The organism is Crossiella sp. NPDC003009, assembly GCF_053591555.1.
In genome coordinates this window covers 1-54,867 of sequence record NZ_JBSFUA010000023.1, presented here as the reverse complement: position 1 = coordinate 54,867, position 54,867 = coordinate 1, and the positions used below count along the sequence as shown (strand labels likewise).

At 70.1% G+C, this 54,867-nt stretch carries 56 protein-coding genes and 4 pseudogenes (1 of these 60 only partly in view); 21 read left to right on the top strand and 39 right to left on the bottom strand.

The features are described 5' to 3' along the window. From ACWDY5_RS23430 to ACWDY5_RS23420, 3 genes are all read left to right on the top strand, one after another. Positions 1 to 467, top strand: partial view of an MFS transporter gene (locus ACWDY5_RS23430; RefSeq protein WP_449724303.1) — the end only. It extends 946 nt beyond the left edge of the window; 467 of the gene's 1,413 nt are visible here — the last part of the coding sequence; the start codon falls outside the window, past its left edge; the stop codon is at positions 465 to 467. Between the two features lie 32 nt (positions 468 to 499). Next, a complete protein-coding gene (locus ACWDY5_RS23425) occupies positions 500 to 1,273 on the top strand; it encodes a thymidine kinase (RefSeq protein WP_449724302.1) in 774 nt (257 codons plus the stop codon). Between the two features lie 249 nt (positions 1,274 to 1,522). Further along, the gene (locus ACWDY5_RS23420) at positions 1,523 to 1,870 is read left to right on the top strand and encodes an RNA polymerase-binding protein RbpA (RefSeq protein ID WP_185004641.1); all 348 of its coding nucleotides are present in this window, start codon (positions 1,523 to 1,525) and stop codon (positions 1,868 to 1,870) included. Between the two features lie 90 nt (positions 1,871 to 1,960). Here the strand turns inward: ACWDY5_RS23420 and ACWDY5_RS23415 are convergent, their stop codons facing one another. Continuing rightward, positions 1,961 to 2,755, bottom strand: coding sequence for a polyprenol monophosphomannose synthase (locus ACWDY5_RS23415; RefSeq protein ID WP_449724301.1), 795 nt, complete (start codon positions 2,753 to 2,755; stop codon positions 1,961 to 1,963). A 249-nt stretch (positions 2,756 to 3,004) separates the two neighbouring features. On the opposite strand from ACWDY5_RS23415, the gene ACWDY5_RS23410 reads away from it, so the two are divergent. Further along, the gene (locus tag ACWDY5_RS23410; RefSeq protein WP_449724300.1) at positions 3,005 to 3,787 is read left to right on the top strand and encodes an arylamine N-acetyltransferase family protein; all 783 of its coding nucleotides are present in this window, start codon (positions 3,005 to 3,007) and stop codon (positions 3,785 to 3,787) included. Between the two features lie 13 nt (positions 3,788 to 3,800). On the opposite strand, the gene ACWDY5_RS23405 is transcribed toward ACWDY5_RS23410, so the two are convergent. The 6 genes from ACWDY5_RS23405 to kdd form a co-directional block, all read right to left on the bottom strand. Then, entirely contained in the window at positions 3,801 to 4,142 is a 342-nt protein-coding gene (locus ACWDY5_RS23405) for a hypothetical protein (protein WP_449724299.1), read from the bottom strand. Positions 4,143 to 4,339: 197 nt separating this feature from the next. Further along, positions 4,340 to 4,738 carry a 3-aminobutyryl-CoA ammonia lyase gene (kal, locus tag ACWDY5_RS23400; RefSeq protein WP_449724298.1) on the bottom strand — a complete coding sequence of 133 codons (399 nt, stop codon included), beginning with the start codon at positions 4,736 to 4,738 and terminating at the stop codon, positions 4,340 to 4,342. Beyond that, positions 4,735 to 5,484 carry a lysine 5,6-aminomutase subunit beta gene (gene kamE, locus ACWDY5_RS23395; RefSeq protein WP_283659186.1) on the bottom strand — a complete coding sequence of 250 codons (750 nt, stop codon included), beginning with the start codon at positions 5,482 to 5,484 and terminating at the stop codon, positions 4,735 to 4,737. Before kamE ends, kal begins: the two co-directional genes overlap by 4 nt. Next, the gene (gene kamD, locus ACWDY5_RS23390; protein WP_449724297.1) at positions 5,481 to 7,064 is read right to left on the bottom strand and encodes a lysine 5,6-aminomutase subunit alpha; all 1,584 of its coding nucleotides are present in this window, start codon (positions 7,062 to 7,064) and stop codon (positions 5,481 to 5,483) included. Before kamD ends, kamE begins: the two co-directional genes overlap by 4 nt. Continuing rightward, a complete protein-coding gene (locus ACWDY5_RS23385) occupies positions 7,061 to 8,689 on the bottom strand; it encodes an amidohydrolase (RefSeq protein ID WP_449724367.1) in 1,629 nt (542 codons plus the stop codon). The genes kamD and ACWDY5_RS23385 overlap by 4 nt, the downstream gene beginning before the upstream one ends. 5 nt (positions 8,690 to 8,694) lie before the next feature. Next, the gene (gene kdd, locus ACWDY5_RS23380; protein ID WP_449724296.1) at positions 8,695 to 9,750 is read right to left on the bottom strand and encodes an L-erythro-3,5-diaminohexanoate dehydrogenase; all 1,056 of its coding nucleotides are present in this window, start codon (positions 9,748 to 9,750) and stop codon (positions 8,695 to 8,697) included. A gap of 79 nt (positions 9,751 to 9,829) precedes the next feature. On the opposite strand from kdd, the gene ACWDY5_RS23375 reads away from it, so the two are divergent. Continuing rightward, on the top strand, positions 9,830 to 11,233 hold the full coding sequence (locus ACWDY5_RS23375; protein ID WP_449724295.1) for a KamA family radical SAM protein: 1,404 nt from the start codon (positions 9,830 to 9,832) through the stop codon (positions 11,231 to 11,233). A gap of 387 nt (positions 11,234 to 11,620) precedes the next feature. Continuing rightward, positions 11,621 to 11,767 (top strand): annotated as a pseudogene (locus ACWDY5_RS23370) (GNAT family N-acetyltransferase); the annotation flags it as partial. Positions 11,768 to 12,022: 255 nt separating this feature from the next. On the opposite strand, the gene ACWDY5_RS23365 reads toward ACWDY5_RS23370, so the two are convergent. Further along, entirely contained in the window at positions 12,023 to 12,415 is a 393-nt protein-coding gene (locus tag ACWDY5_RS23365) for a hypothetical protein (protein WP_449724294.1), read from the bottom strand. Between the two features lie 307 nt (positions 12,416 to 12,722). Between ACWDY5_RS23365 and ACWDY5_RS23360 the strand changes: the two are divergent. Both ACWDY5_RS23360 and ACWDY5_RS23355 read left to right on the top strand, forming a co-directional pair. Next, positions 12,723 to 12,950: pseudogene (locus tag ACWDY5_RS23360) on the top strand (hypothetical protein); the annotation flags it as partial. Then, positions 12,902 to 13,462 (top strand): hypothetical protein, encoded by a 561-nt coding sequence (locus ACWDY5_RS23355; protein WP_449724293.1) that lies wholly within the window; start codon positions 12,902 to 12,904, stop codon positions 13,460 to 13,462. The pseudogene ACWDY5_RS23360 and the gene ACWDY5_RS23355, both read left to right, overlap by 49 nt. Here the strand turns inward: ACWDY5_RS23355 and ACWDY5_RS23350 are convergent. After that, entirely contained in the window at positions 13,348 to 13,605 is a 258-nt protein-coding gene (locus tag ACWDY5_RS23350) for a cyclic nucleotide-binding domain-containing protein (protein WP_449724292.1), read from the bottom strand. The two genes, ACWDY5_RS23355 and ACWDY5_RS23350, sit on opposite strands and share 115 nt — an antisense overlap. On the opposite strand from ACWDY5_RS23350, the pseudogene ACWDY5_RS23345 reads away from it, so the two are divergent. The 3 genes and pseudogenes from ACWDY5_RS23345 to ACWDY5_RS23335 form a co-directional block, all read left to right on the top strand. Then, positions 13,526 to 13,981 (top strand): annotated as a pseudogene (locus ACWDY5_RS23345) (helix-turn-helix domain-containing protein); the annotation flags it as partial. The gene ACWDY5_RS23350 and the pseudogene ACWDY5_RS23345 sit on opposite strands and share 80 nt — an antisense overlap. Before the next feature lie 25 nt (positions 13,982 to 14,006). Next, positions 14,007 to 14,144, top strand: coding sequence for a hypothetical protein (locus ACWDY5_RS23340; RefSeq protein ID WP_449724369.1), 138 nt, complete (start codon positions 14,007 to 14,009; stop codon positions 14,142 to 14,144). Positions 14,145 to 14,288: 144 nt separating this feature from the next. Next, positions 14,289 to 14,453, top strand: coding sequence for a hypothetical protein (locus ACWDY5_RS23335; RefSeq protein WP_449724291.1), 165 nt, complete (start codon positions 14,289 to 14,291; stop codon positions 14,451 to 14,453). Positions 14,454 to 14,717: 264 nt separating this feature from the next. Here the strand turns inward: ACWDY5_RS23335 and ACWDY5_RS23330 are convergent, their stop codons facing one another. Next, positions 14,718 to 15,551: a class I SAM-dependent methyltransferase gene (locus ACWDY5_RS23330; protein WP_449724290.1), complete on the bottom strand. Its 834-nt coding sequence runs from the start codon at positions 15,549 to 15,551 to the stop codon at positions 14,718 to 14,720. A gap of 69 nt (positions 15,552 to 15,620) precedes the next feature. On the opposite strand from ACWDY5_RS23330, the gene ACWDY5_RS23325 reads away from it, so the two are divergent. Together ACWDY5_RS23325 and ACWDY5_RS23320 are read left to right on the top strand one after the other, a co-directional pair. Continuing rightward, positions 15,621 to 16,265, top strand: a complete 645-nt coding sequence (locus tag ACWDY5_RS23325) for a TetR/AcrR family transcriptional regulator (RefSeq protein ID WP_449724289.1) — start codon at positions 15,621 to 15,623, stop codon at positions 16,263 to 16,265. Between the two features lie 244 nt (positions 16,266 to 16,509). Further along, the gene (locus ACWDY5_RS23320) at positions 16,510 to 16,863 is read left to right on the top strand and encodes an NPCBM/NEW2 domain-containing protein (protein ID WP_449724288.1); all 354 of its coding nucleotides are present in this window, start codon (positions 16,510 to 16,512) and stop codon (positions 16,861 to 16,863) included. A gap of 138 nt (positions 16,864 to 17,001) precedes the next feature. Here ACWDY5_RS23320 and ACWDY5_RS23315 read toward each other — a convergent pair whose 3' ends face one another. From ACWDY5_RS23315 to ACWDY5_RS23285, 7 genes are all read right to left on the bottom strand, one after another. Beyond that, complete coding sequence (locus ACWDY5_RS23315; RefSeq protein ID WP_449724287.1) at positions 17,002 to 17,811, bottom strand: dienelactone hydrolase family protein; 810 nt, start codon at positions 17,809 to 17,811, stop codon at positions 17,002 to 17,004. Between the two features lie 149 nt (positions 17,812 to 17,960). After that, on the bottom strand, positions 17,961 to 20,900 hold the full coding sequence (locus ACWDY5_RS23310; protein ID WP_449724286.1) for a glycosyl hydrolase 115 family protein: 2,940 nt from the start codon (positions 20,898 to 20,900) through the stop codon (positions 17,961 to 17,963). A 77-nt stretch (positions 20,901 to 20,977) separates the two neighbouring features. Next, positions 20,978 to 21,643: a polysaccharide deacetylase family protein gene (locus ACWDY5_RS23305; protein WP_449724285.1), complete on the bottom strand. Its 666-nt coding sequence runs from the start codon at positions 21,641 to 21,643 to the stop codon at positions 20,978 to 20,980. Positions 21,644 to 21,754: 111 nt separating this feature from the next. Continuing rightward, entirely contained in the window at positions 21,755 to 22,522 is a 768-nt protein-coding gene (locus tag ACWDY5_RS23300) for a GDSL-type esterase/lipase family protein (protein ID WP_449724284.1), read from the bottom strand. Between the two features lie 123 nt (positions 22,523 to 22,645). After that, positions 22,646 to 23,989, bottom strand: coding sequence for an SGNH/GDSL hydrolase family protein (locus ACWDY5_RS23295; protein WP_449724283.1), 1,344 nt, complete (start codon positions 23,987 to 23,989; stop codon positions 22,646 to 22,648). A gap of 71 nt (positions 23,990 to 24,060) precedes the next feature. Next, entirely contained in the window at positions 24,061 to 25,101 is a 1,041-nt protein-coding gene (locus ACWDY5_RS23290) for a rhamnogalacturonan acetylesterase (protein WP_449724282.1), read from the bottom strand. 725 nt (positions 25,102 to 25,826) lie between these two features. Continuing rightward, entirely contained in the window at positions 25,827 to 26,162 is a 336-nt protein-coding gene (locus tag ACWDY5_RS23285) for an RICIN domain-containing protein (RefSeq protein ID WP_449724281.1), read from the bottom strand. A gap of 51 nt (positions 26,163 to 26,213) precedes the next feature. Here ACWDY5_RS23285 and ACWDY5_RS23280 point away from each other — a divergent pair, with 51 nt between their 5' ends. The 3 genes from ACWDY5_RS23280 to ACWDY5_RS23270 all read left to right on the top strand — a co-directional run bounded on the left by ACWDY5_RS23280 (position 26,214) and on the right by ACWDY5_RS23270 (position 28,288). Next, entirely contained in the window at positions 26,214 to 26,678 is a 465-nt protein-coding gene (locus ACWDY5_RS23280; protein ID WP_449724280.1) for a hypothetical protein, read from the top strand. A 279-nt stretch (positions 26,679 to 26,957) separates the two neighbouring features. After that, complete coding sequence (locus tag ACWDY5_RS23275) at positions 26,958 to 27,644, top strand: glycoside hydrolase family 11 protein (RefSeq protein ID WP_449724279.1); 687 nt, start codon at positions 26,958 to 26,960, stop codon at positions 27,642 to 27,644. Positions 27,645 to 27,703: 59 nt separating this feature from the next. Further along, the gene (locus ACWDY5_RS23270) at positions 27,704 to 28,288 is read left to right on the top strand and encodes an AMP-binding protein (RefSeq protein WP_449724278.1); all 585 of its coding nucleotides are present in this window, start codon (positions 27,704 to 27,706) and stop codon (positions 28,286 to 28,288) included. 131 nt (positions 28,289 to 28,419) lie between these two features. Here ACWDY5_RS23270 and ACWDY5_RS23265 read toward each other — a convergent pair whose 3' ends face one another. Beyond that, the gene (locus tag ACWDY5_RS23265; protein WP_449724277.1) at positions 28,420 to 28,890 is read right to left on the bottom strand and encodes a PhzA/PhzB family protein; all 471 of its coding nucleotides are present in this window, start codon (positions 28,888 to 28,890) and stop codon (positions 28,420 to 28,422) included. A gap of 115 nt (positions 28,891 to 29,005) precedes the next feature. Between ACWDY5_RS23265 and ACWDY5_RS23260 the strand changes: the two genes are divergently transcribed. Beyond that, the gene (locus ACWDY5_RS23260; RefSeq protein WP_449724276.1) at positions 29,006 to 29,842 is read left to right on the top strand and encodes a PhzF family phenazine biosynthesis protein; all 837 of its coding nucleotides are present in this window, start codon (positions 29,006 to 29,008) and stop codon (positions 29,840 to 29,842) included. Between the two features lies 1 nt (position 29,843). Here the strand turns inward: ACWDY5_RS23260 and ACWDY5_RS23255 are convergent, their stop codons facing one another. The 5 genes from ACWDY5_RS23255 to ACWDY5_RS23235 are packed head-to-tail and all read right to left on the bottom strand — an operon-like array spanning position 29,844 to position 33,865. Beyond that, positions 29,844 to 30,455 carry a pyridoxal 5'-phosphate synthase gene (locus ACWDY5_RS23255; protein WP_449724275.1) on the bottom strand — a complete coding sequence of 204 codons (612 nt, stop codon included), beginning with the start codon at positions 30,453 to 30,455 and terminating at the stop codon, positions 29,844 to 29,846. Next, positions 30,446 to 30,751: a hypothetical protein gene (locus ACWDY5_RS23250; protein ID WP_449724274.1), complete on the bottom strand. Its 306-nt coding sequence runs from the start codon at positions 30,749 to 30,751 to the stop codon at positions 30,446 to 30,448. The genes ACWDY5_RS23255 and ACWDY5_RS23250 overlap by 10 nt, the downstream gene beginning before the upstream one ends. Continuing rightward, entirely contained in the window at positions 30,748 to 32,616 is a 1,869-nt protein-coding gene (locus ACWDY5_RS23245) for an anthranilate synthase family protein (RefSeq protein WP_449724273.1), read from the bottom strand. Before ACWDY5_RS23245 ends, ACWDY5_RS23250 begins: the two co-directional genes overlap by 4 nt. Further along, positions 32,613 to 33,122, bottom strand: coding sequence for an isochorismatase family protein (locus ACWDY5_RS23240; RefSeq protein ID WP_449724272.1), 510 nt, complete (start codon positions 33,120 to 33,122; stop codon positions 32,613 to 32,615). The genes ACWDY5_RS23245 and ACWDY5_RS23240 overlap by 4 nt, the downstream gene beginning before the upstream one ends. An 8-nt stretch (positions 33,123 to 33,130) precedes the next feature. Beyond that, positions 33,131 to 33,865, bottom strand: a complete 735-nt coding sequence (locus ACWDY5_RS23235) for a streptomycin biosynthesis protein (protein WP_449724271.1) — start codon at positions 33,863 to 33,865, stop codon at positions 33,131 to 33,133. Positions 33,866 to 34,121: 256 nt separating this feature from the next. On the opposite strand from ACWDY5_RS23235, the gene ACWDY5_RS23230 reads away from it, so the two are divergent. Continuing rightward, entirely contained in the window at positions 34,122 to 35,132 is a 1,011-nt protein-coding gene (locus tag ACWDY5_RS23230) for a methyltransferase (protein ID WP_449724270.1), read from the top strand. Here the strand turns inward: ACWDY5_RS23230 and ACWDY5_RS23225 are convergent. The 8 genes from ACWDY5_RS23225 to ACWDY5_RS23190 all read right to left on the bottom strand — a co-directional run bounded on the left by ACWDY5_RS23225 (position 35,129) and on the right by ACWDY5_RS23190 (position 45,192). Continuing rightward, on the bottom strand, positions 35,129 to 35,677 hold the full coding sequence (locus ACWDY5_RS23225) for a hypothetical protein (protein ID WP_449724269.1): 549 nt from the start codon (positions 35,675 to 35,677) through the stop codon (positions 35,129 to 35,131). The genes ACWDY5_RS23230 and ACWDY5_RS23225 overlap by 4 nt on opposite strands. Positions 35,678 to 36,284: 607 nt before the next feature. After that, positions 36,285 to 36,944, bottom strand: coding sequence for a lytic polysaccharide monooxygenase auxiliary activity family 9 protein (locus ACWDY5_RS23220; RefSeq protein ID WP_449724268.1), 660 nt, complete (start codon positions 36,942 to 36,944; stop codon positions 36,285 to 36,287). An 813-nt stretch (positions 36,945 to 37,757) separates the two neighbouring features. After that, entirely contained in the window at positions 37,758 to 40,400 is a 2,643-nt protein-coding gene (gene lanL, locus ACWDY5_RS23215; protein ID WP_449724267.1) for a class IV lanthionine synthetase LanL, read from the bottom strand. Between the two features lie 7 nt (positions 40,401 to 40,407). Beyond that, positions 40,408 to 42,132 (bottom strand): ATP-binding cassette domain-containing protein, encoded by a 1,725-nt coding sequence (locus ACWDY5_RS23210; protein ID WP_449724266.1) that lies wholly within the window; start codon positions 42,130 to 42,132, stop codon positions 40,408 to 40,410. Further along, positions 42,129 to 43,802 (bottom strand): ABC transporter ATP-binding protein, encoded by a 1,674-nt coding sequence (locus ACWDY5_RS23205; protein ID WP_449724265.1) that lies wholly within the window; start codon positions 43,800 to 43,802, stop codon positions 42,129 to 42,131. Before ACWDY5_RS23205 ends, ACWDY5_RS23210 begins: the two co-directional genes overlap by 4 nt. 80 nt (positions 43,803 to 43,882) lie before the next feature. Continuing rightward, positions 43,883 to 43,966 (bottom strand): ALQxL family class IV lanthipeptide, encoded by an 84-nt coding sequence (locus ACWDY5_RS23200; protein WP_449724366.1) that lies wholly within the window; start codon positions 43,964 to 43,966, stop codon positions 43,883 to 43,885. Between the two features lie 39 nt (positions 43,967 to 44,005). Further along, entirely contained in the window at positions 44,006 to 44,098 is a 93-nt protein-coding gene (locus ACWDY5_RS23195) for an ALQxL family class IV lanthipeptide (RefSeq protein ID WP_449724264.1), read from the bottom strand. 35 nt (positions 44,099 to 44,133) lie between these two features. Next, positions 44,134 to 45,192, bottom strand: coding sequence for a radical SAM protein (locus ACWDY5_RS23190; protein WP_449724263.1), 1,059 nt, complete (start codon positions 45,190 to 45,192; stop codon positions 44,134 to 44,136). 234 nt (positions 45,193 to 45,426) lie between these two features. On the opposite strand from ACWDY5_RS23190, the gene ACWDY5_RS23185 reads away from it, so the two are divergent. After that, the gene (locus tag ACWDY5_RS23185; protein ID WP_449724262.1) at positions 45,427 to 46,269 is read left to right on the top strand and encodes an AfsR/SARP family transcriptional regulator; all 843 of its coding nucleotides are present in this window, start codon (positions 45,427 to 45,429) and stop codon (positions 46,267 to 46,269) included. An 8-nt stretch (positions 46,270 to 46,277) separates the two neighbouring features. On the opposite strand, the gene ACWDY5_RS23180 is transcribed toward ACWDY5_RS23185, so the two are convergent. Further along, entirely contained in the window at positions 46,278 to 46,664 is a 387-nt protein-coding gene (locus ACWDY5_RS23180) for a nuclear transport factor 2 family protein (protein ID WP_449724261.1), read from the bottom strand. A gap of 95 nt (positions 46,665 to 46,759) precedes the next feature. Between ACWDY5_RS23180 and ACWDY5_RS23175 the strand changes: the two genes are divergently transcribed. After that, the gene (locus ACWDY5_RS23175; RefSeq protein WP_449724260.1) at positions 46,760 to 47,647 is read left to right on the top strand and encodes an SDR family oxidoreductase; all 888 of its coding nucleotides are present in this window, start codon (positions 46,760 to 46,762) and stop codon (positions 47,645 to 47,647) included. 29 nt (positions 47,648 to 47,676) lie between these two features. Here ACWDY5_RS23175 and ACWDY5_RS23170 read toward each other — a convergent pair whose 3' ends face one another. Genes ACWDY5_RS23170 through ACWDY5_RS23155 form a run of 4 tightly spaced genes read right to left on the bottom strand, consistent with a single transcriptional unit; the run spans position 47,677 to position 50,551 of the window. Continuing rightward, a complete protein-coding gene (locus ACWDY5_RS23170; RefSeq protein WP_449724259.1) occupies positions 47,677 to 48,162 on the bottom strand; it encodes an MSMEG_6728 family protein in 486 nt (161 codons plus the stop codon). Between the two features lie 54 nt (positions 48,163 to 48,216). Beyond that, positions 48,217 to 48,471 (bottom strand): hypothetical protein, encoded by a 255-nt coding sequence (locus ACWDY5_RS23165; RefSeq protein WP_449724258.1) that lies wholly within the window; start codon positions 48,469 to 48,471, stop codon positions 48,217 to 48,219. A gap of 22 nt (positions 48,472 to 48,493) precedes the next feature. Continuing rightward, on the bottom strand, positions 48,494 to 49,702 hold the full coding sequence (locus tag ACWDY5_RS23160) for a cytochrome P450 family protein (protein ID WP_449724257.1): 1,209 nt from the start codon (positions 49,700 to 49,702) through the stop codon (positions 48,494 to 48,496). Between the two features lie 12 nt (positions 49,703 to 49,714). Then, positions 49,715 to 50,551 carry a TauD/TfdA dioxygenase family protein gene (locus ACWDY5_RS23155; RefSeq protein WP_449724256.1) on the bottom strand — a complete coding sequence of 279 codons (837 nt, stop codon included), beginning with the start codon at positions 50,549 to 50,551 and terminating at the stop codon, positions 49,715 to 49,717. 155 nt (positions 50,552 to 50,706) lie between these two features. Between ACWDY5_RS23155 and ACWDY5_RS23150 the strand changes: the two genes are divergently transcribed. Beyond that, the gene (locus ACWDY5_RS23150) at positions 50,707 to 51,723 is read left to right on the top strand and encodes a methyltransferase (RefSeq protein ID WP_449724255.1); all 1,017 of its coding nucleotides are present in this window, start codon (positions 50,707 to 50,709) and stop codon (positions 51,721 to 51,723) included. A 2-nt stretch (positions 51,724 to 51,725) separates the two neighbouring features. Here the strand turns inward: ACWDY5_RS23150 and ACWDY5_RS23145 are convergent, their stop codons facing one another. From ACWDY5_RS23145 to ACWDY5_RS23135, 3 genes and pseudogenes are all read right to left on the bottom strand, one after another. Continuing rightward, complete coding sequence (locus ACWDY5_RS23145) at positions 51,726 to 52,994, bottom strand: FAD-dependent oxidoreductase (RefSeq protein WP_449724254.1); 1,269 nt, start codon at positions 52,992 to 52,994, stop codon at positions 51,726 to 51,728. Continuing rightward, a complete protein-coding gene (locus ACWDY5_RS23140; RefSeq protein ID WP_449724253.1) occupies positions 52,991 to 54,652 on the bottom strand; it encodes a prenyltransferase/squalene oxidase repeat-containing protein in 1,662 nt (553 codons plus the stop codon). The genes ACWDY5_RS23145 and ACWDY5_RS23140 overlap by 4 nt, the downstream gene beginning before the upstream one ends. Further along, positions 54,649 to 54,867 (bottom strand): annotated as a pseudogene (locus tag ACWDY5_RS23135) (UbiA family prenyltransferase); the annotation flags it as partial. The gene ACWDY5_RS23140 and the pseudogene ACWDY5_RS23135, both read right to left, overlap by 4 nt.

The following is a 54,867-nucleotide window of genomic DNA, read 5'->3' as shown; positions in this document are numbered from 1 at the left end:
CGATCCTGATGACCCAGTTCGTGGCCTTCATCGGCGGCGTGCTGCACGGGCAGGTGGCCAGGCGCATCGGGGCGAAGAAGACCATCCTGGGCAGCCTGGTGGTGTGGCTGGTGATGCTCGTGCTGGCCTACTTCGTGCAGGCCGGGGAGCAGCTGCAGTTCTTCGGCATCGCCGCGGGCATCGGCCTGGTGCTCGGCGGCACCAACGCGCTGGCCCGCTCGCTGTTCAGCCAGATGGTCCCGGCCGGCAAGGAGGGCCAGTACTTCGCCGTCTACGAGATCGGCGAGCGCTCCACCTCCTGGCTCGGCCCGCTGGTCTACGCGGGGATCGGCCAGGCCACCGGCTCGTTCCGGCTGGCCATCCTGAGCATGATGATCTTTTTCATCGTCGGTTTCATCCTGGTCTGGCTGGTTCCCGTGCGGCGCGCGATCCGCGCTGTGGGCAACTCGGAACCGGCGGTGCTGTGATCAACAACGGCTTCCCGTTAGGGTCACGGCCCGTGGACGTACTAGCGGTAGCCAACCAACCGGACCCCACCGACGCCCTGTCCGCGGTTCCCGCGGCCGGAGCGCGGCGGGCCCTGCCCGTCTCGGGCCGGCTGCGGTTCTTCTACGGACCCATGGACTGCGGCAAGTCCACCCTTGCCTTGCAGATCGACCACAACCTGGCCCGGCAGGGCCGGGGCGGCCTGCTGCTCGTCCGGCACGACCGGTCGGGGCAGCCGCAGATCTCCAGCCGGATCGGGGTGTCCCGGCACGCGGTGGAGGTGCACGAGGACACCGACCTGGTGCTGCTGGTCCGGCAGTGCTGGGCCGAGGGCCGCCGGGTCGACTACGTGATCGTCGACGAGGCGCAGTTCCTCAGCGCCGCGCAGGTCGAACAGCTCGCCGAGCTGGCCGACGAGGTGCAGGTCGACGTGTACTGCTTCGGTATCGCCACCGACTTCCGCAGCGAGCTGTTCCCGGGCTCGCGGCGGCTGTTCGAGCTCGCCGACGAGCTGCAGGCGGTGCAGGTGGAGGTGCTGTGCTGGTGCGGGCTGCAGGGGCGGTTCAACGCCCGGATTCTGGGTAACCAGATAGTCCGTGCGGGTGACACGGTCTTCGTGGCGGACACGGTGGCCGCTACGGACCCGTCAGCGCCGGATACGGACCGTGCACAGCGCGAGTGCGACTCAAGCGCTACGGTCCGTTATCAGGTGCTCTGTCGGCGGCACTTTCGTCTAGGTGAGCTTGGTCCCACCTCGACGCCGGTAGGCCAGCTCAGCCTGGCTTGATCTGCTCCAAGACCCAAAACCTACCCCCAACTGGGTGAACTAGCCGTAGCATGCGCTGATAACGCGTCATGACGCTGCGGCGATGGCATCCCTATGGAGGACGTCCTCGTTGATAGGTGAAATAGGTCACCGAGGGCGACCAACTAGGCCAAACCGGGAACGACAACGACGCCCTCGTTGTTGCACTCTGTAAGCAGTACGCCGTGAGCTCAAGGCGGGCGGTCTTGAGCCGAGCGAAAGGACACCGTCATGGCCGACCGCGTTTTGCGTGGCAGCCGGCTCGGAGCTGTCAGCTACGAGACCGACCGTAACCACGACCTCGCACCGCGCCGGTCGGTGCGGTACGCCTGCCCGAAGGGGCACGAGTTCGACGTCCCGTTCGCCGACGACGCGGAACTCCCCTCGACCTGGGAGTGTCGTCTGCACGGGACCGAGTCGGAGATGATCGACGGCAGCCAGCCGGAGGCGAAGAAGGTCAAGCCGCCGCGCACCCACTGGGACATGCTGCTCGAGCGTCGCTCCATTCCCGAACTGGAGGAGCTGCTCACCGAGCGGCTCGAGGAGCTTCGGGGTCGCCGGAGCGCCACCTCCGCCTGACCCGCACCACCGCACCTCCCGCGCACAGGAAAAAATACGAAGGCCGCCTGGTTCTCCCGCCCAGGCGGCCTTCGTGCGTCTACGGCAGGCTCAGCGCTTGCGGAAGACCTTCTTGACCTGGTTGACCCGGTGCTTGGCACCCCACTGGGTCACTCGCCACAGCGCCTCGGTGACGATGTTGCCGCTCATCTTGGACACGCCGATGGCGCGCTCGGTGAAGGTGATCGGCACCTCGACCACGCGGTAGCCGCCGAGGATGGTGCGCCAGGCCAGGTCGACCTGGAAGCAGTAGCCCTGGGACTGCACGCCGTCCTGGATGATCTTGTCCAGCACCTCGCGGCGGAAGGCCCGGTAGCCGCCGGTGATGTCGTTGAGCCGCACCCCGAGGGCGAGCTTGGAGTAGATGTTGCCGCCCCGGGAGAGGAACTGGCGGTGCCAGGGCCAGTTGACCACCTTGCCGCCGGTGACGTAACGGGAGCCCAGCACCAGATCGGAGTCGATCAGCGCGTTGAGCAGGCGGGGCAGGTCCTCCGGCGCGTGCGAGCCGTCGGCGTCCATCTCCACCACGGCCGCGTACTCCCGCTCCAGGGCCCACTTGAACCCGGCGATGTAGGCGGCGCCGAGGCCGGCCTTCTCGGTGCGGTGCATGACGTGGATGCGGCCGCGCTCGTCGTCGGCTGCCATCTGGTCGGCGACCTCGCCAGTGCCGTCCGGGCTGCCGTCGTCGACGACCAGGACGTGGGCCTCGGGCAACGTCGCGTGCAGCCTGCCCACGATGAGCTGGACGTTCTCCCGCTCGTTGTAGGTCGGGATCACCACCAGCACCGGGCTGGGCGGCCCGCTAGGGCTCGGGTTCTCCGCGTGGCTGTCGCGCTGGTCCGCCATCCGTGTCCTCCTCGCCGGCGGTGGGCGGCGCAAGTGCCACCACCGGTCGGTGTTCGTCCTACGTCGTCAGGGCGCCGGTGTGGTCGCGGCCATGATCCATTCGGGCCATCGACCGGGATACGCTAACCAGCGTAGTCGCAGACCGTAGCGGAGCCGGGACCAGCGGGCCCCGCGACCGGCACAACTGAGTCTTCCGGGTGACGAAGAACGCCTGGACCTCCACCGCGCCCGAGGTTGCAGACTGCCCTGGTGGACACCACGACCCAGCACGCCTACCTCGCCCGCATCGGCGCCGAACACCCCGCCGCACCCACCGCCGCCGCCCTCGCTGACCTGCAACGACGCCACCTGCGCACGGTCCCCTTCGAGAACCTGGGGGTCCACCTGCCCGGCACCCTGACCCTGGACCCGGCCGCACTGGCCGAGAAGATCATCACCCGGCGGCGCGGCGGCTTCTGCTTCGAGCTCAACGGCCTGTTCGCCGAGCTGCTGCGCGGCGTGGGCTTCCAGGTGACGCTGACCGGCGCGCGGGTCTTCCACAACGCGGGCGTCGGCCCGCCGCAGGACCACCTGGCGCTGCTGGTGACCGACGAGGAAGGGGTGGTGTGGCTCTCCGACGTCGGCTTCGGCCGCTTCGCGCTCTCCCCGCTGCGCTGGACCGCCCGCGAGCCGCAACAGGACGCGACCGGCACCTTCCGCCTGGTGGACACCCCGGACGGCGAGGTCGAGGTCTGGCACGGCGAGACGGGCGCCTACCGGGTCGACCCGAGGCCGCTGGCGCTGAGCGACTTCGAGCCGATGTGCTGGTGGCACCAGAGCTCCCCCAAGTCCCACTTCACCCGCAACGTGACGTGCTCGCTGCCGACCGGCGACGGCGCGGACCGGATCACGCTGTCCGGGCACACGCTGATCCGGTCCGAGGGCGGACAGCGGACCGAGCAACGGCTGGAGCCGTCGGAGCTGCTCGCCGCCTACCGCGAGTGGTTCGGCATCGAGCTGGACCAGCTGCCCGCCCAGCCCCAGCCGGCCTGACCGCCGCCCGCCCTCAGCTGAACCGCGCGGAGCGGAACTTCAGGCTCTCGGTGGCCTGGCTGCCCGCGTTGAGGCGGTAGGCGGCGCCGGCGCAGTTGGGGTCCTTGAACAGCACCACCGCGGAGCCGGTGCGGTTGACCGGTGTGAAGGCGTACCCGGCGACGGTGGTGGCGAAGTCGGTGACCTCGTGGCACTCGTAGCTGGCCGGGTTGGCCACCTTGGTCTCCAGCAGCACACCGTCGGCGTCGTGGTACTGGAAGCTGAACTCGCCCTCCGCGGCGGAGGCGGCGGGCGCCGCGGCCAGGCCGACGGCGCAGGCGCTCGCCACGGTCAGGAACAGTGCTCGGTAACGCATGGGAACCCTCCTTCGAGGTGCGGACTGGGCTTCTCGCCTACCCGCCGCACCCGGCTTCCCCGTCCCGATCCCCCGGCCGCGCTCACCCACCCGGCCGGTCGGCCGGGCGCGTACCAGCTCGCTGAACAGCGCGAACCCGCCCCCGCGCGGAGGCCGGGCCACCCGAACGGGCGGCAGGGCGGGTTCGCGGTCAGCGGTCAGGTGGTGGGGATCGGCACCACGACGGTGCCGGTGGCCCTGGTGACCACCAGCGGTTCGGTGAGCACGTCGGCCGAGGACGGCCCCCGGTCCGGGTTGGCCCGGCAGGTCACCCTGGCCTCGAAGGCCACCGTGCGGGAGCGGTTGCCGATGCGGGTCAGCGTCGCGGTCACCTCCACCACGTCACCGGCGTGCACCGGGGCCAGGAACTCCACGTTGCCGTACCCGGCGAACAGGCCCTCGTCGCCGTCGGTGCGGATGCACAACTCGGTGGCCACGTCGCCGAACAGGCCCAGGCTGTAGGCGCCGTCGACCAGGTTGCCGCCGTAGTGGGCGTGCGCGTAGGGCACGTAGCGGGAGTGGGTGACCGAGAAGCCCTCGACCAGGGAGTCGCTCACGCTGCTGTCACCTTTCGATCGGCCATGGCGTGGACCAGGAAGCTGGCCACCTCGCCGGGGGTGGTGCCGCGGCCGAAGACGCGGTCGACGCCGAGCTCATCGGCCATCAGCGGGTCGAAGCGGGGGCCGCCGGCGACCAGCAGCGGGCGGCGTTCCCCCATGGCCTCGCGGAAGGCCGCGGACATCTCCTGGGTGTTGAGGATGTGCGCGTCCCGCTGGGTGACCACCTGGGAGACCAGCACCGCGTCCGCCTTCTCCGCGCGGGCCCGCTTGACCAGGTCCGGCACGGTGACCTGGGCGCCCAGGTTGATCACCCGCAGCTCCCGGTAGTACTCCAGGCCCTTCTCCCCGGCGAAGCCCTTGATGTTGAGGATGGCGTCGATGCCCACGGTGTGCGCGTCGGTGCCGATGCAGGCGCCGACCACGGTCAGCTTGCGGCGCAACCGCTTCTTCACCGCCGCGTTCACATCGGCCGGGCTCAGCAGCGGGTACTCGCGCTCCACCACCTGCACCGCGTCCAGGTCCACGATGTGCTGGACCGAGCCGTAGACCACCACGAAGGTGAAGTCGGCGCCGATGGCGTGGGAGTGCACCACCATCGCCGGGTCCATGCCCATCTTGTTCGCCAGCTGCTGCGCGGCGCCCTCGGCGCGCGGGCCGTGCGGGACGGGCAGGGTGAACGACATCTGCACCATGCCGTCGCCGGTGGTGTCGCCGTAGGGGCGCACGTGCCGCTTCTCGCTCATCGGTCGCTCCCCTCGTCCAAGAGGTCGCTCGCCGGGTTCACGTAACCATCCGCCTTCTCGATCACGCCGTCGGCGCCCTTGCCCCCGTCCGGCGGGCGTTTCATCAACCCGAAGGTGCCCTGGGCGATCGCGGTGAGCAGGCCGTCGTCGACGATGCGCTCCAACAGGTCCACCGCCTCGCCGAGCACCTGGTGCGCGCGCTTGACGATGAAGCCGTCCGGCGCGGGCCGGAAGTCCTCGGCCAGCTTGCCGGCCGCGCCCAGCACGTAGCGCACGTTGGCCAGCGCCAGGTCCCGGTCGGACAGCCACGGGGTGACCACGGCCTCGGTCATCATGCCCACCAACAGGATGCTCTGCCCGGTCAGCACCCCGGCCAGGTTGAAGAAGCCGTCCAGCAGGTGGCCGCGGAAGACGTCGCCGGTCATGTGCTTGGTCGGCGGCATCCACTTCAGCGGCGCGTCCGGGAACAGCTCGCGGGCCAGCAGCGCGTGTGCGAGCTCCATCCGGAAGGAGTCCGGCAGCTCCGGGTTGATCTCGAAGGCGTGGCCGAGGCCGAGCAGCTCGTCGGGCAGTCCGGCCTCGTGCGCGAAGTGCTCGTTGAGCAGCTGGGACACCGTGACCGTGTGCGCGGCCTCCACCGCGTCGGCGGTGGTCAGGTAGTTGTCCTCGCCGGTGTTGATGATGATCCCGGCCCGCGCGTGCACCTGGCGGGAGAACCGTTGGTCCACAAAGGTTCTGATCGGGTTGATGTCGCGGAACAGGATGCCGTACATGCAGTCGTTGAGCATCATGTCCAGGCGTTCCAGCCCGCCCAGCACCGCGATCTCGGGCATGCACAGGCCGGAGGCGTAGTTGGTCAGCCGCACGTAGCGGCCGACCTCCTTGCTCACCTCGTCCAGCGCGGCCCGCATGATGCGGAAGTTCTCTTGGGTGGCATAGGTTCCGGCGAAACCGTGATGGGTCGCACCCTCGGGGACATAGTCCAGGAGGGACTGTCCGGTGGAGCGGATCACCGCGATCACGTCGGCTCCGGCGCGGGCGGCGTTGCAGGCGTGCACCACGTCCTCGTCGATGTCGCCGGTGGCCACGATCAGGTAGATCCACGGCCGCTGCGCGGGGTCGCCGATCTTGTCCACCAGCTTGGCGCGCTGGGCGCGGTTGCGGTCGATCCGCCGCATGCCCTTGGCCACGGCCACCCGCGCGGTCTTCGCCGCCCGCTCGGCGGCCTTGCCCTCGGGCACGGTGAACTCGACCTGACCGGCCGCGGTGGCCTCGGCCAGCTCGGTCAGGTCGGCGAAACCGTGCTGCTTGAGCGCGTGGAAGGCGGGCAGCGCCGCGCCGTGGGCCAGGCCGCACTGCTCGCGGATGGTGTCCACCACCCGGTTCACCCAGGGCACGTCGCCCGCGCGGTGCGTGGTGTCCGCGCCGGTGATGCCGGCCAGGCGCAGGGTGGCCCGTTCCACCGCGACCGTGGTGTGCGCTTTGGCCAGGCGCACCACCGGTTTCGCGGCCTCGGCGGCCAGCCGCCGCGCCCGTGCGACGACCTCCGCGTCGAGGTCGAGCATGCTCTCCCGGCTCACCCGCGATCCTCCTCCATGTCGTAGATGGTGCGCCCGCGCAACACGGTGCGCAGGCAGCGCGGCAGTCGCGCGCCCTCGTCGAGGCGGGGCAGCGCGGGCACCCTGGACCGCGGGTCGGTGGACCAGCGCTGCACCTTCTCATCCGGCGCGGCCACCACCAGCTCGTCGGCCTCCCACACCGCGTAGGTGGCGGGCGCGCCGGGCTGCAGGGTGCCGCTGAGCCCGTCCAGGACCCCGGCGGCCCGCCAGCCGCCGCGGGTGTGCGCGGTGAAGGCGGCCCTCGGCGAGATGCCCAGGCCCTCGGTGCGGTGGTAGACGGCGGCCCGCACGCTCGCCCACGGGTCCACCGGGGTGACCGGCACGTCGGAGCCGAAGGCCAGCACCATGCCGGCGGCGGCCACCGTGGCGAACGGGTTGAGCCGCTGCCCGCGCGGCAGGCCGAGGCGCTGGGCGTAGGCGCGCTCGGTGCCGCCCCAGGCGTGGTCGAACAGCGGCTGCATGGAGGCGATCACGCCCCATCCGGCCAGCCGCGCGGCCTGTTCCGCGGTGACCATCTCCAGGTGTTCCAGCCGGTGGTGCCGGGCTGCCAGAGCGGGTGCGCCGACCACGGTCTCCGCCTTGGCGAAGCCGGCCACGACCTGGGCCACCGCGCGGTCGCCGATAACGTGGAAGCCGCCCTGCACACCCGCCCTGGTGCAGGCGATGAGGTGGTCGGCGATGGCGTCGGCGTCCAGGTAGAGCGCGCCGGAGGTGCTGGGGTCGTCGGTGTAGGGCTCGCACAGCGCGGCGGTGCGGGAGCCGAGCGCGCCGTCGACGAACAGGTCCCCGGCCGCCCCGGCCGCGCCGAGCTCCTTGGCGGTGGCCAGTCCGCCTGCCTCGCCCCAGTAGCCGAAGACCTCCGGCACGGTGCCGGTGGCGGAGAGTGCGAGCAGGTCGGCGAGGTCCTCAGGGCTGGAGATGTCCGGCCCGGCGCACTCGTGCACCGAGGCCACGCCGAGCTTGGCCGCGTGCCGCAGGAACAGCAGCTGGGCTTCCCGCCGCTGTTCGGTGCTCAGCGACTCCTTGGCCGCCCTGCGCACGTGGTGGTGCGCCGCCCGCGCGAGGGGTCCCTGCTCGGACCAGCCGTCGGCGTCGCGGGCGGCCGGGGCCAGGTTGAGCAGTGCGGTGGAGACCAGCGCGGAGTGCACGTCGATCCGGGAGAGGTAGACCGGCGCGCCACCGGCGGCCTGGTCCAGCTCGGCGCGGGTCGGCGGGCGGCCCTCGGCCCAGTTGACCTCTTCCCAGCCGTGGCCCCAGATGACCACGCCGGGGTGCGCGCCGGCGTAGTCGCGGACCAGGTCGAGGCACTCGCCGAGGGTGCGGCAGCCGGTGAGGTCCAGGCCGCTGTACTGGAGCCCGGCGGAGGTGGCGTGCACGTGCGCGTCCACGAAGGCGGGCGCGACGAAGGCCCCGTCCAGGTCGAGGACCTGGGCGTCCGGGTGCAGGGCGCGGCCGACCGAGTCCTGCCCGACCCAGACCACGGTGCCGTCGGCGACGGCCATGGCGGTGGCATCCGGCGCGGCCGGTGAGTGCACGCGGCCGTTCAGCAGCAGCGTCGTGGTGGTGGCGGGGTTCGGGAGGTTCATGGTCGTCACACCGGCGAAGTCTGCCGTTCGCGGGCCTCGAACATCGCCCGGACCCCCGGCTCGGCGCGCAGCAGGTCGAGTGCGAACTCCGCGTGCCCCGGCACGTACCCGTTGCCGACCAGCATCTCCACGTCCGCGGCCAGGCCCTCCGCGCCCAGCGCGGCCGCGCTGAAGGAGGTGGCCATGGAGAAGAAGATCACCGTGCCGCCGTCGGCGGTGGCCAGGACCGCGCCGTGCTCGCAGCCGGGCACGTCCACGCAGACCACGGTCACGTCGACCTGCTCGCCGACCGCCGCACCCACCGCGACCGGGTTGCGGGCGTCGGCGATGACCACCTCGTCGGCGATCCCGGCCGCGCGCACCGCCTCGGCCTCGGCCTGGGCCGGCACCAGCGCGACCAGCCGGCCCGCTCCGGCGCGGCGGGCGGCGACCAGGGACAGCGAGCCGGACTTGCCGCCCCCGCCGAGCACGCACACGGTGGCCGGGCGGCCGCGTTCGAGGTTCTTGCGCCGCACGATCCGGTCGGTCAGCGCGGGCGCGCCGCAGACGTCCAGCACGGACAGGGCCAGGTTCTCCGGCAGGTCCGGCGGCAGCACCGCGGCGATCGAGCGGCCGAACAGGATCGCGGTGCCCCGGCACGGCACCTGCTCCCCCGCGCCGTCCCAGTCGGCGAGGCCGTCAGTGATGGTCAGCGGGGTCAGGCTCAGCGAGACCAGCGTGGCCACCCGGTCGCCCGCCCGCAGGCCCAGCGTGGACTCTGGGCCGGCCTCGCGGACGGTGCCCATCAGCATGCCGCCGGAGCCGGTGACCGGGTTCTGCATCTTGCCGCGCTCGGCCACGATGGCCAGCACCGCGGCCCGCAGCTCAGCGGCGGTGGGGTGGGTCTCGCGCAGCTGGCGGTAGGAGGCGGCGTCCAGGTTCAGCCGCTCGACGTCGATGACCACCTCGTCCGCCCCCGGCGTGGCCGAGGCGTCCAGCCGCCACGCCTGCTGCGGCAGCACCCCGGCGGGCTCGATCACGCGGTGCAGACCGTACGGCGACGAACCAACACGCTCCGTCACACCCACCTCCGAAAGATTTACGTCAGGCTTGCGCTCTGGCAGCATATCTTTACGTCTTCTTGAGGGCGAGGAGTAGTTTATGACTGCGGTTCACGACCTGGCGTCCGTCTCCGAGGCGCTGGAACACGCTGCTCGGCAGCCGTACACCTATGTCCGGAAGGAGCTGGTCGAGCCCGACTGGCGACGCTTCCCAGGATGGCGCGAGGTGACCGAGGCGCAGTGGCGGGACGCGCAGTGGCAGCGGGTGAACTGCGTGAAGAACGCCAAGCAGCTGCGCAAGGTGATGGGCGAACTGCTCACCGAGTCCTTCTACGAGGACCTGGACGCCGATCAGCAGCGGATGGCGACCATGTCGATGCTCATCCCGCCGCAGATGGTGAACACCATGGTCCCCGAGGGCGCGGCCGCGGGCGAGGAGTTCACCAAGGCCTTCCTGGCCGACCCGGTGCGCAACTACATGATGCCGGTGGCCAGCGACCGCCTGCTGGAGTGGACCAGTCACCCGCACTCGTCCCGGGACTCCCTGCACGAGGCGGAGATGTGGGTCGTCGAGGGGCTGACCCACCGCTACCCCACCAAGGTGCTCGCGGAGATGCTGTCCACCTGTCCGCAGTACTGCGGCCACTGCACCCGCATGGACCTGGTCGGCAACTCAACCCCGTTGGTGGACAAGCACAAGCTGTCCCTCAAACCGGTCGACCGCCAGGACCAGATGATCGACTACCTCAAGCGCACCCCGGGCGTGCGCGACGTGGTGGTCAGCGGCGGCGACGTGGCCAACGTGCCGTGGCCGCAACTGGAGTCCTTCCTGATGCGCCTGCTGGAGATCGCCACCGTGCGCGACATCCGCCTGGCCACCAAGGCCCTGGCCGGTCTCCCCCAGCACTGGCTCCAGCCCAAGGTCGTCGAAGGCCTGGAACGCGTGGCCCGCACCGCCCGCCGCCGCGGCGTCAACCTGGCCATCCACACCCACGTCAACCACGCCCAGTCAGTCACCCCCCTGGTCGCCGAAGCCGCCCGCACCGCCATGGAGGTCGGCGTCCGCGACGTCCGCAACCAGGGCGTCCTCATGCGCGGCGTGAACGCGACCCCGGACGCCTTGCTGGACCTGTGTTTCGCGTTGCAGGGCGAGGCGAACATCCTGCCGTACTACTTCTACATGTGCGACATGATCCCCAACGCCGAGCACTGGCGGGTCGCGGTGTGGGAGGCGCAGGAGCTACAGCACGCGATCATGGGGTATCTGCCCGGGTATGCCACGCCGCGGATCGTGTGCGATGTGCCGTATGTCGGGAAGCGGTGGGTACACCAGGTGTCGGAGTACGACCGGGAGCGCGGAATCTCGTACTGGACAAAGAACTACCGGACCGGGATCGAGCTGGAAGACCCCGAGGCGCTGGACCGGCGGTACCCGTACTACGACCCGATCACCTCGCTGCCGGAGACCGGGCGGCAGTGGTGGAGCGAGCACCAGAACGACTAAACAACCCGTTCCGGCCCGTTCCGACCTGTTCTGCGACAAGCCGCGGAAGCGCTCATTTACGCTGTTCAGACCCTATAGGGACGCGATTGGTCTCGACGTTTCAGGACACACAGCGGACACAAAAATAGACCAATCGTCGAACGCGCTACCTGAACCTCAACAAGCTGTCGGCGCATCACCGGCGCGTGAGCTGATCAGCACAGGACGGCCCCTCCGGCACCGCCGGAGGGGCATTCGCAACTCCAGGCCACCCCATCACCCATGCAGGCGAGCAGACCACCAGCAGCTAATCCGACTGCCGCTGAGGCGTCATCCGTTCTGACCTGCTGTCATTCGCCAACCCGGCTTCACCCTGGCTCGTATGACGCAGCCGGATCGTGGTCCGCCGACGACCGCACCGGCGAGATCGTCGACGGCTACCGCATGCTGCCGCCGGAGCGTGCGAAGGAAGCCGGTCGCCTCTACAGCGACGGCGAGGTCGACCTCAGCAGCCTCAAGGACCTCAGGCCCAGCATCGTCGAGACCGGGCGCTCGACGCGGACTTCGGGGTCGCCGATATCTTCTTCCTGCTCGGCATGGACCACGTGGACCAGCGCTACCTCAAATTCTTCTTGGGGAGACACATGAGTCACGCCTGGATGCCCACATCGCCCTGTGGTGACGGGTGTCGGCGGCAGGGCCGGGCAAGGTCCGGCAGGTCTGGCGCGCGGTCGCGGCCAACTCGGTGCAGCCCATCCGGCTCGTTGGCCAAGAAGGACATCAAGAGCTTGAACGTCGTGAATGAGGCATTCATGACGTTGTCGGGTCCTCGCCGTCGGTGATGCGCTTGAAGCGGCCGCCTATCGTGCCTGGGCTGAGCCGGCGGTCGAACTCAAGTATTTCCCCGATCTTGAACCGGGCGGTGAGGATCGCCTCGCTGGTCTCGTCCGTTTCGGCGGTGTAGACGGTCTTGTTGTTCTCGCGCGACCAGGTGCCGTAGAGGTAGCGGTTGAACCGGATCTCCACCTGGTGCACGCCAGTGAACCGGTACGTGAAGCGGTGGACATCGAAACCGGTGCTCCAGGTTTCCCAGAGGAGCCAGCCGGTGCCGTCCGGCCGGAAAGCGACCGTCCCACACTCGGTGGAGGTGTCCTCGACGTCCTCCTCGGACCAGGTCCCGTGAAGCTTCACGACCCCGATCATGCCAGGCTCCGCTTTGCATGAATGTCGCATTCACGACGTTGGGAGCCTGTTGCGCTTGTGAAGGGGCCGGCAAGCAAGATCATCTAATTCCGGCGAGCTCCGGAGAGTTGAATGCTCGACCGATGGATCGCTGGCGGCGCAGCGCGGCTGCCGGCGATCCCTCAGGTCGATCACGAGTGCCGTCCGCGACTACGACTCGGTGGGGCGTTTCGGCGGTGAGGAATTCGTGGTTCTGTTCGGCTGACAACCGGTCGGCCGAGGCCACCGGGAGGCGCACGCTCCTCGCCCCCGCAAGTTCGGCCGCAACGCGACCTGGGAGGAGTACCCGTTCGCGTCGTCGTACGAGGGTGGTGGTGCCGGTGCTAGCCTCACGCTCTCGCCGGGGCTCGATCAACTCCAGTCACGGCGACGAGCTGAAGCAGTTCTACGCGAGGAACAATCTCAAGGACGGCGACAGGTACGCCGTGCAAGCCAAGTGAGGTTCACGTGCTCGAAGACTCCATCGGTGCGCTCTGGCGGGAAGCAGCGCGGCTGAACCGGCCGGTGGTTCGTGACCGCAGCGCGGGAGTCGATGTCCAGACGCTGGAGCAGATGTTCGGCGCACCTGTTCCAGCGGACGTCGCCACCTGGTTCGGGTGGGCCGACGGGGTCGAGTTCCGGCCGGAGCAGACCCAGGACGACGCCGCGTTGGTCCCTGGGTACGAGCCGCTGTCCGCAGAAGCGGCGACCGACTTCGTTCGTGAGTTCAACGTCGACGAACCGTTGCTCGGCAGCCACTGGATCCCTCTTCTGGGCACCGGTGGTGGCGACTTCTACGCAGCCGTCTTCGAGCCAGGCGCCGCGCAGTCGCGGGTCGTCAGCTCTATCAACGGTGGGGACACCAGGCTCGCCTTCCTCAGCGTCGAGCAGATGGTGGACACGTTCGTCCGGTGCTACCGGGAGGGCATGTTCTTCATCGGCGAAGAGGGCGTCCTCGACGCTGACGACCATCGGTGGCTGGAACTTGAGCGCGCCGCCGTCAATGGAGCAAACGCATCGACCAGTTGACCCGGTCCGAGCACGGCGAGCAGGCGGCACCGCCGGACACGGTCCGCGCGGCCGATCTTCACCATGCCGGCACCGAGCCCGTGGATCCGATCACCCACGTCACCTTCGGAGTGGATCTGTTGTCCCGGCTCGAAGGTCTCCACGCGTCGTTACTGTGCATCATGTCCCTGGCGCGCCAGAGCCGCCGCAGTCGCGACCCCACGGCCGCGTCCGGTGCGGCCAGCAGGGGTTCCACCACCTTCACCGACACCATGGCATCCCTGGCGAGGAGATCGTGCTGCGCGCGTCAACCGGCTGATTCATCGGACACGCGATGACGTTGCCCGAATGCGTATCCGCGACCGCGACCCAGACACACAGCAAGGTAACGCGCTCGGTCCACTGTGGACACCCGCCGAGCTGGCGGAGTTCCTCAAGGTTCCCGAGAAGACGTTGCGGCGCTGGCGCCGACTGAAGAAGGGACCGACGTGGAGGAAGATCGGAAAGCACGTCCGCTACGAACTGGAGAGCGTTCGAGCGTGGCTGGCTTCGACCCGGAGGAACCGTGGCCAACATCCAGGACCTCTGGTGGCGCCCGAAGAAGGGCCCGGTCACAGGCGCACCTGTGCTGACCAAGGGCGGCAAGCCCGCTCGGGAGAAGACGCCGCAGCACGGCAAGGGCGCCCGGTACCGGGTCCGCTAACTCAACGCCGATGACCGGGTCCAGAACGAGATGTTCGCGAATCGTCCCGTGGCCAGCCAAGAAGCTGCGCGTGCTCCGCAACGGGCTCGGACCGCGTTATCAGGCGGTCGAACTGCTCGGAGCCGGCCTGGGGCTTCGACAAGCATGCTCGCCCAAGGCGTCAGCATCAAGGAACTCGCCGAGTACCTCGGCCACAGCAGCGAGGCCTTCACGCTGAAGACTTACGTGCACCTCATGCCGTCGAGCTACACCCGGGCCCGACTCGCCGCGAACCTGATGTTCCCACCATCGTGCGCACCGGCGGCATGATTGATCCCGCCCTGGTTTGCCCAGCGTCGGTACCGCACTGACTTCGCCAACGACGATGGCCCAACCTGCACCAGACAAGCCCGCCATACCGAGAACGAGCACACCCTTGTGCTGCAACGGGTCCTCCCACTTCCGGTCAGGACACGAAGGACCGGCAAGTTAGGACCAGCTGCACGCGTGAAATCAAGGCCGTCCCGACAGGTGGAGCCGAGCGGTTGTCGCCCCTTTGGACACCGCGCCGTTCGCGGTCGCGTGTGGAATCTTTCAGCACCTGGCGGTGACGATCCACACCCCGCCGGGAATCCGTACGCCCTGCGGTGTCTCGAACTCACCGAGCGCGGCCCGTACCCGGTCGCGCAGATCGGCCGCCGAGTCCGCGTCCACCTCGCGCAGGTTGTGGCGGGTCGGCCCCATCGCGAAGATGAAGTCGGCGGCGTCCCCGGCGTCCGCGCCGAAGCCCATGTCGGCTTGTTCCGGAGTGATGTCGATGTCGCGGAAGCCCGCCGCCGTGAGCACCTCGGTGATGCGTGCCGGATCCAGCAGGGAGCCCATGCCGCGTGCGGCCGGTGACGGCTCGCGCAGGTAGGGGGCGAGCGCCGCGGTCGCTCGGTGGTAGGCGCTGTCGGCCCCGCCGGGCCGGGGGCCGAGGAAGGCCAGTCGCCCGCCGGGCACCAGTGTGTCGCGCAGGTGGCTGAAGGCGGCCACCAGGTCGGCGAAGAACATCACCCCGCCGCGGCTGATGACGACGTCGAAGCTGGCCTTGCCAAACGGGTGGACCTGGGCGTCACCCCGCTCGAAGGTGACGTTGGTGATGTTCTGGGCGGCCGCGTCGCGGCGGGCCCGTTCCAGCATGGGCTCGGACAGGTCGATGCCCAGCGCGTGGCCGCGGTGGGCGCTGCGGGCGGCCAGCCGGGTGGTGAGCCCGGTGCCGCAACCCACGTCCAGGACCGCGTGGTCGGCGGCGATGCCCGCCGCGGCGAACAGCGGCGCGTTGAAGGCTTCCGTCATCGCGTTGTAGCGCTCCGGGTGATCGGCCCAGTGCCGCCCTTCCCAGTCGTTCCACGCCTGCGCCTGCTGCTGGTTGGCGATCACCGTCATGGCGGCTTCCCCTCATCGCTGTAACTAGAGTTTGTCTCTAGAGTTCGACTCTAGAGATAGACTCCAGGCATGACCGATGTCAAGGGCTCCCGAGCGGACCGGGCCAGCCAGACGCGGCGCCGGATCATCGCGGCAGCCACCGAGTTGTTCCTCGCCAACGGCTATGGCGCGACCACTCTCCAGCAGGTCGCCGACCGGGCGGGCGTGGCCGTCCAGACCATCTATTTCACCTTCCGCAACAAGCCCACGCTGCTCAAGGAACTCCTCGACGTGACCATCGCGGGCGACGACCAGCCGCTGGCGACCATGGACCGGCCCTGGTTCGCCGAGGTGGTCAACGCGCCCGACGCTCGCAGCGGCCTCACCGCGCTAGTGACCGGCACCCACGCCGTTCTCCAGCGCGTCGCCGCCGTCTCCGAGATGGTCCGCACCGCGGCCTCCGCGCACCCCGAACTACGCGATCTGTGGCCCGGCCGCGAGGACCCGCGCTACACCGTGCACACCACAGCCGCCAAGGCTCTGCTGGACAAACCCGGCGCCCGCGCCGGCCTGACCGAGCAGCAGACGGCGGACGTCCTCTACGCCCTGCTCAGCCCGGAACTGTTTCTCATCCTCACCCGCGACCGGGCCTGGACACCCCAGTCATGGCAACGCTGGGCCATCGACACCCTCGCCGCCCAGCTCCTCACCCCCGATCCACCCCAACCGGCTTGAACCCCCATTGCCGATCCCAGCCAGGACACCAACTCGTGCGCTGCTCCAGCAACGCTCGCGCACTGGCAGCGGCTCGCCCGCTAGCCGGACGCCTCAACGACTCGCCGCCGTACCGGCTTCGGCGTGCACTCCGGTGGCTAGCGCTACCTGCTGACCGCCGACCGCCGCGGACGCCCCGACACTGGCTGGGCCAACGGCGACCGCAGCCGGTTTATCAACCGGTATGTCTGGACTACGGACCGACGTGAGGTCCGCGCCGCCCAAGGGCGCCCACAGCGTTTCCGGCCTGCCGTTCGCCTCGGAGGTCAACAGCTGGGGCCCGGTGGAACGCGACCGCAGCAACGGCGAACAGGCAGCCACCGACGGCCGGCCGATCAGCATCGGCGGTGTCCGATACCAGACCGGCCTGGGCGTGCACGCCGCCTCGTCCGTGCGGATCTATCTCGGCGCCGCCTGCTCCGTGTTCTCCGCGCAGGCCGGCGTGGACGACGAGACGGACGGCCGCGGCCACCATCACCCGCTGACCACGTGGCCTCACGGTGACCGACAGCGCGAGCATCGCCATGCGCACGGTCGCGCTCGGCGAGACGGGCAATGAGTGAGTGGTGGCGGTGTCGTTCATCGCCACCACCTCGCTGCGCGCATGTGCCCGGCCATCACGCGACCGACGACCTCTCTGTCCACTGTGGATGTGGCCGGCTTCTCCACGCCCTGAGTGACGTTGCGCGCCCAGGCATCATCCTCGTACCGGGTTCGTCGTGGGGGTCGGCCCGCCAGGCAAAAGCGGGCAGGTGCTCTGGTAGCCGCTGATGCCGGTCGGGTCCAGCTGCGGGCACAGGAACTGGGTGTAGCGGGTGTCGTTGTCGAGGAAGATCTTGAACCAGGGCACGACCTTGCGCATCATCACCGAGTTCGGCGTCCGGCTGGGGAAGCCGTGACCGGCGCCGGTGAGCTCGGCGTACGCCTTCTTCACCGGTGCCGGGATCCGGTTGTAGAAGTTCTTGACGTAGGACGGCGTGACCGTCGTGTCCCGCTGCCCCGCCATCAGCAGGCTGGGCACCCGCAGGGTGGTCATGTTCGTTGAGAAGATGGCCGGGGCCAGCCCGATCGCAGCCTTCAGCGAAGGCCGTCGCGACGCCGCGGACATCGCCCCGCCGCCACCCATGGAGTGGCCGATCACCGCTGTGCGGTTCGGGTCGACGCGATTGCGCACCGGGCTGCGCTTGGTCAGGTAGTCCATCGCGGACAACAGCTGGGACCCGCGGGCGGTGTCCCCGTCGGCGGGGTTGGCCGCCTCGAACCCGATCACGACGAACCCGTGTGAGGCCAGCCCCGGCCCCGTCCATGCCAGAGCCGCCCACGAGCCGTTGTAGCCGGGGATGAACGCGATCGCGCCGAACGTGCCCGCGGTGGTGACGCTCCCGTGGGTCGGGTCCGGACCTCGCTGGTATGGGTTCTCGGCGGCCCGCGACAGGCCTGGCTGGTGTGGAGTGCCAGCGGCCGTGGCCGAGCCCGCCCCGGCCACGAGCACCACGAGACCCACCACGAACGCCAGCCACCTCAACGCGCGGGTCTTCGCCCACCCGGCTTGCACGTCGATTCAGTGCACAGGGAACTACCTCCGGATACTTGACTGCCACGGCGGCCTGCTGACGCCGCTGACTTGCTGGGACCGCGACCCGGGTCGCGGTGTTCCTAGCGGGCTTCGCGGTCGGTCGCCCCTGGGTGGTAGCTCTCCGGTGGGGCGAGGTAGGTGGCGGGCAGGCCGCCGGTGTTCACCACGATCTGGTCCACCACCATGGCGGGATCCACCATCAGCAGGCGCAGCACATGCTCGCCCGGTGTGTGGACCGTCAGCGAGCCAGTGAGCTTCTCCACCCCCTCGGTGACGTTGCGCGCCCAGACGTCATCCCACCTGCCGGTGGCGATGGCCTGACCCGACAGCACCACGGCGGGACCGTCGTCGAGGGCGATGGCAAGCCGTCGCTGTCCGCGCGCGTCCAGCGAGGGCAGGCGGAACACCGTCACCGGGAACGTGCCCGCGGTGGCGAACTGGATCCGGTAGGACAGCTCCGGCGAGCGGGTGGCCAGGTCCTCGGTGATGGGCGCGGCGGTCGAGGGCACGGCCTCCATCGCGGCCTGCCGCCTGCCCAGCCCGGCCACCGCACGCCAGTCCGCGCCACCACGCGGCACCCGGCGGTGGAAGTGCGCCGCGTCGATGGAGACATAGCCGTGGGCCTCGACAAAACCCGTTGCGCGCCTGCGGGCCGGCTCACCGTCGTTGCTGACGCGCAGTGGCACGGACACGCTCTTCCCGGCTCCGGTGAAGGTCACCGTCGCCTCGTGCCTGCCAAGGGGTGCCCGCTGCCAGTCGATGGAGACCCACACACGAACCTGGTCGGTCACGGTGCCGGAGGTCGAGCTCACCCGCACCCACGAATGACTTGTCGTTGCCCGCCAGGCAAATGGACGGAAGCCGGTGTTGAAGACGTCGACAAAACGGCGGTCGCGCGGATAGGAGGAGAACGACAGCGGCCGGGCGGCCCCGGTCTCGTTGCCCTCGGCGGCCACACCCAGCCCCGAGGTCTGCTGCGGCGTCTTCCGGACCACGGCTGGGCGGCCCGGCGCCTTCGGGATCTGTGAGGGATAAGGATTGACCACGCCGTTCCACTTGCCGCCGGCGATCTCGGTGTTGTAGCGCCGGGTGAGCGCCTCCTCTTGGGCGTGCGCGGCCTCGGACAGCTCCGCATACCGGTTCACCCCCGCGCCCCGGCCCTGCCGGGAAGCCAGCGCGTTGCAGTCCGCCCAGTAGTACTTGAGGTTCATCAGGTAGGCGCCGTGCACCGGATACTCGACCAGCTCGAAGAAAGCGTCCCGGTAGGCAGCGGGCAGCTGGCGGCCCAGCGCCCGCGTCCGCGCCAGCAGCGCCTCGTAAGCGGCCATCCGCCCGCCCGCCTCATCGCCGTGGTGCACCAGCGAGATCGAGCCCTGGTCGACGAACTCCGGGCGGCGCTCGGCGGCCAGCCGGGTGAACTCGGTGCGGATGGCGGCGATCTCCCTGCCGTGCCGCTGCCCGAACTGCCTGCCCGCCCACTCGACGAGGAACTCCTCGACGTTGCCCGCGCCCCACCGGTTGATGTCCCAGGCCAGGTCCATGCAGAAGGACAGACCGGACTCCTGCGACTTGATGTCACCGACGTTGATCACCCACAGGCGGTCCACCCGGTGCTCGTGGGCACGGCGCAGCTCCTGCCAGATCTTGCTCAGCTGGGTGGTGTCCAGCCACAGGTAGCTCTTCGGGGTGCCCCAGTAGGAGATGTGGTAGTAGAGCCCGTTGCCGCCCGGGCGCCGCTGCTCCTCGCCGGTGGGCATCTGCCGCATGTTGCCGTGGTTGTCATCCGGCCAGACCAGGGTGATGTCCTCCGGCACCCGCACACCGGCGTTGTAGAGGTCCAAGACCTCCTTGTAGGGAATGAAGATCTGCGGGGCAGCGGCGGCGCCGACCTCCTCGGCCAGGATGCGGCGCTGGTCGGTGATGATCCGGTTCATCACCGCGACCTTCTCCGGCACCGTCTTCGCGTAGCGGGTCTGGAACCCGGAGTCGTGCAGGCCCCGCATGCCGATGGTCCAGCTGCTCTCGAACGCGGCGTTCTCCCTGGCGCGGGCCCGCCAGTACTCGGCGATCACGCCGGGGTTGACCGTGTAGTCGTACTCCGGCAGGCTGCCGTCGGGGTTGCGGTGCGCCTGCGCCCACGGCTCCCACTCGTGCACCCCGTTGCGCAGCAACGCTTCCGGATGGCTAGAACCGACCACGATCCCGTACTCATCAGCGAGCCGGACGCTGTCGCGGTGCTTGTTGAAATGGTCGGTGTAGGGGTGCATGGCAGGCCACAGGTAGTTGGCCTTCAACCGCAGCAACAACTCGAAGACCTTCTTGTAGGTCTCCGGGCCGATGTTCTTGTCCCGTTCCTGCATCCGGTTGGACCAGGTGGTCAGGTTCTGCTCGTCGTTGATGAAGATGCCCCGGTAGCGCACCGACGGCTCCCGGCGCTTGAGCGGCCCAGCCGGGACCCGCACCGTGGCGCGGCGTTCCACCGGCACGTCGGCCCACCAGTGCCACGGCGAGACCCCGATCCGCTCGGAGGTGTCGTAGATGCCGTAGACCGTGCCGCGCCGGTCACTGCCGGCGATCACCAGCGCCTGGGCCACGCCGGGCAGCGGGCGCTGCACCACCTGGGTCACCGAGGCCTCCCACCGGCCCGCCACCTCCGCAACGTCCAGCCTGCCCTCGGCTATCAAGCGGTCGATGACCGGACTGGCGCCGATGGTGCCGATCAGCACCGCGGTCCCGGACAACCCCGAGGTGGTGCGCTGCAGGCGTGGCCGCACACCGCTGACCCTGGCCAGGTCGGCGGCCAGGTCGCCCGCGGCTCGGGCCACGGCCGGGTCGTCCGCCTGGTCCACGAACAGGTCCACCGCGGCGCCGCCCTGAACGAGAGTAAGCCCGTCCTCGGCAACCCCGTCCTGCTCGGGCGCCGCCACCGCGATTCCCGGTAGCAGCGGGGCGACCCCGGCGATCGCCATACCGCGCAACAACGACCTGCGCGTCCAGCCGTTTGATTCGATATTCGACACGGAACTAGACCTTCCTGCACAACGCCAATGGGAAGACGTGCTGCGACGGCCTCCGACGGCCGCCCAAGGTTTCGCGGTCAGCTCGGTGCGACAGCGCGGCCGGTCTGCGGAGAGATCATGCCCGCGCAGAGGCCGCGGCTGGCCAGCAACTGCGCGATGCGTGGGACCGCGGCGACCGTGTTGGGTGGCCCATCGTGCATCAGGATGACCTGGCCGTTGGTGAGTTTGCTGTGGGCCTGCACGATCCGGTCGACGCTGACGCCGCTCCAGTCTCCTGTGGTGACGTCCCAGATGATCTCCCGCAGACCGTGCTTGGCCGCGATGGACTTGATCGTCGAGTTGGTGGTGCCGAACGGCGGGCGGAACAGCTTCGGCGTGCCGCCACCGGCGGCGGCGATGGCCTGCTGGGTGCGGGAGATCTCCGAGTCGATCTGCGCTTTGCTGAGCTGGTTCATGCGCGGATGTGTGTAGCTGTGGTTGCCGATCCACATTCCGGCGCCGGCCTCGGCCTTGACCAGGGCGGGGTAGGCGGCGGCGTATCGGCCTTCGTTGAACATCGTGGCCCGCAGCCCGTTCTGTTTGAGGGCGTTGAGCAGGGCCGGGGTGTTGCTGGTCGGGCCGTCGTCGAAGGTGAGCCCGACGTACCCCTTGCCGCAGGCGGCGGCGTGCGAAGGGCTCGCGCTGATGACACTTGTGGCGGCCACCACGGCAGCGGCCAGTCCGATGACGAGGAGAGGTTGCATGTTTCCCGTCCTTCGATCTCAGGAGAACTTGACTGTCAGTTCACGGTTTCCGAGCACGGGCACGCTTACCAGGCCAGGCCCGGTTCACTTCGGCATCACGAAGCTCGGGGCTCACCTGAGAATCGCGGCGAGCCGGGTGGCGATCTTCTGATGGCCGCCGTCGTTGGGGTGGGTGCCGTCCGCGGTGTCGGTGGCCGGGTTGATCCAGCCCTCGGTGCTGATGTACCTGACCTTGCTGTCACCCGCGTTGTTGCGGGCGGTGACGGCCGCCTTCGTCTCGTTGACGTACCACTTCTTGAACGTCTCCATCGCGTAGATGCCTGCGTTCGGGTACTTGGCCCGGATCCGTTGCAGCAGCGTGCTGTACGCGGTCTGGAACTGCGAGCTGGGCACGTTGTGCCCCAGGTCGTTGGTGCCGAGGTTGATCACTACGTCGCTGGCCTGGTAGCGGGAGAAGTCCCAGTCCGGCGTGGTGGTGCTCAGACCGGTCTTGAGGTACCGGTCCCGCATACCGACGAACTCGATGATCCGGGACGGCACGCTCGGCACTATGGTGTGCGCCCCGGAGTCCGGGATCACGCCCTGGAACACCGGATCACCGCGGTACGAGCCGGACACCTGACGGTAGGACAGTCGCAGCGTGTGGGTACCCGAGGGCAGCCGGTTCGGTGTCAGGTTCACCGTGCCCTTGACGTTCTTGTACGACACCCAGGCACCGCCGTCGATGCTGGCGTACAGGTCGACGCCGTTGCGCTGCCGGAGTTTCACCGTGGTACCGGTGAAGCCGACCACCGCGTAGGCACCAGCCCACCCCGGCACGGCCACCATCGCCAGCGCCACAATGAGTGCGACGGCTATGGCCTTGATGCTGAATCGCATGATCTACCTCCTTTTCTCCGGTCGCACTTGTCCCCCACGCACCGGCACCAGCGGAACGTCGCGGTCAGACCGTTCGCGGGCCGGGACAACACGGGTCGTGATCTTGAAGTTGCCAAGTCATGGTCAGGGCAGTGCTGCAGTGAGCACCGGGACGTAGAAGTTGATTCCGGCGAGGTTCGGATGTGTGCCGGTGCCACCGGTTCCCGGGTAACCGTTGACCAGGCCGTTGAACGTGTACGCCACCCGATGGCCGTCATTGCGGGTGTCCAAAGTGGAGTTTCCGAAGACGTCTGCGACCGCGACGCCCCACTTGGCACAGATCTGCAGCGTGACCGAGCGGATCGCGAGCTGCGTGTTCCAGTCGCGGGAGCCCAGCTTGTGGACGGTGACATGGACGATCCGCGCGGCCGGCCACCTGGTCCGCATGGTCTGGATCGTGGTCTCCAGCGAGCCCGCGTAGGTGGACCTGTCGAACGTGGCGGGGTCGAAGCCCGGCGCCATCGTGCCGACCCGGTACCGGTTGTCGTGGATGAGCTCGGCGTCGTTGGTGCCGCCGTTGAACACCGCGTAGTCGGGTGCCTGCGCGGTGGCGTTCCGCACCTGCGTGAGGATCTGCTTGCTGCCGGGGCCGATCGCCGCGCCGTTCACGGCGTACTTGGTCAGGTTCATGAGTTCGCGTTCGGCCGCGAGGTTCACGAAGCTGCGTGCGTAGGTGTGGCCGTGGACGACGCTGTCGCCGAACGCGTACACCGTCTTGCCCTTCAGCCGTCCGCTCGCGGCGTTGGCCGGCACGGTGAGGCGGACGTTGTCGATGGACTGCACGCCGGTTCCGTAGTAGTTGGCGGCGACGAACTTCGCGAGGTTCGTCCCGGTCACACCCGCCGTCCCGGAGGCCATGACCGTTGCCGCGGTCTCCTTGGTGGCGATCAGGTACTGCACTCGCCGCAGTGCGAAGTCGAGGTGCAGGTTCACCGTGTACCACTTGGCGCGGTCGTAGGCGATCCTGGTCCAGGTAGGGTTGAGCGCGTCCGGTGCGGACGCCGAGTCGGACACCGGGCCGGTCAGGCCGTACCGGAGTTCGGTGCCGGTGCCGGCGAGCGCGAACACGAGATTGCCCTGACTGTCACGCAACTCGATGCCGGTCCTCTGTCCATTGCCGGCGGCCGCGGTCTTCCAGTCGAACGTCAGGTCGAGGGTTCGTTCCCCCACGACGGCCGCACCGAACGCCTTGACCGAGGTGGTGTAGTTGCCCATTCCCTTGGTGACGTTCAGGACTCCGCCGGTCACCACTGCTCCGGTGGGAAACCCGAAGTTCGCCGGGCTCGTCTGGGTGCTGAACGTCTCGTCGATGAGAACGCCGGCCGCGGCCTCCGCCGTGGGGACGGTGAGGGCGGCCGTCACCGTCACGAGGGCGGCGACGGCCGTGGACCGGAAAAATCGGCGGGTCCGCCGTTGGCCGACGTGCATGGGGGTTCCCTTCGAGCAGGTAAGCGAGGTGACTGCGAGTTCGTCTGTTGTGGACGGTCCAACGGTCTGGTTCAGCGGAGGTAGCCGGCCAGCGGCAGGTTCAGCTCGCGAACGCCCTGCACGACGAGGTTGGCCATCTCCGCGCCGCCGTGCGCGGAGAAGTGGGTGTTGTCGCCGGTTTCCCTGGTGAGGAACAGCGCCTGGGAGGCCGACGGACCCATCGACTCCACCAGTGCCTTGCTCTTGCCGGTCAGGTCGATGACCGGAACGTTGGCGCTGCGGCCGAGCGCCCGGATCACGGCAGGCAGGTCCACGCCCCTGCTGTTGACGTGCAACGCGGTGGGGGTGAGCGTGGTGCCGTTGAAGAGCCTGCGCACCGGCGGCGTCAGCAGCACCGCAACGCCGCCGCGCTCGCGCACACCGTTGACCAGGCGGGTGAGGTTGTCGCGGAAGGCGGTCGCGGTGGTCTGCTTGTCGTTGTGCCCGAACTGGATGAGCACCAGGTCTTTACTCTTGATCAGTGGCTTCATCGCCGGGAACAGCGCGCGGTTGGACAGGAAGCTGCCGGAGCTTTCCCCGGAGTCGCCGTAGTTGGCGATCACGGCGCCTTCGCGGACCCGTGCCGGCAGGTGCTGGCCCCAGCCGGTGTAGGGCGCGGTGGGCTGGTCGCAGGTGGTCGAGTCACCGGCGAGGTAGACCGCCAGCGGGGCCCTGGCCGGTGTGACGGTGAGCGCGCCGATCGCGGGAGCGCTGCCGCTGAAGGTGATCTGCAGGCCGGGGGTGCCGTTGCCGCCCTGTCCGGTGGGCTGGCCCTCGGGATTGCGGAGGTTGACCGTGGCCGTGGTGCGGACGATCTGGCCCGCGGTGGTGGAGACGGCGTTGAGGACCTGCCTGCGTGCTTCCACCGACATGGAGGTGTTGGCGGCCTTGGTGGTGCTGCCGAGTTCCACGGTGACGTCGTAGTTGCCTGGCGCGAGGCTGAAACTGCACTTGATGGGCGCGGTGCCCGAGCACTGTGGTGGCAACGCCATCGGCGCGGCCGTGGCGGGAACGGGGGCCAGCACGGCCAGGTTCACCGCGGCGGTGAGGAGCGCGAAACGGGTGCGGGACACGGGTTCTCCTGTCAGACGTCGAGGAAGCCGTGCACCGATCAGCAGGTTGCGCTGGGAGAACCATCAGAAGTGCCGGTCATGGCAAACCCTTCCGCGGCTGTGCTGCTTCGTGATCGCTTGGTGCAGGTTTGACTGAGCGGCCTGCTCTGTGCAACGAGTGCCAGACGCGGTCATCCGATCTCCTTTGATCGCGTGCAGCGAGACGCAGGGGTGATACCGCACTGTGAACGTGCACAGTCGTTCCGTGCCACTCACTTCTCCGATGAAAGCGTATTCCTACCACAGTTTCAAGAGCAGGTAGGCCGAATTCTGTGAACGTGCACAGTCCGGCGCCTGACCGCTGCGCCCCGACTCGCGGACACCGATGGCCTATCGAGAAACACCGTTGGCGGCCAGACAATTGTCCCTTGTGGACGGTCCGCTGGTCGGCTGACGCGCCGACTGTCGAATCTTTCGTCGAATTCACAGTCGAATCGACGAAACCGGATCACCGCACCAGGTTCGGCGTTGCTCACATTGCTGGAGGAGGCGTCGGAGCGGCGACGGTCACGGGCGACCGTGTCGCCGTAGAGGCTCCAGCGTCGTCCTGACCGCGGCACACGCACACAGCTACCGAGAATCCGTCACAGCCGGCGCGAACTCGAGTGACTCGGGACATCGAGTGTCTACTGTGGATAGTTGATGACGTCGAGATGAGCCAGCTTGGCGGCTGTGGGGCGGCAGCCTCAGCGACGGATCCACTTCTGGTTGGCCTGGCCGTTGCAGGGCCACAGCTGTGTCCTCGTGCCGTTCGCGGTGCCCTGCCCGGTGGCGTCGAGGCACAGGCCCGACTGCACGCCCGTGACGGAGCCGTCCGGGTTCAGCGTCCACTGCTGGTTGTTCTGCCCGTTGCAGTCCCAGATCTGCACGGCGGTGCCGGCAGCTGTGCCCCGCCCGTCGACGTCGAGGCACTTCGAGCCGAACACGCGCAGTTCGCGGGCGTTCGTCGTGGTCCAGCGCTGGTGTGCGCCGCCGCCGCAGTCCCACAGAATCTCCCCGCTGGTGTTATGCAGCCCACCCACAGGTCCCCCGGTCAGTGAGAGGATCCTCGATGTCCCCTGAAGTCACAGCGGGTGCGCGTCGCCGCAGCCGGCTTGGCGGTGCTCGGCCTGGGGGCGACCGGATGCGGCCCCTCCGCAGGCAGCAGCTCGGCGGATGCCGAGACGTTGGTTGTCTTCACCGGCCAGTCCGGGGACTACCAGGGCAACTTCAACCCGTACTCGCCGAACGTCAACGAGGGACTGGGCACGTTCTTCGAACCGCAGTTCTTCTTCAACGTCATGAAGCGTGACGCGGAGCCGAAGCGAGCCCGAGTCCGGTTCCCAACCGCCCGGAGGTCCGGCGGGCGCGCCGCTTCGGGCTCGGGCGATTGGCCGTGCGTACCGAGTGGTCAGCGACCGCCGCCCAGCCCGAACCGCATCTGTTCCTTGACGGCAAGCGCGAGATCGATTATCAAAAGTTTCGAGGCCACACCTTCGATATTGATCTTTAGATCGCGACAGTTGTCGATCAGCTTGGAAGTTGATCAACTATCTTGAGCCGCTGAACTGTAGTTATAGTCTCTCCGGAGATCATTCGTTTCAGGGAACTTTTCGCGATTTTTTCGAAACTATTGACACTCCGCGAGGCTGGATTGACACTGTGGGTCACCCGCGTGACCTGCCCTCCGATCGTCGACCCCATGACGCCCTGCCAGGCCCTGTCTCGTTGCGCGACGCCGAAGTCCGGTCGGCCTCGCCCTGGCCATCGACGGGTTCGCGGGTCGGATCGCGTGTATCGCGCTGCCTGGCCTCCGCCAGCCTCAATGAGGAGGAAGCATGTACGAGGACCAAGCCCCTGACCGCTCGATCAGTCGCAGAAGCTTCATCGGCGGTGCCGGCGTCCTGGCGCTCGCGACGTCCGGGTTGATACTGCCCGGCACCGCCCATGCCCAGACCATCACCACAAACCAGACCGGCACCCACAACGGCTATTACTATTCGTTCTGGACCGACGCCAACGGGACGGTCTCCATGACCCTGGGAGGCGGCGGCAACTACAGCACTTCATGGCGCAACACCGGGAACTTCGTGTGCGGCAAGGGCTGGAGCAACGGCGGACGCAGGAGTGTCAACTACTCCGGCAGTTTCAATCCGTCCGGCAATGGCTACCTGTGCCTCTACGGCTGGACGTCGAACCCGCTCGTGGAGTACTACGTCGTCGACAACTGGGGCACCTACCGGCCCACAGGGACGCACCGAGGCACGGTCAGCAGTGACGGCGGCACGTACGACATCTACCACACGATGCGGTACAACGCCCCCTCTGTCGAAGGCACTCGCACTTTCCCCCAGTACTGGAGTGTCCGGCAGTCGAAGAAGACGGGCGGAACCATCACCACGGGCAACCACTTCGACGCGTGGGCCCGCGCCGGAATGAACCTGGGAAGTTTCCGCTATTACATGATCCTTGCCACGGAAGGCTATCAGAGCAGCGGAAACTCCAATATCACGGTGAGCGGCTGAACATCCCAGCGCGAGGGCCACCCGAATGGTCAAGGACATGATCACCAAGAAAGTTGATCATGTCCTTGACTCTCGGGCGGGGAAGGATCCGAATCCCGGTTGGGGCGTTGCTCGATTCCTTGGCCTTCAGTGGCGATTCCGCGATCAACCAGCGCGCCAGCATTGTCCACTTCGGACGGTGTGGGAGATCTGGGGCTGCCTGCTCACCGGCGGCCTGGTGGTGGTGCCCTACTTCGTCTCCCGGGAACCTGGGTTCTCGGGATCACCGAGACCACCGTGCGTTGACCGTCTCCCGCTCGGCCGGCCCGGCCCTTCCCGGCTGGCACCTCCTCGTCGCCGATGAGGAGGGCCGCGTCCAGCCCCCGGGGATGCCAGGCGAGATCTGCGTGGGCGGCGCAGGCGTGGCCGAGGGCTACCGGAACCAGGAAAACCTGACCGCCCAACGGTTCCGCTTGAACCCGCACACCGGCACCCGCCTGCACCACAGCGGCGACTTGGGCCGCCTGCGCCCGGACGGCCGCCTGGAGCACCTGGGCCGCCGCCCTGCTGCCGGACTACATGCTGCCGAGCTCGATCACCCCGCTGGACAGCCTCCCGCCGACCACGAACGGCAAACTCGACCTCAGCGCCCTCCCGTCGCCTGACGCCCCGGCCCCGAAACCGGTAGCAGGCGCCCAGAACTGCGGCCGCGCGAGCTGTACCGGCACCCGACCCGTCAGGAAAATCAACGAGCTGCTGACCGTGACAGCAACTCACCAGCTGCCAACCCGGGGTCTCAGGTGGGGATACCGCCGCGGTTGATGGTGGGCACGTCGATGCCGAGTGCCCGCAACTGGTTGAACGGGTTCATGAACTCCCGCTGCCGGAGGATCCGCCCGTCGCGGAAGTCGAAGGAGTGGATGAAGTGGTTGCGGTAGAAGCCCGGCTCGTAGCCTGGATAGCGGATCTGGCCCTCGCCGTCGCACTCGGCCCAGAACCGGCCGGGGTCCTGGGTCTCGAAGACCTCGATGTTGAACCACTTCCAGTCGGGGAACATCCGCAGCGACCACTCGCCGTGGGCCTTCAGCTTCTCGTGCCCGGTCGAGACGATCGGACCGGTGGTGTCGGCCGTGTACAGACCCGCGCTACCGTCCTCGGTGAACAGCAGGTACCTGGTCAGCCGGTTCTCCCCGTAGCGGCTGAGGTAGTCCTCCACAACGGCACGGTTGTGCGCGCGCTGTTCGGCATCCGTCGTAGCGTTCGTCATACCGGCAATGCTCGGACAGGTCCCGCCCGCGGGGCAACGCGCCGTCCAGTTGCGACAGTCCGCGGTTGGACATCTCCTTGGTGGCAAACCGGTGCGGGCCCCTAGTGTGCGCCTCGTGCACAACTACCTGGTGGTCGACGTGTTCACCGGCACCCCGCTGCTGGGCAATCCGGTCGCGGTGTTCCTGGACGCCGCCGACCTCCCCGGTGAGCGGATGCAGCGGATCGCCCGCGAGCTGAACCTGTCCGAGACGGTCTTCGTGTTGCCGCCTGCCAACGGCGGCGATGTACGGGTGCGCATCTTCACCCCGGTCAACGAGCTGCCCTTCGCGGGGCATCCGACCCTCGGCACCGCGATCGCGCTGGGTGAGTCGATCCCGGGCGACCGGCTGCTGATGGAGACCCACATGGGCGCCATCCCGTTCGAGCTGCACCGCGCGGACGGTCGGGTCCTGTCCGCGCGCATGCGCCAGCCGAACCCGGAGTGGGAGCCCTACGAGCACACCGAGCACCTGCTCACCGCACTGGGCTTGGCGTCATCGACGCTGCCGGTCGAGGTGTACCGCAACGGGCCGCGGCACGTCTACGTCGGACTGCCCGACATTCCGGCGTTGTCCGCGCTCCGTCCTGATCTCCTTGCCCTGGAACGTCATCTCGACGTCGCGGCCAACTGCTTCGCGGGCGCCGGCACGCAGTGGCGGCTGCGGATGTTCTCCCCGGCCTACGGGGTCGCCGAGGACGCGGCGACCGGTTCCGCGGCGGGGCCGCTGGCGGTGCACCTGGTGCGGCATGGCCTGCTGGAGCCCGGTACGGAGATCGAGATCCAGCAGGGTGTGGAGATGGGCCGGACCTCGACCATGTACGCCACCGCGCATTTCGCGCAGGGCGGTGTGGACATGGTCGAGGTCGCGGGGTCCGCCGTGGTCGTCGCCAGGGGCGTGTTCCTCGTCTGACCTAGGGCTGCAACCGGACCGTCGTCCAGCCCGGACCCGCCAGATCGAAGCGCAGCCGCCGGTACAGCCCGTCGGGGCTGCTCTGCCAGAACTCGACCTCGGTGAGCACCAGCTCGTAGGCGACCCAGGTACCGGGCCGGGCCAGTGGTGAGCCCAATGACCGGGCCCTGGCCAGCAGCTCCTCCTCGTCGGCGAGCGGTTCGCTCTGCCGGGTGGCAACCGACATGGCGTTCGCCGCGGCGCCGCGCCGGGCCCACAGCGCGTCCGCCACGGTGTCACCCGCGTCTTCGACGGTGCCGCCGAAGGTGATCTGCTGGTTCGTCTCCCGCCAGTAGAGCACCCCCGAGCACCGCGCGGTCTGGTCGATCTCCCGCCCCTTGCGGCTGCCCGCGTGCGTGGCGAAGACCAGGCCACGGTCGGTGATCCGGCTGAGCTGGATCATCCGGCTGGACGGGCGGCCGTCGGCTGCCACGGTGGCCAGCGCGATCGCGCCGGGTTCGCGGACACCACGTTCGGCCGCCAGCTCGGTCCAGCGGCGCAGCAACGGGATCGGGTCCGCCGGCGGCGTGCTGAACTCGGGGCCGATCTCGGTGTGCACAACGTTCACTGCCATGCTGGTTTCCCTTGTGATGTCACGAAAGCCTCGACGTCGAAGGCGTGGCGGACGGTTGCCGGATGGCCGATCAGCTCGGCCGCCCGGTTCGGCGGCAGGCTCTGCCGGGCGGCCTCCTCGGACTCGAACACCATGACCGCGCCCCACCTGGCGCCGTCGGAGATCCAGAACTTGGTGACCAGGCCCGGCACCGCGGCCCAGGCACCGGTCCCCTCGGCCAGCAGTGACTCGCGGAGCGCGGGGATGTCGAGCGTGGGGACGGCGTCGTGGTCCCACCAGGCGATCACGGCCTTCACGGGCACTGCACCTCGGGCACGCGGAGCACGGCCGCCAGCAGCCGGTGCAGGATGGCCGGACCGTTGAGCGTCAGCACGGACTCGGCGTGGAACTGCATCGAGGCGAACCTGTTGCCGCGCAGGGCGTTCACCTCGCCGGTCAGCGGGTCGCGGCTGATCTCGACCAGGCCCGCTTCCGGGTGCTCCACGCGGTCATCGGCGCTGCGGGCCGCGAAGGTGTTGTAGAACCCGACGACCTCGTGCTCCCCGAACAGCTCGATCTCGCGCTGCACACCCTGGTTCGGCACCTCGCGCTGGTTGAGTTCGAGCCCCAGGACGCCGCAGAGCACCTGGTGGCTCAGGCACACCGCGAGGAACGGCTGACGGCTGCGCAGCAGCGACCGCACCGCCTCGGCCAGCCGCGCGATCTTCGGATGCGTGTGGTCCCCGGGGTTGCCCGGCCCCGGCCCGAGCACCACGACGTCGTAGTCCTCGGTCAGGCACTCCTGGTCGAAGCGGCGGAGCACCACCTCCAGCCCGAGGGAGCGCAACAGGTGCGCGATCATGGCGGTGAAGGTGTCCTCGGCGTCGATCACCAGCGCTCGCTTGCCGGCGAGCCGGCTGTCCTGGCGCGGCCCGGCACCGCGTTCGGCGAACCAGAACGCGCCCAGCCGGGTGTTGCGCCGGTCCAGCGCCGCCTGCACGTCGGGGTGGTCCCGCCAGCGCACCGCGCGTTCCTTCAACGCCGAGAGCAGGGTGGCGAGTTTGACGCGGGTCTCGGCCGCCTCCGACAGTGGGTCGGAGTGGCGCACCAGCGTCGCGCCGACACCGATCTCCACCCGGCCGGCCCGGTCGATCTCGGCGGTGCGGATCACGATGGCGGAGTCCATGGTCTGCCGCCCGGCCTCGTCCTGGCCGATGAGCGCCAGCACGCCGCCGTAGTAGCCGCGGCCCCGGGCCTCCTGGCGGGCGATCACGCGACAGGCGTTCTCCACCGGGCTACCGGTCACCGTGGGCGCGAACATCGTCTCGCGCAGGATCTCCCGCACGTCCCGGCGGGTGCGGCCCTCGATGAAGTACTCGGTGTGCGCGAGCCGGGTCATCTCCTTCAACCGCGGGCCGACCACTCGCACACCGTCGTCGCAGAAGCGCGACATCATCTTCAGTTCCTCGTCCAGGACCATGTACAGCTCGTCGATCTCCTTGTCGTCGGCGAGGAAGTCCAGCACACCGGGCAGCGTCGGCCCTTCGGCCGGGTACCGGTAGGTGCCGCTGATCGGGTTCATCGTCGCGACGCCGCGGGCAAGGCTGACGTGCCGTTCCGGGGTGGCGCCGACGAAGGTCCGCTCGCCGGTGTGCACGACGAATGCCCAGTAGACCCCGGACTCCCGCTCGCACAGCCGCCGGAAGAAGGCCAGCGCGAGCCCGGGGTGGTAGCCGCCGATCTCGGCCAGGAACGATCGCCGGATGACGAAGTTCGCGCCCTCCCCGGTGCCGATCTCCTCGTGCACGACCCGGCGGACGATCTTGGCGTAGGCGGCGTCGTCGAGGTCGAAGTGGGCGCTGGAGAGCTCGATCGGCTCGTCCGGCAGCCGGTCCAGCGCGCTGTTCTTCGGCAGCACGGCGTGCTCGCGCACCCGCATCACCAGTAGTGGCGCGCCGTCGTCGATGTGGGCGAGTCCCCGTTCCCTGATCTGCCGGTGCGGAATCACCGCCAGCGTCTTCGGACCGGGCCCGTCGGCGAGCGGGATGTCGGCGAGCTCGGACACCGAGGTCACCTCGCCGGTGAGCACTTCCAGCTTCGTCGCACCGGTCGTGAGCGGCCGGTGCAGCACGGCGAAGGGGCGCTCGGGCGAGCTGAGCACCTCATCGAGCAGGTCTGTCATGGCAGCACCGCCTTGGCGCTGAGCACGACCGCGCAGCAGTCCGCCGCGTACCGCAGCGTCCGCCGGTGATGCTCCTCGGAGAAGTCGGCGATGGCGTCGGCCACCAGGAAGGTCTCGATGTCGTTGGTGAAGGCGTCGACGGCGGTCATCAGCACGCCGACGTGGGCGTACACGCCGCAGATCACCAGCTGGTCGCGGCCGCTCTCGCGCAGCTGTTCGAGCAGGTCGCTGCGGTGGAACGCGCTGTAGCGCCACTTGGTGAAAATCCAGTCCCCTGGCTCAGGGGTCAGCGGCTCCACGATTTCCCGGTCCACCGGGTCGACGCGCATGCCAGGACCCCAGATGTCCTTGAGCAGCCCTCTGTCCTTTTCGGACATACCACCGGGCTGGGCCGTGTAGGCGATCGGCATCCCGGCGGCCCGGCAGCGATCGCGCAGCCCCGCCACGTTCTGCACGAGTTCCCCTGCCATGCCGGAGGGCAGCGGCCGCAGGAAGTACCGCTGCATGTCGTGGATCAGGAGCACCGCGCGGGCGGGGTCAATCGTCCACGAGGCGACCGAGGGGGGAAAGTCGCCGAGGGCCGGCAACCGGTAGTGGGCGATGGGCGGGATACCGGGCATTCGGCAGCACCTTCCGTGTCGTGTTCGAGCCGGTCCGCGAACACTCGCCACACCGCGGCGTTCTGCCGGGCGAACTCGGCCAGCAGGCGCTGGCAGTGGACCGGGATGTTGTCGGCCATGTCGATCCATGACGCCCGTGCGTGCTGTTGCAGGTGCAGCACTCGCAGCAGCACACGGCCGTTGTGGCTGGACCGGACCGACGGGTCGCGGCGCAGCCAGTGCAGCAACGCCGCGAGATCGGGCCGGGGTGAGTCGTCCACCGGCCGCGGTGTGGCAGGGGAAACGCGCCTGTCCGCGGGCCGACCGCCGTCGCGCAGTTCGCGGCGGACGGCGCGGGCGGTCTCCGGGGAGATGCCGACCGCGGCGGCGATCTGCCGCAGCGACAGGTGTGGCTGGTCCGCCATCAGCTCCCTGGCCAGCAGACGTCGCTCGGCGCTGTTCGTCGGCCGGACGCGGCCGTCCTGGCCCACCCTGGTGCCGGTGTGGCGGCCCAGGCGGTTCCGCTCCCGGCCGACGGTCTTCGCGGCGAGACCCGTTGCCGAACCGATCCGCCGGTCCGACCACTGCGGGCACTCCAGCAGGAGACGTGCCGCTGCGGCCTTGCGGTCGGGAAGAGTCTGCTGGCACACGAGATCCGTCCTTCAGCGCATCCGGGAGAATCACTGTCGGTAAACGCGAACAGATGGTTGACACGGATACTACGTGCCCAATCTGGCATGCGCCAAGGAGATTTCGCAATTTTCTAAAAAGTCTCCTGTTTTCTCGGAATCCTGGTAAGTGCGCGAACTTGGCGTCCGTTGGCGCGTGTGCGGTTAATCATTGACAGCGTTTCCCCTGGTGCACTAAGAACAGCGGGCAGGAGGGGCGACAGAAAGGGGCTGGACCGTGAAGGCCGACTTGAAGGCCGCTCAGGAAGTTGTCGAACTCGTTACCGGCGGGTGGCGTTCACAATGCGTTTACACGGCGGTAAAACTCGGCGTTCCGGACCTGGTGGCATCCGGGCGGACCACCGACGAGGAGCTCGCCGCGGCGACCGGGGCCGCCACTGAGGGCGTGCACCGGTTGATGCGCCTGCTGGTAGCGATGGGGGTATTCGAGGGCAATGGCACGGAGGGGTACCGGAACACCGCTACCAGTACTTTGCTGACCGACACTCCGGATTCACTGCGTAACATGTGCTTGCTCTACGGTGAGGAATTCTACGTCGCGTGGGGGCACGCGAAGGAGTCGATCAGCACGCTGACCGCGGGTTTCGAGATCGCCTTCGGCGAGCCGCTGTACCGCCACCTCAGCCACCAGACCGACCTGAGCGAGCGCTTCCAGTTGGCAATGAAGGCGGGCAACCTCTTCTTCGACTACGTGCCCGAGGTCATCGACCTGTCCGGCAAGACGTTCGTGGACGTCGGCGCCGGTCCAGGTCAGCTCACCGCCGCGATTCTTGCTGCCGTGCCGGACGCCAGGGCCAAGGTGATGGACCGCGACCACGTCATCCCGGTCGCCGCGCAGAACCTGGCCGCGACGGTCGGGCTGGACCGGGTCGAGCTGTCCGGCGGTGACATGACCGAGGCCGTTCCGGCCAACGGTGACGTCTACTTCCTCTGCCGGGTGCTCGCCGGCTGGAGCGACGAGGACGTCGTGCGCGTTTTCCAGAACTGCCGAGCTGCGATGGCGAACTCCTCCGCCCGGCTGGCGATCCTGGAACGCGTCGTGTCCGATGACGAGCCCACCGTGCTGCCCTCCTTGTGGGACCTGCACCTGCTCATGACGACCGGAGGCGGGCACCGGACGCTGGAGAAGTACACCGCCCTGCTGGAGCGGGCCGGATTCACCGTGGAAAACGTCGCGGCGCTACCCAGCGAGACGACCGCGATCGTCGCGGCGCCCCATGCGGACTAGCGGGAGCGGGGGCGGCGACGCCGGCGTAGTACCCAGCCACCGAAGCCTGGGGCCGGGGGCGTGCGCTGGTCGAGGACGGTCAGCTCCGGACGGCGGAGCCGGGCCTGCCTGACGATCTCCTCGGCGGTCGCGGTCAACCACACCAGGCCGATGGTGTCCTTGGGTGGATCACCGAAGGTCAGAAAGTCCCACGGCACCAACGCCGGTCCCAGCCCAGTGCCATCATCGTCGGCGGGATCGAGGGTGGACAGGCGAACCGGGCTGGCATCGCGCCACGGCACCAAGTGCGGGGTGGACCGCCACGTGGCCGACTTGTAGATCCACACGCCCTGGCCGTCCATGGCCAGCACGCGCCGGCGCAGCACCGCGTTGCCGGGGCGGCTTCCAGCGACCAGCGCCACCGCCGCGGGCAGGCACAGGCAGAAGATCGCGGCGAACAGCGCGATCAGCAACGAGCCAAGGTCGTGCACGGACCGGAACACCTCGGGGATCCACCACGGGATGGCCAGGACCACAAGCCCCAGCAAACCCAGGCCAGCTGTCAACAAGACACCGCTCAGCAGACCACCGGCCCGCAGCCGCCACCGAACCACGAAGGTCCCGCGCCGAGCTGGACCGCGCGCAACGGCGCCCGCCGCTGGCCCCCGTCTGCCACGCCACTTCACGCTTCCCAAGTTTGTGGAGGGTCACCGGGACCGGTCCCGGGTTCGGCACAACTCACCCGTCCGCGAGTCCGATTACGTGATCAACGTTGTTGACGAGGCTCGCGTGTGCCCCTGTGCCAGGCCGGCCGGGTTACGGGCACGGCGGTCATCACCCGCAGCACCCGATCTGGCTGACCGTCCTCGTCGGCATCGTGGCCGGCCATGGTCGGCGCGTTGGCCGCCGACGCCCTCGGCGTGGGTGAGCCCCGCGGGATCGACTTGCGCCCCGGCCGCCGCGTCCAGCTACTCGGGCTTGCGTCTCCGGCTCGAAGTGCTTCTCCTGGAACGGGTTGATTTCACCGACTCACCCATCCGCACCCGGAACCATTAGCCCGCCAGGGCTGCGCGGCGCGCCACCAGCTCTCGTCCACCCCGTCGGAAGTCCAGCCCGGTGCCAGTGCCGCCGGCACCGGGCTGGCCTTCGAATTCCGTTTGGCTGGCCGGAGTTCTAACCGAAGTTCACATCGCTGCACCACATGTAGGTCTGGTCCAGGTGCGAAGCCTGCCAGATCGTGAACACGACGTGGTGTCCCCGGTAGGCGCCAGAGGTCTGGACGTTGAAGGTGATGTCCTTGGCCGGGGCGTACCTGCCGGTCTGGGTGATGAAGTCGAGATCGCCCCAACCCAGGCGCTGGGTAGTTGGGTCGAACCCGTTCTTGCTGATGTAGACCCGGAAGTAGTCAGCACCGTGGCTGGCCTGGTCGTACAGGCGCATCGAGAAGTTGCTGCCGACGTTGGTGGTCTTCCACCGGCCGGGGGTGTTCAGGGATTTGTTGCGTGCGAGGGCGTTGCTGCAGAGCTGTCCGTTCGGGGTCGATCCCTGGAAGTTGCCGCCAAGCCCGTCCCGCAGGGCGCTCATCCAGTTCCACATGGTGTCTGCGTTGGCCTGGAAAGCCTGCCAGCACATGGGATCCTGCTGCTGCATGGCAGGGTTCGTGTGCTGGCTGCCCCAGGTTTGCCAGCACTGGTAGGCGCGGGTGGCGGGACTGACGATGGTGCCGTGCGCCGAGGCCGTCGGGGCCCAGACGAACATGCAGGCCAGCGCGATGATCAGGGCAATGATGCTCCGCCGTCTGGTAACGGGCCCGGAGGTACTGCGCATACGCATGGATAGGCCTCCATTCTCCGGATGATTGAGCGTTGATGATCTGGGAGCGCTCCCAGAACAATCGTTAGCGTATACGTCACTCAGCGAAACTTCAACGAAACATGGAGTAATGGCTGCGATCCACTCCGCAGCTCAGAAAACGATCTTTCCACGCCCCGGCGCTGACCTACTCCTCACCTGCCGACGTCGGCGCATGACGGCGATCGCGTCCGGCATGGCGGGGAGCGCCGCCGACGCCAGGTCGGCCACTCGTTGCCACCCGGTGTCCTGACCGGCGCTCGTGCTCGGCGTGTGGCAGCAACAGGCTGTTCGCCCACCGACCGAGGACGACCGCCGTCGCGGAGCCCGGCAATGACGGCACGTCACCGCCTGCGTCGTGCCGAGGGGGTCGTCGGCCGCAGTCGCGCGGGGTCCGCTCACCGCGGCAGACGTCGGCCCTGCCCCGTTGCGAAATCTCTCAGACGGCCCACAGACGGCCCAGAAATAGACCAATTTTCTTGAGTCCATTGTGGACAGTTATATGCCGTCGAGCGCAGGTGCGCCCGGGGGGCGAGCCCTGCGGGGACGGGTGCCCATCCACGCAAAGAAGTGGCCGCCTGGCAACGGGGGTCGTTGCCGAACCCAGCCGCGGTCGCCATCGTGGAGGCGCTTGACCGACACGCCCGCGCTGGGGTTCCAGGTGCTGCCCGCGGTGCTGGGACCCGCGGGTGCCGGCGCCTCTGTCTGAAGGCTGGGCTCCGCGAAGTCGGTGAACCGGCAGTAGTGGACCCGGTCGGCCACCACGATCTTGCCGGTGGGGCCGGCACGGTGTCGTTAGCCGGCTGGCGTCATCCGGGTGGGGAGCCAGAGGCGAGAGCCGCCGTGGCGCAGGCGCAGCAGGAAGGACAGGGCGCCGCTGAGACCGATGTTGAAGTCGGCGAGGACCTCGGTTCCGGACTCGTCGGGCAGGACCACCCGGCCATCTCGCAGGGTGTTCCGGGCGTGGATGGCGGCTGCCAGCTCGGCGGCCCAGTCCCGATAGCGCCGCTCGCCTGAGATCTCGGCCAGGTCGAGCAGGAACTCGGCGTCGCCTGCGAGGCCGTGGCACTGGGAAATCCCTGCCTGCCCACGGGAACGGCGGACCGCGACCGCTGCCTGGGCGGCGAGGTCGGCGTGTCGCTGCACGCCGGTGTGTTGCCACAGGCGAACCAGGAAGGTGCCGACACCGGAGGAGCCGCTGCACCAGTTCGTCCGCGGCGGGCCACCGTTCTCGCCGCTGGGCCAGTGGGCGGCGCCGCGGTCGAACCGGGCCGCCGCGGCCAGGGTGTCCGCGGCGGCGCCGGCCAGGTCCAGGTAGCTGGATTCGCCGGTGGCGGCGGCTGCGGCGAGCAGGAAGGCGCCGGCCCCGGCGACACCGTGGGCGAAGCCGTAGTGGACGATCCCGGCGAGGCGGGAGGCGAAGGCCGCCGGGATCGGCCAGCGGACGTGGCCCTCGTGGTACTCGGCGGCGGCGACCACGTTCTCCGCCGCTTCCCGTGCCCTGGTGCGGAACTCCTCGTCGCCGGTGATCTCCCAGAAGCGGAGCTGGGTGAGGCCGGCGCCGGCCATGCCGTGGCAGACATCGGGGTTCGGCCAGCGCAACGGCACCCGCCGGGCCAGGTCGCAGGCCAGCTGACGCAGCTGCTTGTCGCCGAGGAGCTCAGCGGCCTCCAGCAGAGCCCAGGCGGTGCCCGAGCGGCCGAAGTAGAGGCCGGGGAGGACGCGGGGTTCCCGGTCGATCCGGTGCGCGACCCAGGTGGCCGTGGTGGTGACGGCGGGGATCAGCTCGGGTGTGGTGGCGGCGGCGCGGGTCAGCACGGCGAGCACACCTGCGGCGCCGTGCTGGACGTTGAGCGGATCGGTGGTGGCCCCGAAGGGGTTGGACGGCCACAGCCGGGTGGGCGCACTGGCGTCCATTGTGGACAGCAGGTGGGCGAATCCGTCCGAGAGCAGGCGGTCCAGGTCGGTGTCGTCGATTCGGCTGGGCGCGGACGTGGGCGGCGTGGGTTCCACCGCCGGGGAAAGGAAGGCGCGGACTTCCGCCAAGCTTGGGCGGCGATCCGGCTCCGCGTGCAGCAGGGCGACGATGATCGGGGCCAGCAGGCGGGCGGCGGGGTGGTCGGGGCTGAGCACGCGCAGCCAGTTCTCGATGCGTTCGGCGGTGGGGCGTGCGTCGGCGGCCAGCAGCGGGTCCGCGCCGCTGACCAGGTGGAACAGGGAGGCGCCGAGGCTGAACAGGTCGGCGGCGGGCCCGGGGGCAGGCCCGAACGGCGGTGCGCCTGCCTGTTCCGGTGCGCCGTAAGCCGGTGTGTAGGAGCGGGCGACGACGGCGCCGGGCTCGGCGAGCAGTTCCAGGTCTACCAGGCGCAGACTGCCGCCGGGCAGGACCATGACGTTGTTCGGGGTGAAATCCCTGGCCACACAACCACCTTCGTGCACCAGGTCCAGCAGGTCCACCAGGCCACGCGCGAGCTCGCGGGCCTGGGCGACCGATGGCTGGTTGTCGCTGACCCACTGCCGCAAGGTGACCCCGGGAAACGCCTCCTGCACCAGGAACAGATCACCCTGCTGCTCGAAGACGCCGAGCGGCTTCGGCGTGTGCCCGGAGGCGGCGAACCGGCGCAGCATCGCTTCCTCGTGCCGCCGCCGGTCCCGGATGTCCTGGCCGCTCAGCCCGGCCCCGGCATGCGGGCGGGCCTGCTTGATGACCACCTCGGTTCCCGTTTCCTGCTCCACCCCGAGGTAGACGCCACCGGTGAACGCGTGCCGGATCACCTTCTTGACCAGGTACCGTCCGCCCAGCAGGGGTTTGGGTGCGCCGGGGCGCTCCGCCACCGGCTCACCGAAAACATCGCGGAACACATCGCGCGGCGCCCACGGCGGCAGGCTGAACCAGGGCTTGCGCTGATCGAGGACCAGGCTGCCGTCCGGTGCGATCAGCATCGCCTCGTCCGCGCCGTCGTTGCCGAGCACCCGCACCCCGGTGAACGCGCCGAACCGGTAGTGCACCAGGCTGCCCTGGCGGTACGGCCGGTCCGACAGGATGCCCGGCCCCGGCAGTCCGGCGGTGGCCTGGTGCAGTTCTTCGGCCAGGGCACGGAGTTCGCCCTCGGTGAGGTCCGGATAGGCGGTGAGGAACTTGCCACCACTGGCACGATCGCACCGCCGGGAGCCGAGTTCCTCCACTCCAGCCAGGCTCGCCGCGAACTTGAACGGGCACTCCCGGCGCAGCAGGACCTCCGCCGCGCGCGCGAGCACCAGCGGAGCGGACAGTGGGGTCGCCGAGAGATGCAGCTTCCAGCCCTGGATGCGCCTCCGCCCCGCCGGCGGCTCCACGTAGCACCAGAACCCCTCCGGCCGGAGTGTCCACTTCGGACTCCGGTGGCGGTCGAGCGCGGCGGCGGCGCAGTCCAGCAGGAGCCGGTCCTCGACGATCATGCTTCCTTCATCTCGTTGCGGGGTAGTCGGAATCCGCCCACTGGCCGACCAGGTCGGCGTAGCGGTCCGAGGTAGCCACCAGTTCCTCGTGGGTGCCGAGGCAGGCGGTCTTCCCGTCCAGCAGGAGCACCCGGTCGGCGCGGCGGGCGGAGCTGATCCGGTGGGCGATGACGATGACCGTGCCGGGCCGCGCGCCGAACGCGGCCTCGGCCCTGGCCTCGGCCTCCGGATCGAGCCCCGAGGTGGCCTCGTCCAGGATGACCACCCGCGCGGGCGAGAGGTGCGCCCTGGTCAGCGTGACCAGTTGCTTCTCACCGTGGGAAAGCTCGGCCCCACCGGCGCCCACCAGCGCGTCCAGCCCGCCAAGCCGGTCGGCAACCGGCTTGAGACCGACCGCGGCCAGGGATTCCTCGATCTCCGCTTCGGTCGCGTGCGGTGCGAGGTAGGTCAGGTTCTCCCGGAGCGTGCCGGCGAAGACATAGGCCTCCTGCGGAATCAGGCCGACCAGCCCGCGCAGTTCGGGCTCGCCGATCGCCCCGACCGCCGTCCCACCGATGGCGACCCGGCCGCGCAGCGGGGTCAGCAGTCCGGCGAGCAGGTTCGCCAGGGTGGACTTGCCGATCCCGCTCGCACCGACGATGGCCAGCCGCCCACCCTCGGGCACTGCGAAGCTGAGGCCGTCCACCACCGGAGCCGCCTGCGGCCCGTAGGCGAAGGTGATGCCGTCCACCACCAGGTCATGCCGGTCTGGAGCCGGGCTCGTGCCCCGCTTCTCGTTGTGCTGGGCGAACTCCTGGCCAAGCCGGGTGATGCTCACCGCCATCTGCAGGCCCCAGGTGGCCAGCACCTCCAGCAGCTTGCGCAACGCGGGTTCCAGGCTCACCGTCAGGTAGGTGACCGCGCCCACCAGCTCGCCGATGCTCAGGGAACCGTTGCCCAGCAAGGCCGGCGCGGCGGCCAGCAGCACGATCACCGGCAGCTGGCCACCGAGGAACACGATCAACGTCCGGGACGCGGTCGCCCTGGCCAGCGCCCGGGCGCGCCGCACCTGTTCCGCCACTGCCTGGTCCATGCCCGCGACGACCTCCTGCGCACCGCCGCAGGCGATCGCGTCGCGGAGCCCGCCGAAGGCGGTGCCCGCCCGCCGGGCCACCTCCTCCTCGGCGAGCAGTTCCGCCCGCTGCCGCGCGGCCAGCCCGGGCAGCAGCCGGGCGAACACGGCCAGCGCCAGCAGCACCAGCACGCCGCTGACCACCGCGACCAGCGGGGCCAGCAAGCTCAGTCCCACCAGCGCGGCCACCGAGGAGAACACGATCTGGCGGACCACCCGCAGCAGGGCGAAGAGCACGTCCCGGACGGTCTGCACCTGCTCGGTCAGCCGCGCGAGGCCCGCGGTGTCCGGCGGCGTGGCCGAGCGGGTCGCCTCGGCGACCACGCCCTGCACCACCGCGGTGAGGAAGGCATCGCGCACCGGTTCGACCACCGAGGCCAGCCACGGGAACAGGCGGCTGGTGGCCAGTGCGGCGACCCCCGCGGCGACCAGGAGCAGCGCCAGCACGCCCACCGCGGGCAGGAACTCACGCGCCATGAAGTGGTCGATCGCGGCGGCGACCAGCAACCCGGACACCCCGAACGGCACCGCTTCCACCAGCGACCACAACAGGATCCGCAGCAACGCGCCCCGCCGTTCACCCAGCACCCGCATCAGCAACGCGCGGCCCGGCTGGTTCATCCGGCACCCCCGGCCAGGAACACCGCGCGGTACCGCGGGTGCGCCGACCACAGCGCGTGGTGCGGCGCGAGGGCCTGGAGCCGCCCGCCGTCCAGCCAGGCCACCAGATCCGCCCTGGCCGCGGTGACCTTGCGGTGCGCGATCACCAGCCGAGTCCGCCCGGACAGGCCCTTGGTGAACGCCTCGGCCAGCTTGGCCTCGGTGATGGTGTCGAGACTGGAGGTCGCATCATCGAGCACCAGCAGCCGCCCGTCGTGCGCGACCGCGCGCGCCAGCCCCAGCCGCTGCGCCTGGCCACCGGAGAGCGGCGCACTGGAGAGCGGGGTGTCGAACCCGGCGGGCAGGCGCAGGATGAAGTCCTCGGCCTGCGCGATCCGTGCCGCGCGTTCGACATCGGCGTTGCCCTGGTGGCCGAAAGCGATCGCCTCGCGGATGGTGTCGCCGAGCAGGACCGGCCGATCGAAGGCGTAGCCCACGGCAGCGTGGACGGCCGCCGGATCGAGGGTGCGCACCGGCACGCCGTCGAGCAGCACCTCACCGGAGTCCGGGTCGAGCAACCCGCCCGCGAGCAGACCGAGGGTGGTCTTTCCGCTGCCCGAACGGCCCACCACGGCCACCACCGCACCTGCCGGGACCTCCAGATCCAGCTCCGCCAACACGATCCGCTCATCAAGGCGGACCGTGACACCGCGGAAGGACAGCGCACCCGGACCGGCCGGCAGAGTCCGCGCGCCTCTGTGGACAGTGGGCGGCTCGGCGAGCAGTTCGTCGACGCGCTCGGCGTTGGCCCGCGCGGCCGCCAGCGACATCAGCGGGTCCACCTGCTGGGCGAACCCCAGAGCGATGGTGAGGTAGAGCGTCACGGCCAGGAACTCCCCCGGCGAGATCCGGCCGGTCGCCACCCCGGACCCCGCCACCACCAGCACGGCGACCCGGAGCGCGGTCTGGGCGAAACCCACCTGCCAGGAGACCGCGCGGAGCACGTCCCAGGTGGACAGACCGGCCTGGGCGAGCTCGGGCATGGGCGCGAGAACCCGCCGCACCTCACGGTCTTCGGCTCCGCAGGCGCGGATGGTCCGGCTGCCCGCGAGCGCGTCGGTGAGCCGGGCCGCGATCCGGGACAGGTGACCGAGGTACTCGGCGAACCGGCTGGTGGAGGTGCGCATCGACCGTTGGAGCACCAGGCCCACCGGCAGCGCCCCGACCAGGAAGGTCAGGCCGATGCGCCAGTCGATCAGCCACAGCGCGATCAGCCCGATGCCCGCGGCCACCGTCTCCACCACGACATCGACCAGGTAGGGCAACGCGGTGGCGGCCGTGGCCGCGTTTCCGGTGAGGCGGGCGAGCAGATCGCCGACGGGGTGACGGCGCGCCCCCGGCACACCCAGCGCGAGCACCTGGCGCACCAACCGGAACCGCAGCACACCGAGCACGGTGGTGGCCGCGGCGGTCCCGGCGATCTCCCCGCCCCACTCGGCCAGCACCCGCGACAGCAACAACCCCGTGAAGGCGAGCAAGGCCGCGGTGGCGTTGTCACCGGCCAGAATCCGGTCCAGCACCATCGCCGAGGCGGCGGGCAGCAGCAGCCCGGAGGCGGCCGCGGACGCCGCCGCCGCGGCCTTGCCCGCGGACGCCGCGGGCGCGAACCGCAACAGCCCGAAGGTTGACACCATTGCTCCTCCCCAGGTTTCGCGGGACCGGGTGGCCCCGGTCCGCCACGCGAATGCGCGGCGGACCGGGGCCGGTCACATCAGATGGTGATCCGACACGGCCACAGGCCGAGCTCGGTCTCCGTCTCCTCCAGGACCTGCAGGGCGTTCACGTCGAACTCCATGACAATCACTCCTTTCCGTTGCGCGGTGGGCTGGTCAGCTCAGATGGTGATCCGGCAGGGCCACAGGCTCAGCTCGGTCTCGTTCTCCTCCAGGGCCTGGAGCGCATTCACGTCGAACTCCACAGAAATCACCCCCATTCCAGGTGTGTTCGGGGTCCTCGCCTTCCTCAGCGGGAAGGAGTCAGGGGCAGGAACACCGGGCGGGCGTCGATGCGCTCCCGGTCCTCGGCGGTGCCGAAGTGGTAGTCCAGTCGGCGGGCGGCCTCCGCCCATTCCCGCATCGTGCGCACCGGCGAGAGGGTGTCCACGACGAACGGGTCGCTCCACCGCGCCACCGACCGCGCCCAGAGTTCCTCGGGCGGATCCTCCAGCAGGCTGCCCACGGTGCCCTCGTAGATGGCCATGGCCCGCACCCGGCCGTCGGGTTCCACCTCCATCGACGGGATCAGGCCCTTGGCCAGCAGATCAGGGCGGTACTGCACGCCCCGGTAGTCCCGGACGGAGACCTCAACCCCTGGCGGGGCAAGGGATTGCAGCCGTCGGCCGTACTCGGGGTCGACCAGGGCGTCGGCCTGCTCGTCGGTGAGCAGCTCGTGCTCGACGAACCCGGGCCGGCTGGCCAGTCCGATCGGCATCGCCGCGCCGAAGGAGAGCCGGGTCAGCCGGGGAAAGCGCGGCACCACGTCGGTGCAGAACAGTTCCAGCTGATCGAAGCTGCTGCGCACCACAGTCGCGTCCAACCCGAACTCCACCGGAGTCGCGCCGCGCGCCTGCCGCCGGGCCGCGAAATCATCCAGCTGCCGCAAGGCGGCCATGGTCCGGTCGAAGGAACCCGCTCGGGCGCGAACCAGGTCGTGCACCTCGGCGGTCGCGCCATCCACGCTGACGTAGACGGCCGCGCACTTCGCCACCACGCTGTCGATCAGTTCCGGGCGCAGCGACCAGCCGCTGGTGTACAGCACGACATCCACACCGGCATCGGTGATCCGGTCCACGATCTCCGGCAGTCGCCGCACCGCGAGCGGTTCGCCACCGGCGAGCAGGATGGTGGCCGGTCGCAACGTGGTCAGCGCGTCGGCGACCCGCAGCATCTCCTCGTGCGAGAGCTGTTTCGACTGGCGCCTGCCGGATTCGGTGTAGCAGTGCGAACAACGCAGCGGACAGCTGTAGGTGACGTCCCACACGATGTCGGACGGACAGGCCGGAACCGCTTGTGCGCCAGTCATGATCTCGCTCCCCCCGGGGTGCCGCTCGGGCCGCTGGATGACACCGTGGACCCTCCACCACCGGGTTCAGCGTTCGGTCATCGTCGGCTCAGCACCGGCTCAAATCCCAGGGAAGCCCGACGAGTCGATCACGAAAGTGAAACCCGGACTGCACGAAGGTCCGGCTGCACAGCCCTTTCGGCCCGGTGGCACCCGGCCACATGCTCCTGGCCAAGGATCTCCCGGGGAGTGAGGGTGCGCGTGAGGCTGCGGCTGTTAGGTGCGGTGGAAATGCGGGCCGGTGACACCGTCGTCCCGCTCGGCGCCCGCCAGCACCGGCTGGTGCTGGCGATCCTGGCCTTGCCGGCCAACCAACTGGTGCCGCTGGATCGGCTGGTCGACCTCGTCTGGCCGGTCGCCGCCCCGCGCACCGCAGCGCACGCGATCCAGGTCAGCGTGTCCCGGCTGCGGCGTGCACTGCACGCGGCCGGGGTCGAAGCCACCATCCGCACCCAGGGCTCCGGCTACGTCCTGCTCACCGATCCAGGTCAGATCGACGTGCACCGGTTCCAGTCGCTGGTCGAACGGGCCCGCGCCGCCGGCCAGGAAGAAGCCGCGGTGTCGCTGCTGGATGAGGCCCTGGCACTCTGGCAGGGGCCGCCGCTGGCCGGCACGGCCACCGAGGAGACCAGGCGCCGGCTCTTCGACGGGCTCGCCGAGACCCGGCTGGTCGCGATGGAGGACCGATTCGAGGCGCTGCTGCGGCTGGACCGGCATAAGGACGTCGTCGGCCCGCTGACCACCCTGGCCGAGACCTACCCCGCCAGGGAACGCCTGATCGGCCAGCTGATGCTTGCGCTGCACCGCGGCGGCCAGGCCAGCCAGGCGCTGGTGGTGGCCCGCCGGACCCGTGACCGCCTCGCCGAGGACCTCGGCATCGACCCCGGCGAGCAGCTGCAACGGCTGGAACTGGCCATCCTGCGCAACGATCCGGACCTCACCACCGGAGGACGCGGGGTGGTCGCGGCGGCCTGCCCGGCCTGCGCGTGCCGCTGTCAGTCCCCTGCCGCCCAGCTGCTCGGCCCGTTCCGCCGGTAGTCGGCGTCTCAGCCGCCCATGGCCTCCTGCTTGACGCGGTCGAACTGCGCCCCCATGGCCTCGGCCAGCACCTGGGCGGCTGAGAGCGGGCGCACCATCACGGTCAGCTGGTCGACCAGTCCGTTCTCGTCCAAGTGCAGGAAGTCGCAGCCCTCCACCAGGGTCTCGCCGATGCGGGCCTCGAAGACCAGGGCGTGGTCGCGGTCGCCGCCGATCTCGCGGACGTAGCGGAAGTCCTCGAACACCCGCAGCACGCCACGCAGGATCGCCGCTGTGATCGACTTGCCCTGGTAGGGGCGGAAAGCCACCGGACTGGTGAACACCACATCGTCGGCCAGGGCGGCCGCGAGGGCCTCGGGATCACGGGCTTCGACTGCTGCGCGGAAACTCGTCATGACGGAATCCTAGTCAGGTTGGTCTCGGAAATACCCGGCGCAACGATGTTCCATCTAGGACAGAGGTTGTCCGCCTTCCGTCCTACGGTTGCCCCATGAGCGGAAGGCCGAAGAAGATCCTGGTCACCGGTGCGACCGGCCTGGTGGGCAGGCACGTCGTCGACCAGCTCCGCCAGGCGGGGGTGTCCGTCCGTGCGTTGACCCGCGACCCGGCGGCGGCCAGCCTGCCAGCGGGAATCGAGGTGGTGCGGGGCGATCTGACCGAGCCCGCCACACTCGCGCCCGCCTTCGACGGGGTGGGCCGGCTGTACCTGTTCGCCGTGCCGGAGACCGCTCGTGAGGTCGTCGCGCTGGCCAAGCAGGCGGGTGTGCGCAGGGTGGTCGTCCTCTCCGCCGCGGCCGTCACCGTCGGCCTGGACACCTACCACCATCCACGGGTGGAGGAGGCGGCGCAGGAGTCCGGTCTGGAGTGGACGATGGTGCGGCCGGGCGAGTTCATGACGAACATGCTGCCGGTCTGGGCCCCTTCCATCCGGGCCGGACGGGTGGTCCGCTACCCCTTCGCCGACCAGGTCGGGGTACCGGTGCACGAGGCGGACGTGGCGGCCGTCGCCGTCGCGGCACTCCTGGAGGACCGCCACGCCGGCGCCGTCTACACCCTCACTGGGCCCGCCCAGATCACCTACCGCCAACAGGTCGAGGCCATCGGCGCGGCACTGGGCGAGCAGGTCCGCTACGAGGAGGTCACCCGCGAGCACGCCCGTGAGCTGCTCAAGGCACAGGGCGGGGCCGCCGCCGCGAGCGCCGACCTGCTGCTCGGGTTCGCCGACTACGACGGCGCCGACGGCTCGGGGCAGGACGGAACCTCCGAACAGGACTACTCCGCACTGCTGCGCCCGTGGCCCGGCGTGCGGGAGGCCACCGGCCGCCCGGCCCGGAGCTTCGCGGAGTGGGCCCGCGACCACATCGCGGACTTCCGCTGACACCACGACCCAGAGCACCGCCCTCGCGGTCAGCGGGCAATCGGTTCCTTGCGTGGACGGTCCGAGGACGGCCAGACGTAGGGCAGATCGTCGGGCACATCCGGGAAGTACGGGCGATAGTGCTCGGGAGCCTTGCGCACGAGCGCGGACTGGTGGCTGCGGTGCAGGTCGCGCTCCCCGAGCCACGGTGGGAGCTCACCCGCCTCCGCCAGTTCTGCCTGGGTGCGCACGAGTTCGAGCCCCGTCGCCCGGTGGAGGTCCTGCCGGAGGGTGGACTGGCAGGTGTCCTGCCGGCCCGCCGCACACCAGACCGCGCAGATCTCCAGCCCGTAGCGGACCAGCGCCTCCTCGTAGCCCGCCCACATGGCCGCGGCCGGGTGGTGGCGCCACCCGTACCCGGCCACCGTGAGCGCACGGAGCAGCTGTATCGCCTCCACCCGCTGCTTGCCGAGCCGCAGCGGATCCAGCACCGCGGCTGTCTGGTGAAAATCGGGACAGGGAAGGAAGGTCTGCACGGTCCTCCTCTCGCATCGAGCTCTACGGGCAGCACGCACACCTGTGCACAGGGGTTACCCGCTCTGCCCCGGTTCACCGCCCGCGGTCAGGTCGCCGGGCAGGACCGTGGCGATGAGGCCCGCGACGAACTGCGGCACGTCCTCGGGAGCGAGCACCAGTCGTGGTTCGTCGCGGTCCGGGCCCTGGAAGATCTCGACCGACCGCACGCCCGGGTCATCCGCTGAACCCGCGACGCCGATGATCGTCCAGCGCTCGTGCTGGGGACGCGTGCTGGCGAAGTGGCTGAACGCTTCTTCTGGGCTTGTCACGGCTGCTCCTCACCGGTTCCGTTCACTCCATTGTGGACGATGGGCCGAGCAGCACCGGGAACGTCCGGGGCGCCTGCACGTGCACACTGCGCCGGAAGGTGAGCTCCTCCTCCCCGGTGGCCGCCTGGATGTGTGGGAACCGGGCGAACAGGGCGGGCAGCGCGACCTCGGCCTCCAGGCGCACCAGGGCCGCGCCCAGGCAGCGGTGGAGGCCGTGGCCGAAGGCGATGTGGCCGGTCGGGTCGCGGTCCGGGTCGAGCCGGGCGGGGTCCGGGAAGCGGGCCGGGTCGCGGTTGGCCGCGCCGGTGGACAGGGTCACCGAGGCCCCGCGCGGGATGGCGGTGCCCGCGATCTCCAGGTCCTCGGTGGCGAAGCGGACGGAGGCGTTGAGCGCCGGTGAGACCCAGCGCAGCAGTTCCTCGATCAGGGTGGCGGCGGAGTCCGGAGTGGACAGACGCTGCCGGGCCGCCGGGTCGGCGAGCAGGGCGCGCACGCTGTTGGTGATGAACACCGCGGTGGTCTCGTGACCGGCCATCAGCAGCAGCATCGCCATCGCGACGATCTCGAGGTCGGAGAGGCGGTTGCCGTCCTCGGCGGCGGCGATGAGGCCGGAGAGCAGGGCCTCGTCGGGGTCTCGGCGGCGGATCGCGACGAGCTCGGCCAGGTAGTCCGCCATCTTGGTGGAGGCCCGCACGAGCTCCTGCTCCGGGCACTCGTCGATCAGCACCGTCGACCAGTGCGCGAAGGTCTCGCGGTCCAGCTCCGGCACGCCGATCAGCTCGCAGATGACCTCCATCGGCAGCGGGATCGCGTAGCGCGCCACCAGATCGACCGGTTCGTCCGAGGGCAGGCCGGAGAGCAGGTCCCTGGCGAAGGTCTGCACCCTCGGGCGCAGGCCGGCCACGCGGCGGGCGGTGAAGGCCTGGGCGACCAGCCTGCGCAGCCGGGTGTGCTCGGGCGGGTCGAGGGAGGTGAGCATGTGCGACATGGGCGGAGGCAGGGCGGGCGGGGCCGCGGCGCGCTCCTCGGCGGGCAGGCTGGCCCGCCGGTCCTTGGCCAGGCGCGGATCGGTCAGCCCCGCCCGGACGTCGGCGTAGCGGGTGACCAGCCAGGTCGGCCCGGTCTCGAAGGTCACCTCGCGGACCGGGGTGTGCTCGCGGGCGTGGGCCAGGGCGGGGTGCGGGTCGCGCCAGTAGGACTCCAGGAAGTCCTCGCCGGTGATGCTGCTCATCGGGTTCTCCGTTCAGTCCTTGACCGCGGTGGCGCTCATCCCGGCGACCTGGTGGTCCGGCCAGCGCGCCCCGTCGCCCTTCGGCTCGTCGCCGAGCACCGTGACCCGGTGGCCCACCCGGCGTTCGGTGTAGTCGTTGACGGCGTAGTGCTGGGTGGCGCGGTTGTCCCACATCGCCACCGCGCCCTCGGTCCACCGGTAGCGGCACACCCGCTGCGGGCTCTCCGACACGGTGAACAGGTGGGTCAGCAGGGCCGTGCTCTCCTCGGCGGTCAGCTGCGGGATGCGCTTGGTGAACATGCGGTTGACGTACAGGGAGCGCCTGCCGGTCTCCGGGTGCGTGCGGACCACCGGGTGCTCGGCCTCGCTGCGGTAGGAGCCGCCGGGCAGCTCGAAGACGTGGCGGGCGGTGAGGCCGTCGACCAGCTCCCGGATAGGCGCGGACAGCGCCTCGTAGGCCAGGTACTGGTTGCTCCACATGGTGTCCCCGCCGACCTCGGGGGATGTCACGATCTGCAGCACCGAGGCGATGGGCGGGTTCGGCGCGAAGGTGACGTCGGTGTGCCAGACATCGGCCTTGGCGCCCTGGTCGGAGTCGAGCACGACGATCTCCTCGTGCCCGGGCAGCTTCGGCAGGAACTTGTGCACCTCCAGCGGGCCGAACCGGCTGCCGAAGGCCTTGTGCGCCTCCGGGGTGAGCCCGGCCGCCTCGGGGAAGAACAGCACCAGGTGGTCGAGCAACAGCTGGTGGATCTGTGCGAAAAGGGCGTCATCGACTTCGGCGAGGGTGACGCCTCGGACTTCGGCGCCCAGCGCCCCGGTCAACGGCCGCACAGCGAATGAACCCATACCGCGAACTCCTTTCAACGCATTCTTGAGAACCATTCCGCGATTCCCGGAACGGATTCGACAAATAACGCCGGGGCCTTGCCCGGTTCAGTTCGGAAATGCCATTCTCACGACAGCAGTGAATTCACCTCCGGGCCGTTCCCGAAAGGACCGCCGTGACCAGTGAGACCACGGACCACCAGGCAGCCACCGCCGCGCTGGCCGGGCTTGTCGACCTCGCCACGCCGTTCGCGGTGCGCACCGCCGTCGCGCTGCGCCTGCCCGAGCTCATCCGCGACGGGCACACCACCACGGCCACGCTGGCGCGGGCCTGCGGCGCCGATCCGGACGCGCTGGGCCGCCTGCTGCGCCACCTGGTCGCGGTCGGGCTGTTCGCCGAGACTGCTCCCGGCGAGCACGCGCTGACCGCGATGTCGCGGGCGCTGCTGGACGAGCGCAACGCGCTGCTGCGGTCGTGGCTGGACGCGGACGGGCCCGGCCTGAAGATGGACCTGGCCTACGCGGGCATGACGCATTCCGTGCGCACCGGCGAGTCCGGTTACGGCGTGGCGCACGGCACCGGTTTCTGGCCGGACTACCGGGCGGATGAGCGGCTGCGCCTGTTCTTCGGCGAGACGATGGCCGGTTTCGCCTGGCAGACCGGCCCGGAGGTGGCCGCCCGCGCGGACTGGGCCGGGGTGTCGAGTGTGCTGGACGTGGGCGGTGGCACCGGGGCGCTGCTGGCGGCCGTGCTGGACGCGCACCCGCACCTGACCGGCGCGGTGCTGGACCTGCCCGAGGTCCGGCCCGAGGCCGAGCAGTTCCTGGCCCGGCTCGGCGGCCGGGCGAAGTTCGCCGGTGGCAGCTTCCTGGACCCGCTGCCCACCGGCTACCAGGTGCTGATCGTCTCGCGGGTGCTCACCGACTGGCCCGACGCGGACGCCGTGCGGATCCTGCGCCGCTGCGCCGAGGCCCTGCCCGAGGGCGGGCGGGTCCTGGTGGTGGAGGTGCTCGCCGGGGCCGAGCACGCCAAGAACAACTCCTCCTTTGACCTGCAGTCGCTGACCCTGCTCGGCGGGCGCGAACGCAGTCCGGCGGACTTCGACGAGCTGGCCGCGGCCGCAGGCTTGGTGCGGACCGAGCGCACCGACGGCGACAACGGCCTGGTGGTGCTGGGGTACGGCAAGGCCTGAGGTCACCGCGCCGCCTCCCCGGCCGGTGCCGGGGCGGCGGTGCGCACCCAGTCCGGCAGCCTGCGCGCCCGCGGATCGGGCAGCAACTGGGCCTGGTGCAGCCGGTCCAGCAGGGTCAGCTTGCGCACGCCCAGGCCGGACATGGTGTGCAGGACCTCGTGCCGGATGCGGTCGTTGCCGCCGGTGCCCGCCAGCGCCCTGGCGCCGAGCCAGGACCGGGTGGTGATCATCCGCGCGGCGTTGTGGCTGGTCCGGCCGATGTGGGCGAGGTTGGCCCGCCGCGCGCTGTCATACCGGCGCAGCGCGTGGTCGACGACCTCGGGGGCCAGCGAGCCGCCCTGGCGCAGCATCGCGGCCAGTTCGTGCGCGTCGGCGATCGCGCTGTTCATGCCCTGCGCCGCCATCGGGTGCACCAGGTGGCCGGTGTCGCCGGCCAGCGCCAAACCGGGCACGACCAGCGAGGCGGCCAGCGCGCGGCCCACCGGTAGCAGCTGCCGCTGGGCCAGCCCCGCGTGCAGGGCCCCGGCCAGCGGGGCCAGACCGGGGCAGCCGGCCAGCACCCCATCGGCCCACCGGCGCAGCCCGTCCTGGCCGAGTCCGCGCAGCTCGTCCGGTCCGACCTGGACGTAGAGCCGGACGCGTCTGCCGGGCAGCGGGTAGTGCAGGCGCAGCCCGCCGTCGGTGACGTAGGCGGAGAAGTCGGGCGTCACGTCCGCCTCGCGCAGCTCGAAGGCGGCCAGCCGGTGCGGGTAGTCCTGGCGCGGCGCGCTCAGCCCGGCCGCCTCCCGCAGTCGCGAGGACACGCCGTCGGCGGCCACCACCAGCGCCGCCGGGACGTCGCCGTCGTCGCAGCGCACGCCGGTGATCCGGTCCCCGGTGCGCAGCGGCTCGCGGACCACCACGCCGCGCCGCACCTCGACGCTGGGCGGCAGCGCGTCGGTGAGCGCCTGGAGGATCACCGGGTAGTCGTGCGCGAGCAGCCACGGCTGTTCGGCAGGCAGCCGGTCGTAGTCCAGGACCATCCGCGGCTCACCGTCGGCGGCGCGGGCGATGAGCCTGGACAGCCGCAGCGCACCCGCCTGGTCCAGCAGCTCGGTCACACCCCACCGCCGCAGGATCGCCAGCGAACCCGGTTGCAGCACCTCGCCTTTGGCCACCCGGGCGGGGGTCTGCCGTTTCTCCAGCACCAGGACCCGGTGCCCGAGGTGGCCCAGCGCGCAGGCCGCGGCCAGCCCGGCCACCCCGGCGCCGACCACCACGACGCGGCTCACCGGGTGGCCGCCTGGAACCGGCCCAGTGCGCGCAGCGCCATGCCGTGGGTGAAGCCGGGGTTGGCGTAGCGGCTGACCCGGCGGACGTACTCGTGCACCGGGTGCGGCGTCCACCCGCCGCCGGGCAGGCGGGCGGCCAGCAGCCAGCGCACGCCGTCCGCGGCGGCCTGGTGCTCCCCCGCCGCCAGCAGCGAGGACACCGCCCAGCCGGTCTCCTCGACGGTGCCGGGCGCGCCGTGCCCGTCCCCCCAGGACCCGTCGGCGTTGCGGGCGCCGAGCAGCCAGTCACGCGCCCGGACGGCGGGAGCGGACCCGGTCTGTCCACATCGGACGAATGTCTCCAGCACCGCGGCGGTGCCCATCGTGTGCTCCCGGTACCAGACCGACTCGTAGCTGCCGTCGGGCAGCTGCGCCCGGTCCAGCCAGCGCAGGGCCCGCCGGATCCGCTTGTCCCCGGCGGGCACGCCCCCGTCCAGCAGCGCGTCCACGGCCTGCGCGGTGGTCATCGGGCACGGGCCGCTGTTGGCGACCTTGGTGTTGCGCACGCACAGGCCCCAGGAGCCGCGGCTGTCCTGGCGGTCACTGAGCCAGGCGACGCCCTGGGCGATGGCTTCGGCCTGCCCGGTGCCGGGCGAGCGGGCCAGCACGGAGACGATCTCGCCGGTCTCCAGCACCGCGGGCCAGCCGTTGGGCCCCGACCAGCCCCAGAAACCCGGCGGGCAGCCGAAGGCCAGGAACGGCCGGTGCTGTTGCAGGCGCACGAGCAGCTCCCGCGCGGCGGCCAGTCCCGGGTGGTCGCGGTAGCCGGCCTCCAGCAGGCCGCGCGCGGCGTACATGGTCCAGGCCGCGTCCAGCGGGGTGGAGGCCCAGGAGCCGTCGGGGTGCATGGTGCGCCGGAACCAGCCCACCGCCGCCTCGACCATGTCCGGGGCCAGGCCCGCCCGCGCCAGTCCGGCGCAGACCAGGCCGGTCACCCACGCGTCCTCCGACCAGGAACCCGCCGAGCCCTCGTGCTCGAAGGCCTGCCGGATGCACAGCAGCGCCTTGGGTTCCGCCCAGCCGGCCAGCCGTCGTTGCAGCCGGGTCAGCGGGCGGTGCCGGGTCTGGGCGAGACCGAGCGCGGAGGCCATCGGCAGCCGCAGGTCGAACAGGCGGCGGTACAGCCCTGGCAACAGCGCGAGCTCCAGCGGGAAACGGCGCATCTGGCTGGGGGCCAGCCAGCCGGCGAAGCCGTAGAACTGGCGGCACCACAGCACCACCTCCGGGTGCGGGATCGCTGCCAGGCCGCCGTAGCCGTCCAGCCAGCGCCGTCCCGCCGCGACCTGCTCGGCGTTGCCCGCCGGGTCGACCAGGTGCAGGGCCGCCGCCGACACCGCCGTGGGGCCCGGTTCGCTCGGCAGGCCCGGCACCATCGCCCAGCCGCCGTCCTCGTTCTGGGTGCGGCGCAGGCGGTCCGCGCCGGCCGCGATCAGGTCGGCCGCGCCACCGGGGTCGGCGAAGTGCAGCGCGGTGATCGCGCCCGCGGTGGCCAGGGTGGACCGCAGGCTGCTGGCCCCGTAGTCGAACACGCCGTCCGGCCGCTGCGCCGCCAGCAGTGCCTCGGCGCCCTCTTCGATGGCGGTGGCGAGCTCCTCCGTGCCGGTGTGAGCCGAGGTCATGTCCGGTCCCCTCCCCCGGCCTGCGCCGGGAACTCGTGGCGAGCCCGCATCCGGGCCTGGACGACGATCGAGAACGCCAGCGCGGGCAGCAGCACCAGCAGGGCGGTGCCGGGACCCGTGGCCCCGGCCACCACGGCGGCCGCGAGCACAAGCCGCTCGGCGACCAGCAGTTCGTGCGCGCGCAGCGCCCGGCGCGCGGTCAGGCCGGCCGGGCG

Excerpts from the sequence above, each read along its gene's own strand:
- ACWDY5_RS23420 (WP_185004641.1), top strand. The coding sequence starts at position 1,523 with ATGGCCGACCGCGTTTTGCGTGGCAGCCGGCTCGGAGCTGTCAGCTAC.
- ACWDY5_RS23415 (WP_449724301.1), bottom strand. The coding sequence starts at position 2,755 with ATGGCGGACCAGCGCGACAGCCACGCGGAGAACCCGAGCCCTAGCGGG.
- ACWDY5_RS23405 (WP_449724299.1), bottom strand. The coding sequence starts at position 4,142 with ATGCGTTACCGAGCACTGTTCCTGACCGTGGCGAGCGCCTGCGCCGTC.
- kamE (WP_283659186.1), bottom strand. The coding sequence starts at position 5,484 with ATGAGCGAGAAGCGGCACGTGCGCCCCTACGGCGACACCACCGGCGAC.
- ACWDY5_RS23385 (WP_449724367.1), bottom strand. The coding sequence starts at position 8,689 with ATGAACCTCCCGAACCCCGCCACCACCACGACGCTGCTGCTGAACGGC.
- ACWDY5_RS23375 (WP_449724295.1), top strand. The coding sequence starts at position 9,830 with ATGACTGCGGTTCACGACCTGGCGTCCGTCTCCGAGGCGCTGGAACAC.
- ACWDY5_RS23365 (WP_449724294.1), bottom strand. The coding sequence starts at position 12,415 with ATGATCGGGGTCGTGAAGCTTCACGGGACCTGGTCCGAGGAGGACGTC.
- ACWDY5_RS23335 (WP_449724291.1), top strand. The coding sequence starts at position 14,289 with ATGCTCGCCCAAGGCGTCAGCATCAAGGAACTCGCCGAGTACCTCGGC.
- ACWDY5_RS23330 (WP_449724290.1), bottom strand. The coding sequence starts at position 15,551 with ATGACGGTGATCGCCAACCAGCAGCAGGCGCAGGCGTGGAACGACTGG.
- ACWDY5_RS23325 (WP_449724289.1), top strand. The coding sequence starts at position 15,621 with ATGACCGATGTCAAGGGCTCCCGAGCGGACCGGGCCAGCCAGACGCGG.
- ACWDY5_RS23305 (WP_449724285.1), bottom strand. The coding sequence starts at position 21,643 with ATGCAACCTCTCCTCGTCATCGGACTGGCCGCTGCCGTGGTGGCCGCC.
- ACWDY5_RS23300 (WP_449724284.1), bottom strand. The coding sequence starts at position 22,522 with ATGCGATTCAGCATCAAGGCCATAGCCGTCGCACTCATTGTGGCGCTG.
- ACWDY5_RS23295 (WP_449724283.1), bottom strand. The coding sequence starts at position 23,989 with ATGCACGTCGGCCAACGGCGGACCCGCCGATTTTTCCGGTCCACGGCC.
- ACWDY5_RS23275 (WP_449724279.1), top strand. The coding sequence starts at position 26,958 with ATGTACGAGGACCAAGCCCCTGACCGCTCGATCAGTCGCAGAAGCTTC.
- ACWDY5_RS23270 (WP_449724278.1), top strand. The coding sequence starts at position 27,704 with ATGTCCTTGACTCTCGGGCGGGGAAGGATCCGAATCCCGGTTGGGGCG.
- ACWDY5_RS23265 (WP_449724277.1), bottom strand. The coding sequence starts at position 28,890 with ATGACGAACGCTACGACGGATGCCGAACAGCGCGCGCACAACCGTGCC.
- ACWDY5_RS23255 (WP_449724275.1), bottom strand. The coding sequence starts at position 30,455 with ATGGCAGTGAACGTTGTGCACACCGAGATCGGCCCCGAGTTCAGCACG.
- ACWDY5_RS23245 (WP_449724273.1), bottom strand. The coding sequence starts at position 32,616 with ATGACAGACCTGCTCGATGAGGTGCTCAGCTCGCCCGAGCGCCCCTTC.
- ACWDY5_RS23240 (WP_449724272.1), bottom strand. The coding sequence starts at position 33,122 with ATGCAGCGGTACTTCCTGCGGCCGCTGCCCTCCGGCATGGCAGGGGAA.
- ACWDY5_RS23220 (WP_449724268.1), bottom strand. The coding sequence starts at position 36,944 with ATGCGTATGCGCAGTACCTCCGGGCCCGTTACCAGACGGCGGAGCATC.
- lanL (WP_449724267.1), bottom strand. The coding sequence starts at position 40,400 with ATGATCGTCGAGGACCGGCTCCTGCTGGACTGCGCCGCCGCCGCGCTC.
- ACWDY5_RS23210 (WP_449724266.1), bottom strand. The coding sequence starts at position 42,132 with ATGAACCAGCCGGGCCGCGCGTTGCTGATGCGGGTGCTGGGTGAACGG.
- ACWDY5_RS23200 (WP_449724366.1), bottom strand. The coding sequence starts at position 43,966 with ATGGAGTTCGACGTGAACGCCCTGCAGGTCCTGGAGGAGACGGAGACC.
- ACWDY5_RS23190 (WP_449724263.1), bottom strand. The coding sequence starts at position 45,192 with ATGACTGGCGCACAAGCGGTTCCGGCCTGTCCGTCCGACATCGTGTGG.
- ACWDY5_RS23180 (WP_449724261.1), bottom strand. The coding sequence starts at position 46,664 with ATGACGAGTTTCCGCGCAGCAGTCGAAGCCCGTGATCCCGAGGCCCTC.
- ACWDY5_RS23175 (WP_449724260.1), top strand. The coding sequence starts at position 46,760 with ATGAGCGGAAGGCCGAAGAAGATCCTGGTCACCGGTGCGACCGGCCTG.
- ACWDY5_RS23160 (WP_449724257.1), bottom strand. The coding sequence starts at position 49,702 with ATGAGCAGCATCACCGGCGAGGACTTCCTGGAGTCCTACTGGCGCGAC.
- ACWDY5_RS23155 (WP_449724256.1), bottom strand. The coding sequence starts at position 50,551 with ATGGGTTCATTCGCTGTGCGGCCGTTGACCGGGGCGCTGGGCGCCGAA.
- ACWDY5_RS23140 (WP_449724253.1), bottom strand. The coding sequence starts at position 54,652 with ATGACCTCGGCTCACACCGGCACGGAGGAGCTCGCCACCGCCATCGAA.